The sequence below is a fragment of the Curvibacter delicatus NBRC 14919 genome, from assembly GCF_001592265.1.
Classification (GTDB): domain Bacteria; phylum Pseudomonadota; class Gammaproteobacteria; order Burkholderiales; family Burkholderiaceae_C; genus Hylemonella; species Hylemonella delicata.
This window is the reverse complement of sequence record NZ_BCWP01000004.1, coordinates 110,898-158,351: the sequence shown is the minus strand read 5'-3', so window position 1 is coordinate 158,351 and position 47,454 is coordinate 110,898. Positions and strand designations below refer to the sequence as shown.

General features: G+C 65.0%; 49 protein-coding genes and 3 tRNA genes (1 of these 52 cut by a window edge). 32 read left to right on the top strand and 20 right to left on the bottom strand.

The window, feature by feature from the left end; translation table 11 throughout:
- Nucleotides 1-231: MazG-like family protein (locus CDE01S_RS18070; protein WP_281179342.1), on the top strand; the 231-nt coding region annotated here is incomplete at its 5' end.
- Nucleotides 232-321: 90 nt separating this feature from the next.
- Here the strand turns inward: CDE01S_RS18070 and argG are convergent.
- The 3 genes from argG to CDE01S_RS03670 all read right to left on the bottom strand — a co-directional run bounded on the left by argG (nt 322) and on the right by CDE01S_RS03670 (nt 2,455).
- Nucleotides 322-1,653 (bottom strand): argininosuccinate synthase, encoded by a 1,332-nt coding sequence (argG, locus tag CDE01S_RS03680; RefSeq protein WP_066703864.1) that lies wholly within the window; start codon nt 1,651-1,653, stop codon nt 322-324.
- Nucleotides 1,654-1,725: 72 nt separating this feature from the next.
- Nucleotides 1,726-2,043: a pyrimidine/purine nucleoside phosphorylase gene (ppnP, locus tag CDE01S_RS03675; RefSeq protein ID WP_066703862.1), complete on the bottom strand. Its 318-nt coding sequence runs from the start codon at nt 2,041-2,043 to the stop codon at nt 1,726-1,728.
- A gap of 52 nt (nt 2,044-2,095) precedes the next feature.
- Complete coding sequence (locus tag CDE01S_RS03670; protein ID WP_066703859.1) at nt 2,096-2,455, bottom strand: ArsC family reductase; 360 nt, start codon at nt 2,453-2,455, stop codon at nt 2,096-2,098.
- Between the two features lie 160 nt (nt 2,456-2,615).
- Between CDE01S_RS03670 and folC the strand changes: the two genes are divergently transcribed.
- The 14 genes from folC to CDE01S_RS03610 all read left to right on the top strand — a co-directional run bounded on the left by folC (nt 2,616) and on the right by CDE01S_RS03610 (nt 14,320).
- A complete protein-coding gene (gene folC, locus CDE01S_RS03665; protein WP_066703856.1) occupies nt 2,616-3,917 on the top strand; it encodes a bifunctional tetrahydrofolate synthase/dihydrofolate synthase in 1,302 nt (433 codons plus the stop codon).
- Nucleotides 3,918-3,929: 12 nt separating this feature from the next.
- Nucleotides 3,930-4,721, top strand: a complete 792-nt coding sequence (locus tag CDE01S_RS03660; protein ID WP_066703853.1) for an SPOR domain-containing protein — start codon at nt 3,930-3,932, stop codon at nt 4,719-4,721.
- Between the two features lie 24 nt (nt 4,722-4,745).
- The gene (locus CDE01S_RS03655; RefSeq protein WP_066703850.1) at nt 4,746-5,231 is read left to right on the top strand and encodes a CvpA family protein; all 486 of its coding nucleotides are present in this window, start codon (nt 4,746-4,748) and stop codon (nt 5,229-5,231) included.
- Nucleotides 5,232-5,284: 53 nt separating this feature from the next.
- The gene (gene purF, locus CDE01S_RS03650; RefSeq protein ID WP_066703847.1) at nt 5,285-6,790 is read left to right on the top strand and encodes an amidophosphoribosyltransferase; all 1,506 of its coding nucleotides are present in this window, start codon (nt 5,285-5,287) and stop codon (nt 6,788-6,790) included.
- A gap of 2 nt (nt 6,791-6,792) precedes the next feature.
- Nucleotides 6,793-8,007 carry an O-succinylhomoserine sulfhydrylase gene (locus tag CDE01S_RS03645; protein WP_066703843.1) on the top strand — a complete coding sequence of 405 codons (1,215 nt, stop codon included), beginning with the start codon at nt 6,793-6,795 and terminating at the stop codon, nt 8,005-8,007.
- 75 nt (nt 8,008-8,082) lie between these two features.
- Nucleotides 8,083-9,471, top strand: a complete 1,389-nt coding sequence (gene gltX, locus CDE01S_RS03640) for a glutamate--tRNA ligase (RefSeq protein ID WP_066703839.1) — start codon at nt 8,083-8,085, stop codon at nt 9,469-9,471.
- 77 nt (nt 9,472-9,548) lie between these two features.
- Nucleotides 9,549-9,624 (top strand) — tRNA-Ala (locus tag CDE01S_RS03635).
- 33 nt (nt 9,625-9,657) lie between these two features.
- Nucleotides 9,658-9,733, top strand: a tRNA-Glu gene (locus tag CDE01S_RS03630).
- Between the two features lie 92 nt (nt 9,734-9,825).
- Nucleotides 9,826-9,902, top strand: a tRNA-Asp gene (locus CDE01S_RS03625).
- Nucleotides 9,903-10,001: 99 nt separating this feature from the next.
- Nucleotides 10,002-11,273 (top strand): tyrosine-type recombinase/integrase, encoded by a 1,272-nt coding sequence (locus CDE01S_RS03620; RefSeq protein ID WP_218016497.1) that lies wholly within the window; start codon nt 10,002-10,004, stop codon nt 11,271-11,273.
- 40 nt (nt 11,274-11,313) lie between these two features.
- The gene (locus CDE01S_RS18425; protein WP_157077030.1) at nt 11,314-11,604 is read left to right on the top strand and encodes a hypothetical protein; all 291 of its coding nucleotides are present in this window, start codon (nt 11,314-11,316) and stop codon (nt 11,602-11,604) included.
- A gap of 182 nt (nt 11,605-11,786) precedes the next feature.
- Nucleotides 11,787-12,155: a hypothetical protein gene (locus CDE01S_RS18420; protein ID WP_157077029.1), complete on the top strand. Its 369-nt coding sequence runs from the start codon at nt 11,787-11,789 to the stop codon at nt 12,153-12,155.
- 33 nt (nt 12,156-12,188) lie between these two features.
- The gene (locus CDE01S_RS03615) at nt 12,189-13,328 is read left to right on the top strand and encodes a site-specific integrase (protein ID WP_169802236.1); all 1,140 of its coding nucleotides are present in this window, start codon (nt 12,189-12,191) and stop codon (nt 13,326-13,328) included.
- Nucleotides 13,329-13,741: 413 nt separating this feature from the next.
- A complete protein-coding gene (locus CDE01S_RS03610; RefSeq protein ID WP_066703832.1) occupies nt 13,742-14,320 on the top strand; it encodes an outer membrane protein in 579 nt (192 codons plus the stop codon).
- Nucleotides 14,321-14,396: 76 nt separating this feature from the next.
- Here the strand turns inward: CDE01S_RS03610 and CDE01S_RS03605 are convergent, their stop codons facing one another.
- The 4 genes from CDE01S_RS03605 to CDE01S_RS03595 all read right to left on the bottom strand — a co-directional run bounded on the left by CDE01S_RS03605 (nt 14,397) and on the right by CDE01S_RS03595 (nt 15,996).
- On the bottom strand, nt 14,397-14,639 hold the full coding sequence (locus CDE01S_RS03605) for a (2Fe-2S)-binding protein (protein ID WP_066703829.1): 243 nt from the start codon (nt 14,637-14,639) through the stop codon (nt 14,397-14,399).
- Between the two features lie 147 nt (nt 14,640-14,786).
- Nucleotides 14,787-15,263, bottom strand: coding sequence for a bacterioferritin (gene bfr, locus CDE01S_RS03600; protein WP_066703826.1), 477 nt, complete (start codon nt 15,261-15,263; stop codon nt 14,787-14,789).
- A 71-nt stretch (nt 15,264-15,334) separates the two neighbouring features.
- The gene (locus CDE01S_RS18655; RefSeq protein WP_169802235.1) at nt 15,335-15,496 is read right to left on the bottom strand and encodes a hypothetical protein; all 162 of its coding nucleotides are present in this window, start codon (nt 15,494-15,496) and stop codon (nt 15,335-15,337) included.
- Nucleotides 15,493-15,996, bottom strand: coding sequence for a methylated-DNA--[protein]-cysteine S-methyltransferase (locus CDE01S_RS03595; protein ID WP_066703823.1), 504 nt, complete (start codon nt 15,994-15,996; stop codon nt 15,493-15,495). The genes CDE01S_RS18655 and CDE01S_RS03595 overlap by 4 nt, the downstream gene beginning before the upstream one ends.
- Nucleotides 15,997-16,197: 201 nt before the next feature.
- On the opposite strand from CDE01S_RS03595, the gene CDE01S_RS03590 reads away from it, so the two are divergent.
- Genes CDE01S_RS03590 through CDE01S_RS03580 form a run of 3 tightly spaced genes read left to right on the top strand, consistent with a single transcriptional unit; the run spans nt 16,198 to nt 19,926 of the window.
- Nucleotides 16,198-17,580 (top strand): phosphomannomutase/phosphoglucomutase, encoded by a 1,383-nt coding sequence (locus CDE01S_RS03590; protein ID WP_066703820.1) that lies wholly within the window; start codon nt 16,198-16,200, stop codon nt 17,578-17,580.
- A 16-nt stretch (nt 17,581-17,596) separates the two neighbouring features.
- The gene (gene waaC / locus CDE01S_RS03585; RefSeq protein WP_066703924.1) at nt 17,597-18,610 is read left to right on the top strand and encodes a lipopolysaccharide heptosyltransferase I; all 1,014 of its coding nucleotides are present in this window, start codon (nt 17,597-17,599) and stop codon (nt 18,608-18,610) included.
- On the top strand, nt 18,607-19,926 hold the full coding sequence (locus CDE01S_RS03580; protein WP_066703816.1) for a 3-deoxy-D-manno-octulosonic acid transferase: 1,320 nt from the start codon (nt 18,607-18,609) through the stop codon (nt 19,924-19,926). The genes waaC and CDE01S_RS03580 overlap by 4 nt, the downstream gene beginning before the upstream one ends.
- On the opposite strand, the gene CDE01S_RS03575 is transcribed toward CDE01S_RS03580, so the two are convergent.
- The 6 genes from CDE01S_RS03575 to CDE01S_RS03550 are packed head-to-tail and all read right to left on the bottom strand — an operon-like array spanning nt 19,915 to nt 27,400.
- On the bottom strand, nt 19,915-21,249 hold the full coding sequence (locus tag CDE01S_RS03575) for a TolC family outer membrane protein (RefSeq protein WP_066703813.1): 1,335 nt from the start codon (nt 21,247-21,249) through the stop codon (nt 19,915-19,917). The genes CDE01S_RS03580 and CDE01S_RS03575 overlap by 12 nt on opposite strands.
- A 39-nt stretch (nt 21,250-21,288) precedes the next feature.
- Nucleotides 21,289-21,630, bottom strand: a complete 342-nt coding sequence (locus tag CDE01S_RS03570) for a rhodanese-like domain-containing protein (protein ID WP_066703810.1) — start codon at nt 21,628-21,630, stop codon at nt 21,289-21,291.
- A 24-nt stretch (nt 21,631-21,654) separates the two neighbouring features.
- Complete coding sequence (locus CDE01S_RS03565; RefSeq protein WP_066703807.1) at nt 21,655-22,332, bottom strand: protein-L-isoaspartate O-methyltransferase family protein; 678 nt, start codon at nt 22,330-22,332, stop codon at nt 21,655-21,657.
- A 53-nt stretch (nt 22,333-22,385) separates the two neighbouring features.
- Complete coding sequence (locus tag CDE01S_RS03560) at nt 22,386-25,520, bottom strand: efflux RND transporter permease subunit (RefSeq protein WP_066703804.1); 3,135 nt, start codon at nt 25,518-25,520, stop codon at nt 22,386-22,388.
- Nucleotides 25,521-25,523: 3 nt separating this feature from the next.
- Nucleotides 25,524-26,696 (bottom strand): efflux RND transporter periplasmic adaptor subunit, encoded by a 1,173-nt coding sequence (locus CDE01S_RS03555; RefSeq protein WP_066703801.1) that lies wholly within the window; start codon nt 26,694-26,696, stop codon nt 25,524-25,526.
- A gap of 2 nt (nt 26,697-26,698) precedes the next feature.
- On the bottom strand, nt 26,699-27,400 hold the full coding sequence (locus CDE01S_RS03550; protein WP_066703798.1) for a TetR/AcrR family transcriptional regulator: 702 nt from the start codon (nt 27,398-27,400) through the stop codon (nt 26,699-26,701).
- Between the two features lie 173 nt (nt 27,401-27,573).
- On the opposite strand from CDE01S_RS03550, the gene msrA reads away from it, so the two are divergent.
- The 6 genes from msrA to CDE01S_RS03520 all read left to right on the top strand — a co-directional run bounded on the left by msrA (nt 27,574) and on the right by CDE01S_RS03520 (nt 33,109).
- Nucleotides 27,574-28,113, top strand: coding sequence for a peptide-methionine (S)-S-oxide reductase MsrA (gene msrA, locus CDE01S_RS03545; RefSeq protein WP_066703795.1), 540 nt, complete (start codon nt 27,574-27,576; stop codon nt 28,111-28,113).
- 15 nt (nt 28,114-28,128) lie between these two features.
- The gene (locus CDE01S_RS03540; RefSeq protein WP_066703792.1) at nt 28,129-28,803 is read left to right on the top strand and encodes an ABC transporter ATP-binding protein; all 675 of its coding nucleotides are present in this window, start codon (nt 28,129-28,131) and stop codon (nt 28,801-28,803) included.
- A 2-nt stretch (nt 28,804-28,805) separates the two neighbouring features.
- Nucleotides 28,806-30,035: an ABC transporter permease gene (locus tag CDE01S_RS03535; protein WP_066703789.1), complete on the top strand. Its 1,230-nt coding sequence runs from the start codon at nt 28,806-28,808 to the stop codon at nt 30,033-30,035.
- Between the two features lie 2 nt (nt 30,036-30,037).
- Complete coding sequence (locus tag CDE01S_RS03530) at nt 30,038-30,553, top strand: DUF3299 domain-containing protein (protein WP_066703921.1); 516 nt, start codon at nt 30,038-30,040, stop codon at nt 30,551-30,553.
- 57 nt (nt 30,554-30,610) lie between these two features.
- Nucleotides 30,611-30,982 carry a hypothetical protein gene (locus tag CDE01S_RS03525; RefSeq protein WP_066703786.1) on the top strand — a complete coding sequence of 124 codons (372 nt, stop codon included), beginning with the start codon at nt 30,611-30,613 and terminating at the stop codon, nt 30,980-30,982.
- 75 nt (nt 30,983-31,057) lie between these two features.
- Complete coding sequence (locus CDE01S_RS03520) at nt 31,058-33,109, top strand: TonB-dependent receptor (protein WP_066703783.1); 2,052 nt, start codon at nt 31,058-31,060, stop codon at nt 33,107-33,109.
- Between the two features lie 44 nt (nt 33,110-33,153).
- On the opposite strand, the gene CDE01S_RS18415 is transcribed toward CDE01S_RS03520, so the two are convergent.
- Nucleotides 33,154-33,453 (bottom strand): hypothetical protein, encoded by a 300-nt coding sequence (locus CDE01S_RS18415; protein WP_157077027.1) that lies wholly within the window; start codon nt 33,451-33,453, stop codon nt 33,154-33,156.
- Between CDE01S_RS18415 and CDE01S_RS03510 the strand changes: the two genes are divergently transcribed.
- Nucleotides 33,404-35,116, top strand: a complete 1,713-nt coding sequence (locus CDE01S_RS03510) for a cation:proton antiporter domain-containing protein (RefSeq protein ID WP_066703776.1) — start codon at nt 33,404-33,406, stop codon at nt 35,114-35,116. The two genes, CDE01S_RS18415 and CDE01S_RS03510, sit on opposite strands and share 50 nt — an antisense overlap.
- A gap of 60 nt (nt 35,117-35,176) precedes the next feature.
- Nucleotides 35,177-36,121 (top strand): AEC family transporter, encoded by a 945-nt coding sequence (locus CDE01S_RS03505; RefSeq protein ID WP_281179341.1) that lies wholly within the window; start codon nt 35,177-35,179, stop codon nt 36,119-36,121.
- 6 nt (nt 36,122-36,127) lie between these two features.
- On the opposite strand, the gene pdxH is transcribed toward CDE01S_RS03505, so the two are convergent.
- On the bottom strand, nt 36,128-36,766 hold the full coding sequence (gene pdxH, locus CDE01S_RS03500; protein ID WP_066703915.1) for a pyridoxamine 5'-phosphate oxidase: 639 nt from the start codon (nt 36,764-36,766) through the stop codon (nt 36,128-36,130).
- Nucleotides 36,767-36,963: 197 nt separating this feature from the next.
- Between pdxH and CDE01S_RS03495 the strand changes: the two genes are divergently transcribed.
- From CDE01S_RS03495 to CDE01S_RS03480, 4 genes are read left to right on the top strand one after another with little or no spacing between them, the layout of a single operon-like run.
- Nucleotides 36,964-37,431 (top strand): (2Fe-2S)-binding protein, encoded by a 468-nt coding sequence (locus tag CDE01S_RS03495; RefSeq protein ID WP_066703773.1) that lies wholly within the window; start codon nt 36,964-36,966, stop codon nt 37,429-37,431.
- A gap of 14 nt (nt 37,432-37,445) precedes the next feature.
- On the top strand, nt 37,446-39,587 hold the full coding sequence (locus tag CDE01S_RS03490) for a xanthine dehydrogenase family protein molybdopterin-binding subunit (RefSeq protein ID WP_066703770.1): 2,142 nt from the start codon (nt 37,446-37,448) through the stop codon (nt 39,585-39,587).
- Between the two features lie 28 nt (nt 39,588-39,615).
- Nucleotides 39,616-40,617: an XdhC family protein gene (locus tag CDE01S_RS03485; RefSeq protein WP_066703766.1), complete on the top strand. Its 1,002-nt coding sequence runs from the start codon at nt 39,616-39,618 to the stop codon at nt 40,615-40,617.
- Nucleotides 40,618-41,172: a nucleotidyltransferase family protein gene (locus tag CDE01S_RS03480; RefSeq protein ID WP_066703762.1), complete on the top strand. Its 555-nt coding sequence runs from the start codon at nt 40,618-40,620 to the stop codon at nt 41,170-41,172.
- A 13-nt stretch (nt 41,173-41,185) separates the two neighbouring features.
- On the opposite strand, the gene CDE01S_RS03475 is transcribed toward CDE01S_RS03480, so the two are convergent.
- From CDE01S_RS03475 to CDE01S_RS03460, 4 genes are all read right to left on the bottom strand, one after another.
- Complete coding sequence (locus CDE01S_RS03475; protein WP_066703759.1) at nt 41,186-41,698, bottom strand: superoxide dismutase family protein; 513 nt, start codon at nt 41,696-41,698, stop codon at nt 41,186-41,188.
- Nucleotides 41,699-41,790: 92 nt separating this feature from the next.
- A complete protein-coding gene (locus tag CDE01S_RS03470; RefSeq protein ID WP_245636100.1) occupies nt 41,791-44,082 on the bottom strand; it encodes a putative bifunctional diguanylate cyclase/phosphodiesterase in 2,292 nt (763 codons plus the stop codon).
- Between the two features lie 162 nt (nt 44,083-44,244).
- Entirely contained in the window at nt 44,245-44,628 is a 384-nt protein-coding gene (gloA, locus tag CDE01S_RS03465) for a lactoylglutathione lyase (protein ID WP_066703755.1), read from the bottom strand.
- Nucleotides 44,625-45,188 carry a PaaI family thioesterase gene (locus CDE01S_RS03460; protein WP_066703753.1) on the bottom strand — a complete coding sequence of 188 codons (564 nt, stop codon included), beginning with the start codon at nt 45,186-45,188 and terminating at the stop codon, nt 44,625-44,627. Before CDE01S_RS03460 ends, gloA begins: the two co-directional genes overlap by 4 nt.
- Nucleotides 45,189-45,238: 50 nt before the next feature.
- Here CDE01S_RS03460 and CDE01S_RS03455 point away from each other — a divergent pair, with 50 nt between their 5' ends.
- Together CDE01S_RS03455 and CDE01S_RS03450 are read left to right on the top strand one after the other, a co-directional pair.
- Nucleotides 45,239-45,724, top strand: coding sequence for a MarR family winged helix-turn-helix transcriptional regulator (locus CDE01S_RS03455; RefSeq protein ID WP_066703751.1), 486 nt, complete (start codon nt 45,239-45,241; stop codon nt 45,722-45,724).
- Entirely contained in the window at nt 45,711-46,949 is a 1,239-nt protein-coding gene (locus CDE01S_RS03450; RefSeq protein ID WP_066703749.1) for an MFS transporter, read from the top strand. The genes CDE01S_RS03455 and CDE01S_RS03450 overlap by 14 nt, the downstream gene beginning before the upstream one ends.
- A 21-nt stretch (nt 46,950-46,970) precedes the next feature.
- Here the strand turns inward: CDE01S_RS03450 and fumC are convergent, their stop codons facing one another.
- Nucleotides 46,971-47,454, bottom strand: the 3' end of a protein-coding gene (fumC, locus tag CDE01S_RS03445; protein WP_066703909.1) for a class II fumarate hydratase. Its footprint extends 911 nt past the window's final position; 484 of the gene's 1,395 nt are visible here — the last part of the coding sequence; its start codon lies beyond the right edge, outside the window — the gene reads right to left on this strand; its stop codon occupies nt 46,971-46,973.

Here is a 47,454-nt window from a genome sequence, read left to right as displayed (position 1 = left end):
CCCAGAGAGCTAGTTGAGATTTTTCAGTGGCTGACCGAAGAGCAATCAAGGCGCGTTGGACAAGATGAAAAAACTGCGCGTGCAGTGCGTAACGAAATTGCTGATGTTCTGTTGTACCTTGTGCGTCTCTCGACGGTCCTTAACATCGATCTCAATGAGGCGGTCAATCACAAGCTCCTTGAAAATGCAAAGAAGTATCCTGCCGGAGACTCCACTCCCAAAAGGTATTAGGCTGCATCTGTGAGTGCAGTAGTGTTAACGACATAAAAAAGCCCGCCAAGCATGACGCTGGCGGGCTTTTTATTTCGGGTTGAAGTTGGCTTATTTGCCCAGCTTCAAAAAGTCCTCACCCTTGCCCAGCTCCAACAAGCCAGCATTGGAGTAAATCCCCAGCTTGGCGCGCGTGTCGGTAATGTCCAGGTTGCGCATGGTCAATTGGCCGATGCGGTCCAGCGGGCTGAACGGCGCGTCTTCCACCTTCTCCATGCTCAGGCGCTCGGGCGCGTAGGTGAGGTTGGGGCTCTCGGTGTTGAGGATGGAGTAGTCGTTGCCGCGGCGCAGTTCCAGCGTCACTTCGCCGGTGACGGCGCGCGCCACCCAGCGCTGGGCGGTTTCGCGCAGCATGATGGCCTGGCTGTCGAACCAGCGGCCTTGGTACAGCAGGCGGCCGAGTTTGCGGCCGTTGTCGCGGTACTGCTCGATGGTGTCTTCGTTGTGGATGCCGGTCACCAGGCGCTCGTAGGCGATGTACAGCAGCGCCAGGCCCGGGGCTTCGTAGATGCCGCGGCTCTTGGCCTCGATGATGCGGTTCTCGATCTGGTCGCTCATGCCCAGGCCGTGGCGGCCGCCGATGCGGTTGGCTTCCAGGATCAGTTCCACCGGGTCGTTGAAGCTCTTGCCGTTCAGGGCGACCGGCTGGCCTTCCTCGAAGCGCACGGTGACTTCTTCGCGCTTGACCTCGACGTCGTCCTTCCAGAAGGCCACGCCCATGATGGGGTTGACGATCTTCATGCCGCTGTTGAGGTGCTCCAGGTCTTTCGCCTCGTGCGTGGCGCCCAGCATGTTGGAGTCGGTGCTGTAGGCCTTCTCGGCGCTCATCTTGTAGCCGAAGCCGTGCTGCGTCATGAACGCGCTCATCTCGGCGCGGCCGCCCAGTTCGTCGATGAACTGCTGGTCGAGCCAGGGCTTGTAGATCTTGAGCGACGGGTTGGTCAGCAGGCCGTAGCGGTAGAAGCGCTCGATGTCGTTGCCCTTGAAGGTGGAGCCGTCACCCCAGATGTTGACGTCGTCTTCCTTCATTGCGGCCACCAGCATGGTGCCGGTGACGGCACGGCCCAGCGGCGTGGTGTTGAAGTAGGTAGCGCCGGCGGTGGTGATGTGGAAGGCACCGGCTTGCAGCGCGGCAATGCCTTCGTGCGCCAGCTGGCGGCGGCAGTCGATCAGACGGGCCAGCTTGGCGCCGTATTCCATGGCCTTGCGCGGAATGGCGTCGTAGTCGGGCTCGTCGGGCTGGCCCAGGTTGGCGGTGTAGGCGTAGGGCTCGGCGCCCTTGAGCTTCATCCACAGCAGGGCGGCGCTGGTGTCCAGCCCGCCTGAGAAGGCGATGCCGACCTTTTGGCCGATGGGGAGGTTTTGCAGGATGGTGTTGGACATGTTTTTGGCCTCTGGCCCGCGCCGATATTGCGCAAGCAGCTATGAAAAGAGGAGCTACCTGGGCTCGCTGGATCAGCCGAAGTGGCAGATGTAGTGGTAGGGCTCGGTGACGCGAATGTCAAAACTGGAGTTGCCGGGCACGTTGAACTTCTCGCCGGCGCTGGACTTGACCCAGGCATCCGTGCCCTTGAGCTTGTACTCGCAGCTGCCGGCCACGCATTCCATGATCTCGGGGGCGCCGGTGTTGAAGGTCAGGGTGGCGGGCAGAACCACGCCGACCGATTTTTTGGTGCCGTCGGCCAGGGTGATGCTGTGGCTCACGCACTTGCCGTCGAAGTAAACATTGGCCTTGGTGGCGACGGACACGTTGTCGAATTGTTGGGTGCTCATGATGCGTCTAGGTTGTGTAGCTTGGGCGAACCCGTGATTTTAAGGCAGGTGCTTATTTCAGCCTCGCCTGCCAGCCGGCAGCATCGAAACCGACCGTCATGTCTGTGGCCGACCATTCCACCACCGGGCGCTTGATGACGCTGGGCTGGGCCAGCATCAGGGCGCGGGCGCTGGCGGCGTCGGTCACAGCGGCCTGGGTGGCGGCGTCAAGCTTGCGCCAGGTGGTGCCTTGGCGGTTCAGCAGCTTTTCCCAGCCGGCCGCGGCCAGCCAGTGGTCGAGCGGCTGCTCCGGCACGCCCTGTTTCTTGAAGTCGTGGAACTGCACCACCACACCGTGGTCGGCCAGCCAGGCGCGCGCCTTTTTCACCGTGTCGCAGTTGGGGATGCCGTAGAGGGTGATGGAATGGGTCATGTCAGTACGGGTTATAGATGGATGGGATCTTATGCGGGGAACGCCGTGGCACCGGCTTTGCCGGGTTACTGGCGTTGCTCCCTTGAGGGGAAAGCGGCAACAGCCGCTACGGGGGTGTTGGCGATGAACGACAATTGTCCGGTATGAAGACGGGCATCCAATGAAAACCTTGAACGATTGGCTGGTCCACTGCGAGCAGCTGCACCCCAAGAACATCGAACTGGGACTGGACCGGGTCCGGGCCGTGGCCGAGCGCATGGAACTGCGCTTTGACTGCCCGGTCATCACGGTGGCCGGCACCAACGGCAAGGGCTCGACCTGCGCCATGCTGGAGGCCATCCTGGGCCAGGCTGGCTACCGCACCGGGGTCTACACCTCGCCCCATCTGGTGCACTTCGAGGAGCGGCTGCGGCTGCAGGGTGAAGCGGTGAATGCTACGGAATTGATAGTGGCTTTCGCAAGGGTGGAGCGGGCCAGGACCGAAAACGGTGCTGAAGTCTCGCTGACCTACTTCGAGTTCACCACCCTGGCCATCCTCGACTGCATGGCGCGCGCCAAGCTGGATGTGGCCATTCTGGAGGTGGGGTTGGGCGGGCGGCTGGATGCCGTCAACATCATCGACACCGACTGCGCGGTGATCACCAGCATCGACCTCGACCACATGGAATTTCTCGGCAACGACCGCGAGAGCATCGGGCGCGAGAAGGCCGGCATCATGCGCACCGGCAAACCCGCCATCGTGAGCGACCCGATGCCGCCGCAAAGCGTGCTGGACCACGCCACCGAGATCGGCGCCGACCTCTGGCGCTTCGGTGTGGATTACAACTTCTCCGGCGACAAGCAGCAGTGGGGCTGGGCCGGCCGTGGCCGGCGCTACAGCGGTCTGGCTTACCCGGCGCTGCGCGGCGCCAACCAGTTGGTCAATGCCTCCGGCGTGCTGGCCGCGCTGACCGCGCTGCGCGAGCAGTTGCCGGTCACCGCGCAGGCGGTGCGCAACGGCCTGGCCTTTGTCGAGCTGCCGGGGCGTTTCCAGATCATCCCCGGCCAGCCCACGCTGGTGCTGGACGTGGCGCACAACCCGCATTCGGTGGCCGCGCTCACGGCCAACCTGGACGCCATGGGGTATTACCCGACCACCCACGCGGTGTTCGGCGCCATGGCCGACAAGGACCTGGCGCCCATGCTGGCGCGCATCACCCCGCTGATCGACCGCTGGTACTTCACCGACCTGCCGACGCCGCGCGCCGCACCGGCCACGGCCCTGCAGGCCTACTGGCAGGGGCAGAACCCGCGCCCGCAGGTGACGGGCGCGGCCTTTGCCGACCCGATGCAGGCCCTGCAGGCGGCCATCGCCGCGGCAGACCCCGCTGATAGAATTGTGGTCTTCGGATCGTTCTTCACGGTCGGCGGCGTCCTGCAGGAGGGCGTGCCGCGCCTCCAAGCCAAGCACCTGAACCCTTAAGTCCCAATTCACATGGCTTTTTTCAAGTTCCGCAAGGGTGGCGACGAGCAGACGACCACTGCCCCGCAGCCCGAAAGCGTCGAGGTGATGCGCAAGCGCGCCAGGCATCGCCTGATCGGCGCCGTGGTGCTGGTGCTGGCCGGCGTGATCGGCTTCCCGCTGCTGGTGGACAAGCAGCCGCGCCCCATTGCCGTGGACATCCCGATCGAAATTCCCGACAAGGCCAAGGTCAAGCCGCTGGTGGCCACGCCCGCACCGCAGGCGCAGCCGGCCGCTTCCGCCCCGCCCGCTGTGGCGCCTGTGGCAGCGCTCAAGCCCGAAGTGAAAGCAGAGCCGAAACCCGAGCCCAAGGCCGAACCCAAAGTCGAGGCCAAACCGGCCGAGAAAGTGGCCGACAAACCGGCTGAAAAACCCGCTGAGAAACCGGTCGCCAAAGCGCCCGAAAAAGTCCCTGAAAAGGCCGCCGACAAAGCCCCCGCCGACAGCGGCGCCAAGGCCCAGGCCCTGCTTGAAGGCAAGGAAGCGCCCAAGGAGCAGGCCAAGGCCGAGCCCGCCAAGACGGCGGCCGCAGCGGATGACCGCTACATCGTGCAGGTGGGCGCTTTTGCCGACGTGACCAAGGCGCGCGAGGTGCGCCTGAAGGTGGAGCGCGCCGGCATGAAAACCTATACCCATGTGGTGGACACCAAGGAAGGACGCCGCATCCGCGTGCGGGTGGGCCCGTTTGCCAGCAAGGCCGAGGCCGACAAGGCGGCGGACAAGATCAAGAAGCTTGATCTTCCGGCCGCCATCCTCACCTTGTAAAGACGACGAGAGCAAAGCCTGGGCATGCCGGCGCTGGACTGGATTTTTGTGGCGGTCTTGCTGGCCTCGCTGGCGCTGGGCGCCTGGCGCGGGCTGGTGTATGAGGTGCTGTCGGTGCTGGCCTGGATCGTGGCCTTTGTGCTGGCACAGTGGTTCGCCCCGGATGTGGCGCAGCGGCTGCCGATGAGCGGCGCCACCGAGATGATCCGTTATGCGGCGAGTTTTGTGCTGGTGTTCATTGCCACGGTATTCCTCAGCGGCCTGGTGGCCTGGCTGATGAAGAAGCTGGTGGAGTCCGTGGGCCTGCGCCCCATGGACCGGGTGCTGGGGGCCGTGTTCGGCCTGGTGCGCGGCGTGATTTTGCTGTTGGCGGCGACGGTGGTGATGCACATGACGCCCTTCAAGAGCAGCGCCTGGTGGCAGGAGTCCACCGGGGCAACGGCATCGACAACGGCCCTCAAGGGGCTCAAGCCGATGTTGCCGGAAGAGTTTGGGAAGTATCTCCCGTGAAGCAACGGGGCGGCCGGCCGCAAGGCTGAGGTGGCCCTGAACTGGATGGAACTATGTGTGGAATCGTCGGCGTTGTCAGCAACGCACCCGTCAATCAGCTGATCTATGACTCGCTGCTGCTGCTGCAGCACCGTGGCCAGGACGCGGCCGGTATCGTGACCCAGCTGGATCGCAAGTTCTTCATGCACAAGGCCAAGGGCATGGTGAAGGATGTATTCCGCACCCGCAACATGCGCTCGCTGCCGGGCAACTGCGGCCTGGGCCAGGCGCGCTACCCGACTGCCGGCAATGCCTTCAGCGAGGAAGAGGCGCAACCGTTCTACGTGAACGCCCCGTTCGGCATCGTGCTGGTGCACAACGGCAACCTGACCAACGCGCACGCGCTGAAGGCCGAGCTGTTCAACACCGACCACCGCCACATCAACACCGAGAGCGACTCCGAGGTGCTGCTCAATGTGTTGGCCGACGAGTTGGACAAGGCCACGCGCGGCAAGGCGCTGCAGGTGAGCGACGTGTTCGCCGCCGTGCGCCAGGTGCACAAGCGCATCCGTGGCTCCTATGCCGTGATCGCCCTGATTGCCGGCCATGGCGTGCTGGCCTTCCGCGACCCCTATGGCATCCGCCCGCTGTGCATGGGCCGCAGCCCGGACGGCACCGTGATGCTGGCCAGCGAATCGGTGGTGCTGGAAGGCACCGGCCATGTGTTCGAGCGCGACATCCAGCCCGGCGAGGCGATGTTCGTCGACCTGCAGGGCAACGTGCAGGCCCAGCAGTGCGCCGAGACGCCGCGCCTGAACCCCTGCATCTTCGAATTCGTCTACCTGGCCCGCCCCGACTCGGTGATGGACGGCATTTCGGTCTACCAGGCGCGTCTGAACCTGGGCGAGACCCTGGCCAAGCGCGTGGTCTCCACCGTGCCGCCGGACGAGATTGATGTGGTGATCCCGATCCCCGAATCGAGCCGCCCCAGCGCCATGCAGCTGGCGCAGCTGCTGGGCCTGCCCTACCGCGAAGGTTTCGTGAAGAACCGTTACGTCGGCCGCACCTTCATCATGCCGGGCCAGGCGGTGCGCAAGAAGAGCGTGCGCCAGAAGCTCAACGTGATCGGCAGCGAGTTCAAGGGCCGCAACGTGCTGCTGGTGGACGACTCCATCGTGCGCGGCACCACCAGCCGCGAGATCGTGCAGATGGCGCGCGAAGCCGGTGCCAACAAGGTCTACATGGCCAGCGCTGCGCCGCCGGTGCGTTTTCCCAATGTCTATGGCATTGACATGCCCACCGTCGAGGAACTGGTGGCCCATGGCCGCACGGTGGAAGAAGTGCGCCAGATCATCGGCTGCGACGCGCTGATTTACCAGGACGTTGACGCCATGAAGCAGGCCATCGGTTCGCTGAGCGACAAGCTCAACGGTTTTGATGCCTCCTGCTTTGACGGTGTTTATGTGACCGGCGACATCCATGCCGACGACATCGAGCGCCTGAATTCCAACCGCGTCAAGGGCAGTGAGGACGACGCCGACACTTCGCGCCTGGCCTTGCCCAACCATCAAGGGGAGTGAGCATGAGCCAGCGTCCCTTGCACGAAGGCCTGCACTTGCAGACGCTGGCCGTGCGCGCCGCGGTTGAGCGCAGCCAGTACGGTGAAAACTCCGAGGCCCTGTTCCTGACCAGCGGTTACGTGCAGTCCAGCGCCGAGTCGCAGGCGCGCCGTTTTGCCGGCGAGGAGGAGGGTGACACCTACGGCCGCTCGGGCAACCCGACGGTGCGCAGCATGGAGCAGCGCCTGGCCGCCCTGGAAGGCAGCGAGGCCTGCATGGCAACGTCCTCTGGCATGGCCGCCATCATGCTGATGTGCTTCAGCCTGCTGAAGGCCGGCGACCATGTGGTGTTCTCGCAGTCCATGTTCGGCTCCACCATCAAGCTGATCGGCAGCGAGTTCGCGCGTTTTGGCGTCGAGTCCACGGTCGTGCCGCAGACCGATCTGGCTGCCTGGAAAAATGCCATCCGCCCCACCACGCGCCTGCTGTTTGCCGAGACGCCGACCAACCCGCTGACCGAGGTGTGCGACATCGCTGCCTTGGCCGAGCTGGCGCACAACGCCGGCGCGCTGCTGGCGGTCGACAACTGCTTTGCCACGCCGGCACTGCAGCGCCCCATGCGCTTGGGTGCCGACATCGTGATGCATTCGGGCACCAAGTACCTTGACGGCCAGGGCCGCGTCATGGCCGGCGCCCTGTGCGCCAGTGAAAAAATGGTGAACGAGAAGTTCCTGCCGGTGCAGAAGAACAGCGGCATGGTGCTGTCGCCCTTCAACGCCTGGGTCGTGCTCAAGGGGCTGGAGACGCTGGACTTGCGTATGCGCGCCCAGAGCGCGCTGGCGCTGGAGTTGGCGCATTGGCTGGAGGCCCATCCGGCCGTGGCCCGTGTCTACTACCCGGGGTTGCAGAGCCACCCGCAGCATGCGCTGGCCATGAAGCAGATGTCGGGTCTGGGTGGCGCGGTGGTGTCTTTCGACGTGAAGGCCGACAGCCCCGAGCAGGCACGCGCGCGCGCCTTCCATGTGCTGGACGCCTTGCAGACCCTGTCGATCTGCACCAACCTGGGCGACACCAAGACCTTGCTGACCCACCCGGCCAGCACCTCGCACGGCAAGCTGTCCGAAGCGCAGCGCCAGGCGGCCGGCATCGGCCAGGGCCTGATCCGCGTGGCCGTGGGGCTGGAGCACCCGCAAGACGTGCAAGCCGACATGACGCGCGGTCTGACGACTTTGGTTTGAATCATTACCCGTTCGGGCTGAGTCTGTCGGAATCTGCCAGCAGACTCAGCCGCAACGGTGCTTATTGAGTTGCTTATGACACAACGTATCCGTACCCGTTTCGCACCGTCCCCGACGGGTTTCATCCATCTGGGCAACATCCGCTCGGCGCTCTACCCATGGGCTTTTGCGCGTGCCAACGGTGGCGACTTCATCCTGCGCATTGAAGACACCGACCTCGACCGTTCCTCGCAGGCTGCGGTGGATGTGATCATCGAAGGCATGTCCTGGCTCGGCCTGGACTACGACGAAGGCCCGTTCTACCAGATGCAGCGCATGGACCGCTACAAGGTCGTGCTAGCCGAGCTGCAGGCTGCCGGCCACGTCTATCCCTGCTACATGAGCATGGAGGAACTTGACGCGCTGCGCGAGCGCCAGATGGCCGCCAAGCAGAAACCGCGCTACGACGGCACCTGGCGCCCCGAACCGGGCAAGACCCTGCCGCCCATTCCCGAGGGCGTGAAGCCGGTGCTGCGCTTCAAGAACCCGCAGGGCGGTGTGGTGGCATGGGACGACAAGGTCAAGGGCCGCATCGAGATCAGCAACGACGAGTTGGATGACCTGGTGATTGCGCGCCCCGACGGCACGCCCACCTACAACTTCTGCGTGGTGGTGGACGACATCGACATGGCCATGACCCATGTGATTCGCGGTGACGACCACATCAACAACACGCCGCGCCAGATCAACATCTTCAAGGCGCTGGGCAAGGAGCCGCCGGTCTACGCCCACCTGCCCACCGTGCTGAACGAGCAGGGCGAGAAGATGAGCAAGCGCAACGGCGCCAAGGCCGTGACGCAGTACCGCGACGAAGGCTACCTGCCCGATGCCATGGTCAACTACCTGGCGCGCCTGGGCTGGAGCCATGGCGACGACGAGATCTTCACGCGCGCGCAGTTCCTGCAGTGGTTCGACCTTGACCACCTGGGCCGCAGCGCCGCGCAGTTCGACGAGGCCAAGCTGCGCTGGGTCAATGCCCAGCACCTCAAGGCCATGGCCGATGATGCCTTGGCACCCTTGGTGGCCGTGCAGCTGCAAAAGCGCGGCATCACCGCAGACGAGCGTCTGCCGCGCATCTGTGGCCTGTTCAAGGACCGCTGCGACACCACGGTGGCACTGGCCGACTGGGCTCAGGCCTTTTATGCCGACGTGACGCCGAAGGCCGAAGAGCTGGCGCAGCATGTGACCGACGCCATCAAGCCGGCGCTGGCGCAGCTGGTCGAGAAGTTGAGCGCCTGCGCGTGGGACAAGGCCTCGATCGCTGCCGCCATCAAGGAGGTGCTGGGCGCCTGCGGCCTGAAGATGCCGCAACTGGCCATGCCGGTGCGCGTGCTGGTGCTGGGCACACCGCAGACGCCGTCGCTCGATGCGGTGCTCGAACTGCTGACACGCGAAAAAGTTTTGAGTCGCTTGCAGATGGCCTGAATTTCAGTCTATAATTCAAGGCTCGATACAAACGAAATTGCTTTTTTGTGAAAACAAAACTGCAACGACGTGAGTGAGGGGGTATAGCTCAGCTGGGAGAGCGCTTGCATGGCATGCAAGAGGTCATCGGTTCGATCCCGTTTACCTCCACCACCAAAGTATCGACTGGAACAGTCCACAGGTTTTGACCCTATCGTCTAGAGGCCTAGGACATCACCCTTTCACGGTGAGTACCGGGGTTCGAATCCCCGTAGGGTCGCCAAATTCATCGTCAGATGAGACGGCACAAGTCGGTAACAGCCCGCTCGCAAGAGCCGGCGACTTGGCTCGAAAGAGCGAACGTTACCGCTACCAGGAGTGGTAGTTCAGTTGGTTAGAATACCGGCCTGTCACGCCGGGGGTCGCGGGTTCGAGTCCCGTCCACTCCGCCAACAAATGGGAACCGATGCAAGTCTTTGATTTGCATCGGTTTTTTCATTCGTGGATCTGAGTGATTTTGAGGGCGTGGTAGCAGTTTTGGTAGCAAAGCTGTGTCCCTCTCCTTGCCCATCTATTTCCTCGGTCGCACTTTCGTGCTGCACACCCGCATCAACGGCCACCAGTTCAAGCGATCTCTGAAAACGGCCGATCCCCTCGTTGCTAAACTGCGCGCTCTCGAACTACTGAAAGCGGTGCACATGATAGGTAGGGGCGGCCCCAAAATCACGGATTTTTCATTCGGGGCCGAGGCCCTGAGGCGTTATGAGGTGGACCTGCGCCAAGGCATCCTGAAAGCCGATGGCCCCGACGATCACGCCCGCATGATGCAAGCGATCAAGGCGATGGCGAAGCTGGCGCCGGTCCCTCGGGTGGAGCCTCTTCCTGCTGAGCCGGTGGCCGAGGCGAAAGCCGAGTTGACCATTGAAGGGCTGCTCGAAAAATTCCTCGCCTTGAAGCCCAAGACCAGCGAGGGCACGGTCACCGATTACAAGGCGACCGTGAAGCAGTTTTCAGACTTCGCGAAAAACCCAGCGCTGTCCAAGGTGGGCGACCATGTGACCGGCTATATGGAGTGGCTGGCCGAGCGGGGCAACACCGAGCGAACCATTGACAAAAAGGTGGGCACGCTGCGGGCCTTGATGAACTTCGCCAAGAAGCAGAAGTATTTTTCGGGCGAGAACCCCGCCGCCGAGCGCAACCTGCTGACCCGCAAGCAGAAGAACGCCAACGGCCATAAGTTCTATCAGCTCGACGAGGTGAAGCGGATTTTTGGCTGCGAGGAGTTCAAGGCGCTGGCAAAGACGGAACCGAATTTCCATTTGATGGCGGTGGCAGGTCTCGTCACGGGCGTGCGGGTTTCGGCTCTTGCTGCGTTGACGGCTGCGGACTTGAAGGTGTCCGTGGACGGTGTGCGCTACCTGCGGATTAGGAAGGACAAGACGCAAGCGGGCATCCGCAATGTGCCGGTGCCGCAATCTCTATTTGAGAAGCTGGAGGCCTACCTGAAGGAGCATGGCGGCTTCGGTTTCTCGGCTCGCGGCGATGGCAAGGGCGCTTCCGATCCGGTGCGCAAGCTGCTCAATGAGCACTTGGCGAGAATCGGCATGGCCGGGCAGGACTTCACGTTTCACGGGCTGCGCAAGACCCTGAACAATTTTTTGGTGCGAGAGAAGGTGGAGTTCGAGGCCCGATGCCAGTTCATCGGGCACGAGGTCGATCACGTGAACCTGGGCGTCTATGCCGAGCCGTTCTCAGTCGAGGAGTTGGCGGAGAAGGTCGGGCCAGCGCAGGAGAAATTGCTCGCCTTGATCGGGTTCATGTGAGCGTTTGCTGTATGTCAGAATTGGCGTCACAGGAGACAACATGGAAGCCTTCGATCTAATCCCTCAGTATCTTGGCTGGTTTAAGGTGGCCGCTCTTATGCTGGTGGGGATGATTTTTATCTATCTTGGAGCAATGGCGACTGGGTGGACTCGGTGGATATTGTTTCTGGTCGGAGCCGGATTCATTTGCTATGGCATCTTCATCCTATCTAACAAGAGCGGTGAAACTCCCAAGCCAGCTCAAGAGCAAGCAGCACCAAGCCCAAAAATGCCAAGCCAACTGCCGCCCAATATCGCCTCGCCTCAGCCTTCGTCATCGTCACCCAAGTAGGTCTTTCGGTATTCATGGAGCAGTTATCTCAAATATGTTTCTAAAGTCAAGAGACTGCTTTCACTTCAAAAAACGCCAGCTGATGCTGGCGTTTTTGTTTGCGATGTTTCCGTGAAATCTGGCGCTGCCCTTGATTTTTTGAGAATGTATAGACCATGGGCATTACGCGCTAAGGAGGAAAAATGAGCGAAGCACAGGGCAGGGAATTTAACGGGATGAAGCCGATCCGCTGGCGTGAAGCGGATTGGGAGCGGGTGTCGGAAGTTGCGAAATCGGTCGGCCTTAGCCGATCCGAGTTCGTGCGGTCGGCTTCGCTCAGAGCGGCAGAGGCCGTTTTGAGCGGTGGGCTTCCGTATTTTGTGGAAGGGGCGGGAGCCACTACACAAAATACGCGCATTGACCTTTTTAGACCCGAAGGGGATCAAAAGGCGGACACCGGAGGTGGACGAAATGCGCCCGACCGGTCGCGGAGCGATGGCGAAGCCAAGGGAGGCCCGACGAAGCGAAAAACCGCGCGGAAGGCTAACAAGCCGACGAGCGGTAGGAGCTGAGGAGGGGCGATGCCGAGGCCAGCGAAGCAGCCGATGACAGCTCTTTCCAAGTCCGCGACGGCGGGCTTGGAAAGGCTCGTCATGGCTGCGAAGGCCGAGGCATCGCTGCTCGCCGCCGACCAGGCGGAGAGCACTCGCAAGACCTACGAGGCGAACGCGAGAAGGCTTGCTGCGGGCTGGGATTTGGAGAGCACGGCGGCCAAAGGCACCCGCTACGCGATGCGCGCGGCGGGCCTTTGGACGATGCGCAAGCAGCTGAAAAAAGCGCTCAAGGAAGCCGACAAGATCAAAAAGAACGGCATGACGGGCGAGGAGCTTTTCGTCATGCGTGAGCTGCAATGGGCCGCCTCGCTGGAAAAGGTGCGGGAGCTGATGGACCGCATCGACGCCTTCAAGGCGCTGCCGTGGGACAAGCCGCACGACAAAGAGCGCCGGCAGGAGAAGAGCCACAAGCAGAGGGCGGCCACCGACGCCCAGCTTGAAAAATTCTTCGCCACGGCGGCGAAATCGTCCTTCCGTGAGGCTTTTTTGGCGATGGAGTTCGCGGGCGTGCGGGGCGAAGAGCTGGGCAAGGGCGTGCGGATCGAGGCGATCAAAAAGAACGGCGTGCCCACGCTGAGCTTCTTCATTGAATCGGTCAAAGCGGACGGCAGATTGAAGGGCCTCGACCTGCGCCGAGTGGACGTTCCGTTTCCCGCGAAAGCCGCTAAGCCCGTCCAGCGTCGCTGGATGGAGCTTGCTAAGGCCGCGGCGAAAAAGGGTGGCCACGTTGTCCAGGTGAGCAAGACTGAAAATCAGAGCGTCGGGCAGAGGCTCACGCAAAACTTTCGCGACATCGCGAAGCGGGCGGGCGTGCCGATCTCTTCTTATGCGCTGCGTCAGAGGTATTCCGCGCAGGTGAAGGCGTCCAACCCCGGCGATGCGGTGGCCGTGGCGCTCGCGCTCGGCCACCAGACCACCGAAACCCAGCGGCACTACGCGAGACGCACGAGAGGGAAAGGCGGGATTTCGCCCGTCGAGTCCATCGGCGTGAACATCATCGGGGCCAAGATCAGAGGAGCCACGGCTCGCACCGGCCCGCCCCTGCATGTGAAAGAGAAGGTTTCCCTGTCAGCGATCGCGGCGCCGCCACCGGCGAGCGCCGCCCCGAGGCCGCGCGGGCCTCGGATGTGAGGCGCGGGAGCGGCCCGGGCCTTCGGCCCTCCTTGGAAAGCCTGTGGTGGTAGCATTCGCCGTATCGGTTTTTCATCGTGTTTTGCTGCCGCGTCCAGCAAAATCAACCACTTAGGAGTGCTCCGGGCCGTCCCGTCCACTCCGCCAAAACGCTAGCAAATACGGGGCCTTGTGCCCCGTATTTCGTTTCTGTTTCTTTCTTGTCTGATTGTCACTCGCGCCCGGCAATCACGGCACTTCCTTTTTCCCTTCGCTCCCAGCTACAGACCTCAGACCCATGTGCGCTGTGGCTGATGGGGATCGGCTTGATCACCGTTACAGGATTTACCTGCCAGTGCCCCGGATGATGGGGAGGCGTATTGAAATCCGGCAGCGAATGACTAGTATTTCCAGTTCAACTTGCTGGAGGCTTTATGAAAAAACTCTTTGCATTGACGGCAGTGGTGGCAGCGCTTTCCTCAACACAGGCGCTGGCGCAAGCCAAGAACTTCGAAGGTTTCAGTCTGGGTGCCAACGCGGAGTTCGATCGCTCCACCGTGGATTCGGGTGGTCGGTCTGACAGCGGCAACAGCACCGGTCTGGCCGTGCAAGCCCAGTACAACTGGGCGCTAGGCAGCAATTTCCTGCTGGGGGTGGGAGCCACGGCCAACACCACCAACCGCAAGGCAGGGCTTTATGCCAACGGGAACGATGCGTACACCAAAGACCGTTATTCACTCGATATCATTCCGGCCGTTGCCGTCAACAACAAGGTTCTGATTTTTGCCAAGGTCTCGTCCATCTCCGCCAATGGCGCCTCCAACGATGGGACCAGCACGGCCTCGCTGCAAGGCTGGGGTTATGGCTTGGGCTTCCGGGCCATGATCGACCAGAACCTTTTCTGGCAGGCCGGCTATGACTCGATCAAGTTCACCGACAAGACGTTCAGCAATGGCACGGTTGCCGGTTTCAAGGGGGAGATCTTCTCCCTGGGCATTGGCTACAAGTTCTGAGCCGGCAAGACGCCCACAAAAAAGCCACCGCGAGCGGTGGCTTTTTTGCTGGGGCTCCTGGTCTGCTGTGCAGGGTTCAGGCGGCGGCCAGCATGATGGGGATGGCGCGGTAGCTGGGCAGCGGCAGGGCCGGTTGGGGATGCGCGTGGTGGGCTGCGGCTGTGCGGTGCCTCTCCACCACATCGCGCGCGCAATCTTCGCAGCGGCCGCACTGTGTGGCGATGCCCAGTTCAAACTGGATGTCATCGAAGTCCATGCCGGCCGATGCATGGCGGGCAATGTCCCGGTCACTGACGCGCTTGCAGACGCAAACAATCATGTTGACTCACCTGGCAATACTGTTGATGCGGCGAGTATAAATGCGAATTACTTCTATTTGCGTTTGACCATGATGCAGCAGGGGGAAATGCCGGCACGAAAAGGCATCCGGCCGGCAGTTTGCTGTCCGGATGCCTGGGTGTAAGCGTCAGCTCACTTCACCCATCTGGCTTTGCAGGTAGTTTGGCAGTCCGACCTTCTCGATCAGCTCGATCTGGGTTTCCAGGAAGTCGATGTGCTCCTCCGTGTCGTCCAGGATCTTCTGCAGCAGGTCGCGCGAGACGTAGTCGCGCACGCTTTCGCAGTAGGCCATGCCGTCCTTGACGGTGGCTTGTGCGCCTTGTTCCAGCGCCAGGTCGCAACGCAGGATCTCGGGCACGTCCTCGCCGATGCCGAGCTTTCCCAGATCCTGCAGATTGGGCAGGCCGTCAAGCATGAAGATGCGGTCCATCAGCAGGTCGGCATGCTTCATCTCGCCGATGGACTCTTCGTATTCCTTCTTCGCCAGCTTGTCCAGGCCCCAGTGCTTGAGCATGCGGTAGTGCACGAAGTACTGGTTGATGGCGGTCAGCTCGTTCTTGAGCTGGGCCTGCAGGAAAGCAATGGCTTTGGCGTCGCCTTTCATGGTGGGTCCTTTCGTGTTGACGGTATGAGGCTGATTGTCACTGCAGGACGGCACGCCAGCAAGTCGCGTGCTCAGGTCTCCTCGTTCTTGCGCAGTGCCATCTTCTCGGCCCGGCGCAGGGCTTTGCCCGATTTGCGGTGCGCGCCGGCCTGGCGCTGCATGACGGGCGCCACCAGCGGGTTGCGTGGCTTGTGCAGCTTGTTGCGGCGTTTGGTCTTGCGGCTGGAGTTCATGGGCGGAAGGTGATCTGTTCGAGTTGCAGCAGTGCCTGCTTGCGTGGCAATCCGGCGGCAAAGCCGGTGAGCGAACCGTCGGCACCCAGCACGCGGTGGCAGGGCACGACGATGATCAGCGGGTTGCGGCCCACCGCCGCGCCCACAGCACGCACGGCCTTGGGGTTGCCCAACTGGGCACTCAGCGCACCGTAGCTGGTGTGGCTGCCAAACGGCAGCGCCAGCAGGGCGCGCCAGACAGCCTGCTGGAAGGCCGTGCCGAAGCTCAGGTCCAGCGGCAGGTTGAAGCGGCGGCGCTGGCCGGCAAAGTAGGCCTGCAATTGCTGCTGTGCCTGCAGCAGCAGCGGGTGGGCGGGCGCGGCCGGCCAGACGGAGGTGTCGGGCCGGTGCAGGTCGCCCTCGAACCAGGCGCCGGCCAGGCCCTGCGCGCTGGCCGCCAGCGTGATCGGCCCCAGTGGGCTGTCGAACACGGTGGTTTGCAGGTGGGTGCTGAATTTCATGCCGATTCAATCCTCAACCCTCGTCCTTTTGGCGCCGGCAGCTATTGTTTTGATAGCGGCTGGGAGTGCGCGACGCGGCCGGACATGGTGCCCGCATGATACGCGCGCCACCCGCCGGGCGGGGCACTCGGCAGGCAGGGTTCGCAGTGGCCGCCGCCTACAATCGGCGCAGCACAAGAAACCCTGAGTGAACCCATTCCCATGCAAGTTGCTGCATCGATTTTCAAAGCCTATGACATCCGCGGCATCGTGCCCGCCACGCTGAACGAGGCCGTGGCCGAAGCCCTGGGCCGCGCTTTCGGCATGGCCGCGCGCCAGGCCGGCGAAACCACGGTGGCGGTAGGGCGCGATGGCCGCCTGAGCGGCCCGGCCCTGAGCGCGGCGCTGATCCGTGGCCTCACAGAAACTGGCATCAACGTGATCGACGTTGGCATGGTCACCACGCCCATGCTCTACTTTGCCGCCAGCACGGTGTGCAGCAGCGGCATCCAGGTCACCGGCAGCCACAACCCGGCTGACTACAACGGCTTCAAGATGGTGCTGGCCGGCCGTGCCATCTACGGCGAAGAGATCCAGGCGCTGCGCCGAACGATGGAGGCCGAGTCCTGGGACCTGAATACCGCAGGCACAGTGCAGCACCTGAATGTGTACGCCCCGTACCGCGACCGCATCGTCGGTGACATCAAGCTGGCGCGTCCGATGAAAATCGTGGTCGATTCCGGCAACGGCGTGGCCGGTGCCTCGGCCCCGGCCATCCTGCGTGCGCTCGGCTGCGAGGTGACCGAACTGCACAGCGAAGTGGATGGCACCTTCCCGAACCACCATCCCGACCCGAGCAAACCCGAGAACCTGCGCGACGTGATGGCGGCGCTCAAGAGCAGCGACGCCGAACTTGGCCTGGCCTTCGACGGTGATGGCGACCGCCTAGGCATCGTGACCAAGGACGGCCAGAACATCTTCCCCGACCGGCAGATGATGCTGTTCGCGCAGGACGTGCTCACGCGTGTGCCGGGTGGCACCATCGTGTTCGATGTGAAATGCTCGCAGCGTCTGGCGCCGGCCATTCAGGCGGCCGGTGGCCAGGCCCTGATGTTCAAGACCGGCCACTCGCTGATCAAGGCCAAGATGAAGGAGATCGACTCGCCGCTGGGCGGCGAGATGAGCGGCCACATCTTCTTCAAGGAACGCTGGTTCGGTTTCGACGACGGTACCTACGCCGCCTGCCGTCTGCTGGAGATCCTGAGCCGTGCCAAGGACGCCAGCGCCGTGCTCAATGCGCTGCCGACGAGTTTCTCCACCCCCGAACTGAATGTGAAATGCGCCGAGGGCGAACCGCACCGGCTGGTGGATGAATTGGTGAAGAAGGCGTCCTTCGCGGCGCCGGCCCAGGTCAATACGATTGACGGCGTGCGTGTCGACTGGCCCGATGGTTTTGGCCTGATCCGCGCCTCCAACACCACGCCGGTGCTGGTGCTGCGCTTCGAGGGTCACACGCCCGAGGCACTGCACCGCATCGAAGGTGAGATGCTGGCGCTGCTGAGGCAGGTCAAACCCGATGCTTCCTTTGCCGAGGCAGCGCACTGAAGACGGCGAATACGTCTTGAAAATCCTGATCGTCAAACTCTCGTCGCTGGGCGATGTGGTGCACGCCATGCCGGCGGTGCAGGACATCCGGCGTGCCTTGCCGCAAGCCCAGATCGACTGGGTGGTCGAGCGCAGCTTTGCGCCGCTGGCGCTGCGTTGCGCCGGCGTGCGGCGCGTCATTCCCTGCGAGCTGCGGCGTTGGCGCAAGGCGCCGTTCGCGGCCGCTACGCGTGCAGAGTGGCGTGCCTTCAAGGCCGAACTGCAGCGTGAGGCCTACGACGCGGTGATCGATCTGCAGGGCCTCACCAAGTCGGCCCTGGTGGCCTGGCTGGCGCGGCTGACGTCGACCGGCCGACGTTACGCACTGGCCAATCAGACCGACGGCTCGGGTTATGAAGCGCCGACGCGCTGGGTGGCCGATGTCGCGATAACCATCGAGCCGCACGTGCACGCCGTGCGGCGCGGGCGTGAGCTGTGTGCCCGTGCGCTGGGTTACGCCATGCCGGATGTAGAGTCTTTTGGGCTTGTAGCCCAGGTAAAGACTGCGCGAACCGCTCCTGAAAATAGAGCAATTTCGAGTGCGACAGGCCGCCCCTGCGTGGCGCTGGTGCACGGCACCTCGCGTGCCGACAAGGAGTGGCCGCTGGCGCACTGGCTCGACTTGGCGGCGCGTCTGGATGCTGCCGGTTTCGATGTCGCGTTGCTGCACGGCACCGATGCCGAGCAGCGGCGCAGCGAGGCCATGGCACGCGAGATGGCGCACGCCCGCGTCTGGCCGCGTCTGGCGCTCGATGCACTGACCGATGCCTTGGCCGGCTGTGCCGGCGTGATCGGTGTCGACAGCGGTTTGAGCCACATCGCGGTGGCACTCGACCTGCCGCATGTGCAGCTCTACAACTTCGACACCGCTTGGCGCACCGGGCCGATCAACCGGCCACGCCAGCGTTGTGTTTATGCCCAGCCGGCGCCATCGGTCGATGCCGTGTGGCAGGCCTGGCGGATCGTTTCCTCCAACGGTGGACAGGCATGATGCGTTGGCTCTACTCTGGCTTCACGTGGCTGGCCCAACCGCTGCTGCGGCGCAAGATCGCGCGCCGTGGCCTGAAGGAGCCGGGTTATCTGGATGCCGTGGACGAACGCTTTGGCCACTACGCGCTGCCGCCGCTGCCGGCCGACGGCCAGACGATCTGGGTGCATGCGGTCTCGCTCGGTGAAACCCGTGCCGCCGCCGTGCTGCTGGCACGTTTGCGCGAGGCCTTGCCGCAGATGCGCCTCTTGCTCACGCACGGTACGGCGACCGGCCGTGCCGAAGGCAAGCAGCTGCTGCGCGCGGGTGATGTGCAGGCTTGGTTGCCGTGGGACACGCCGGGTGCGGTGCAGCGCTTCCTGGCCCATTTCCGGCCGCGCATCGGCATCCTGATGGAGACCGAGGTCTGGCCCAATCTGGTGGCCGCCTGCGCACGCGCCGAGGTGCCGCTGGTGTTGGCCAATGCGCGCCTCTCCGAGAAGTCGATGCGGCAGGCGCAGCGGCTGGCGTGGCTGTCTCGGCCGGCCTATCGCCGCCTGACGGCGGTGTGGGCGCAGACGCAGGATGACGCGGCGCGGTTTGCCACTCTCGGTGCACCGGTGCAAGGTGTGTTCGGCAACCTCAAGTTCGATGCGATGCCGAACGCCGGACAACTGGCGCAGGGGCATGCCTGGCGTGCCCAGTTGGGCCGGCCGGTGGTCATGTTCGCCAGTTCGCGCGAGGGCGAGGAAGCGGAGTTCCTGCAGGTCTTGAAGTCTTTTCAGCCCTCCGGGCCTGTCGAATCTGCGCCAGTTGCTCCTGATTTGATAGCAAATCAGGTTCGCGCCGTGCAATGGCTGATCGTGCCGCGTCACCCGCAGCGCTTCAACGAGGTGGCGGCGCTGATCGAGTCGCAAGGGTTCGCCGTGTCGCGCCGCAGCGCGTGGGGCGCGCAAGCGGCCGCAGCCCAGCCGTCGACGGTCTGGCTCGGTGACTCCCTGGGCGAGATGGCGCTGTACTACGGCTTGAGCGATGCCGCCTTGCTGGGTGGCAGCTTTGCGCCCTTGGGCGGGCAGAACCTGATCGAGGCGGCGGCGTGTGCCTGCCCGGTGCTGATGGGGCCGCACACCTTCAATTTCAGCGAAGCGGCCGAACTGGCGCAAGCGGCCGGTGCTGCCTCGCGTCACGCCAGTTTGCGCGAGGCCGTGGTGGCCGCTTGCGGCCTGGTGACGGATGGTGCGCGTCGGACCGACATGGCGGTGGCGGCCCGCCGATTTGCGCAGGCTCACCGCGGCGCGACCGAGCAAACGGTCGCCGCGATACTGGGTTTACTTGGCTAGCAGGTTGTTGACGCTCTGCAGGTCGTCGGCCTTGAGCGAGCCGCTGGCCTGACGCAGCTTGAGGCCGCCGACCAGCACGTCGTAACGGGCCTTGGCCAGGTCACGCTTGGTCTGGTAGAGCTGGCTTTGCGAGTTCAGCACGTCGATGTTGATGCGCACACCCACCTGGTAACCCAGCTTGTTGGCATCCAGCGCGCTCTGGCTGGAGGCCTCGGCGGCCTGCAGCGCCTTGACCTGGCCCAGGCCGGAGACCACGCCGAAGTAGGCGGCGCGTGTCCCCTGTGCCACCGTGCGCTGGGAGTTCTCCAGATCGGCCCGGGCTTTCTCTTCGAGCGAGAGGGTTTCGCGTACGCGGTTCTGCGTGGCAAAACCGGCGAACAGCGGCAGGTTGAAGCTCACGCCGACTGACGAGCTGTTGGTCCGGCTGGACGTGGTGGCCAGCGAGGTGCCGCCCACGTTGCTGTTGAGGTTGTAGCTGGCGGTCAGGTCCAGGGTGGGCTTGTGGCCCGCCACGGCTTTTTCGCTTTCCAGCTTGGCCACGTCGAGCGCAATCCTGGCCTGCTTGATGCTGGGGTGGATGTCTTGCGACTGCTCGACCCAGACGCCGACATCGGCGGGCAGCAGGGCCGGCAGTTCGGCTGCAGCCAGCGGTTTCGGTGCGGTGCCGGTCTTGCCGACCAGCTGGTCGAGGGCGAGTTTCTTGACGCGCAGATCGTTGTCGGCGGCGATTTCCTGCGCAATCACCAGGTCGTAGCGGGCCTGTGCCTCGCGCGTGTCGGTGATGGTGGCGGTGCCGACCTCGAAGTTGCGCTTGGCCGAAGCCAGTTGCTCCGCCACGGCGGTTTTCTGCGCCCCGACGAAGGCCAGCGTGTCCTGGGCATTGAGCACGTCAAAGTAGGCCTGGCTGATGCGCACGATCAGGTCCTGCTCGGCGGCGCGCAATTGGGCTTCGGCCAAGTCGGCCTGGCGCTTGCCCTGCTCGTAGCTGGCCAGGTTGGCCGGGCGGTACAGGGGCTGGCTCAGGCTGACGGAGGTGCTCTGGTTGTCGAAGCTGCGGTTGGCAGGAATCGGACCCGGGTTGACGGTCTCGTAATTCAGGCTGGTGTTGGAGGCCGAGGCCGACAGGCCGATGGTGGGCAGCAGGTTGGCCTTGGCCTGATCGGCCTTGTGCAGGTTGGCGTCGTACTGGGCCTTGGCCGACTGGTAGGCTGCATCGTAGCCGCGTGCCGACTCGTAGAGGTCGAGCAGGCTCTGGGCCTGTGCGGGCAAGGCCAGGGCAGCGCCAACAGCAAGTGTCAGAGGCAGTAGGCGGAAGGTTTTCATGATCGTCCTTTGGGCTCGCAGAGATAGGTGTCGTTCGGCTCAGTAGCGCGGTACGCTGGGGTCGACCTGCATCGACCAGGCGTTGATGCCGCCGCTGATGTTGGCCACATGCTTGAAGCCGCGGTTTTCCAGAAAGGCCGCCACCTGCATGCTGCGCCCGCCGTGGTGGCACATGCAGGCCACCGGCCGGCTCGGGTCGAGCTCACCCAGGCGCGGCGGAATCACCCCCATGGGGATGTGCACCAGCTCAAAGCCGTCGGCCTTGATGCTGGCCTGCTGCAGCTCGAAGGGCTCGCGCACGTCCAGCACCAGGGGCTGGCCGTGGACTTTCATCTTCTCGAGCCAGTCCGAGAGATCACCAGGGTGGATGTGTTCAATCATGGTCGTACGGTTGCGATGGCCGCCTCAGAAGTTGAAACGCGAGTGTTCCGGGAAATTCAGCAGGCGCGGTGCCACCGTGTCCCAGGCTTGGGTGGTACGGTATTCGGCGTCACCGGTGCGCGTGATCAGGGTGGCGCGCATCACCGGCTGATCACCCACGATGGCCATCAGGCGGCCGCCGCGCTTGAGGTGCTCCAGCAGCTTGTGCGGCACTTCGGCCACCGAACCGCTCAGCACGATGACATCGAACGGGCCTTCCACCGGCACGCCCTTGGCGCCGTCGCCCTGGCGCACTTCGGCGTTGAGGATGCCGGCCTTCTGCAGGTTGGCGCGTGCCAGCGTCACGAGTTCAGGCTCGATCTCCAGCGAAATGACGCGCTGGGCGCGCTGGGCCAGCAGGGCGGCCATGTAGCCGGAGCCGGCGCCGATTTCCAGCACCTTCTCGGTGGGCGCAATCGCCAGGTCCTGCAGCATGCGTGCTTCGACCTTGGGCGCCAGCATGCACTGGCCCAGTTGCAAGGCGGCCTCGCTGGTGCCGCGCAGCGGAATTTCCATGTCGGCAAAAGCCAGCGCCTTGTGCGCCGGCGGCACGAAGTCTTCGCGCTTGACCACTGACAGCAGTTCCAGGACTTCGGCATCGAGCACATTCCAGGGGCGGATCTGCTGCTCGATCATGTTGAAGCGGGCTTGTTCGACGTTCATTTCATATACTCCATGGGGTATTTTAAATCATCCTGGAAAATTTTACCGGGCGCTCAGTGTTTCGGGCCCCAGCGTCGGCGCAACCATTGACTGAAATCATCCATGTAGCAGTAGACCACAGGCACCACCACCAGCGTCAGCAGCGAGGAGGTGATGACGCCGCCGATCACCGCCTGGCCCATGGGGGCACGCTGCTCGGAGCCCTCGGTCAGGGCAAAGGCCAGCGGCACCATGCCGAAGATCATGGCCAGGGTGGTCATCAGGATCGGGCGCAGCCGCACGCGCGCGGCCATCAGCAGGGCGTCGGCGCGTTCCATGCCCTCTTCGCGGGCGCGGATGGCGAAGTCCACCAGCAGAATCGCGTTCTTGGTCACCAGACCCATCAGCATGACGACGCCGATGATGGAGAACATCGACAGCGTGGAGCCGAACATCAGCAGCGCCAGAACCACGCCGATGAGGGTGAGCGGCAGCGAAGTCATCAGCGCCAGCGGCTGGAAGAAGCTCTTGAACTGGCTGGCCAGGATCATGTAGATGAAGATGATGGCCATGGCCAGCGCCGAGACAGCGTAGCCGAACGATTCGGCCATGTTCTTGGTTGAACCGCTGAACGAGTAGCGGTAACCCGGCGGGAAGCTGATGCCGTCCAGTGCTTTGCGGATGTCGTTGGACACCTCGCCACCGGAGCGGTTGTAGACATTGCCGTTGATCGCCACCTCGCGCGTCAGGTCGCGCCGGTTGATCTGGTTGGAGCCGGTGCTCTCGTGCAGCGCGGCAACCTGGTTCAGGCGCACCACGCGCGAGCTGCCGTCGGTGTTGCTGCCCAGCGTGAAGGGCAGGCGCTCCAGGTCGGCCAGCGTGTTGCGAGCATCGGGCGCCAGGCGCACGTTGACGTCGTAGGTCTGGTCGTCGCTGGCGCGCCAGTTGCCCACGGTCTGGCCGGCCACCAGGATGCGCAGTGCGCTGGCGATCTGGTTAACGTTGAGGCCGAGGTCGGAGGCGGCGTCGCGCTGGATGTCGACCTCGATGGTCGGCTTGTTGGGTTTGGCGCTGGAGTCCAGGTCCACCAGGCCCGGGATGTCGCGGATCTTCTCCATCACCAGCGCGGTCAGGCGCTCCAGCTCCTTGAGGTCAGGGCCCTGCAGCGAGAACTCGATCTGCTTCTGCCCGCCGACCGCGTCCAGCAGGCCGGCATGCGTGACGGTGATACCGGGCACCTGCTTCAGGCGCTCGCGCAGTACGGCCGACATCAGGTCCACATTACGTGAGCGCTCCTTGCGGTCCACCAGCCGCACGTAGATGCTGGCGTAGTTCTTGCCGAGCGCATTGCCGGTGTTGAGCGTGGCCAGGGTGTAGCGCACCTCGGGAAACTCACGGATGATGTCCTGCACCTGGCGGGCCTTGGCCTCGGTCACCTCCAGCGAGGAGCCGACCGGTGTGTAGAAGTTGACCGTGGTTTCCGAGAAGTCGGCTTTTGGCACGAACTCGGTGCCCAGCAGCGGCACCATGAAGATGCTGGTGATGAACACGGCGAGCGCCAACCCCAGCGTGGCCAGCTTGTGCGCCAGCGACCAGCGCAGGATGCCCTGGTAGGCCTCGGCCAGGCTTTCGGTGGTGCGGTCAAACCAGCCGGTGACGCGGCCGATGGTCTTGTCGTACAACGTGACCGCTTCGTGCGGCTGGCCGTGGGTGTCGATGCTGGGGTCATGCCAGACCGAAGACAGCATGGGGTCGAGCGTGAAGCTGACGAACATCGAGATCAGCACCGCGGCCACGATGGTGATGCCGAACTCGTGGAAGAACTTGCCGATGATGCCGCCCATGAAGCCGATCGGCAGGAACACCGCGACGATGGAGAAGGTGGTGGCCAGCACCGCCAGCCCGATTTCCTGCGTGCCGTCGAGCGAGGCCTGGTAGGGTGTCTTGCCCATCTGCACGTGGCGCACGATGTTCTCGCGCACCACGATGGCGTCGTCGATCAGCAGGCCCACGCACAGCGAGAGCGCCATCAGCGTGATCATGTTGATGGTGAAGCCGAACAGGTGCATGAACAGGAAGGTGCCGATCAGCGCGATCGGCAGCGTCAGACCGGTGATGACGGTCGAGCGCCATGAGTTCAGGAACAGGAAGACGATCAGCACGGTGAGGATGGCGCCTTCGATCAGGGTGCGGCGCACGTTGTCCACTGCCACACGGATCGGGCGCGAGCCGTCGGCAATGGGCTCCAGCCGCACGCCGGGCGGCAACTGGCTCTGCAGTTCGGCCACGGCGCGCGTCAGGCCGTCGATCACGGCGATGGTGTTTTCATCCTGCGATTTCTGCACCGAGGCCAGCAGCGTGCGCTGGCCGTTGTAGAGCGCCAGGGTGTCGATTTCCTGCGCGCCGTCCTGTACCGTGGCCACCTGGCCCAGGCGGATCGGTGTCGTGCCCTTGCGCGTCACGATGATGCGGTTGAAGTCTTCCGGCCGCTGCATGCGCGCATCAACCTGCACCATCAGCTCCTGCGTCAGCGAGCGCACGGCGCCCAGCGGCAGGTCCTGGTTTTCGCTCTTCACCGCGGCCACCACCTGGTCGGGTGTGATGCCGAAGGCCTCCAGCGCCTGGGGCTTGAGATAGATGTTGATCTCGCGTTTGGTGGCGCCCACCAGCGTGACCGAGCCGACGCCGCGCACGTTCTCCAGCCGCTTTTTCAGCACCTGGTCGGCCCAGTTGGTCAGTTCGACCGCGCTCAGCTGCTTGCCCTGGCTGGTCTCCGGCAGCACCGCCAGCGACCAGATGGCGCGGTTGGCCGGGTCGAAACGCAGCACGCGCGGCTCCTTGACCTCCGTGCGCAGGTTGGGCCGGATCGAGGCCACCTTTTCGCGCACATCCTCGGCCGCCTTGCGGCCGTCAATGTGCAGCTGGAATTCGATGATCACCACCGACTGGCCTTCGTAGCTGCGCGAAGTCAGGGCATTGATGCCGGCGATCGAGTTGACACCTTCCTCGATCTTCTTGCTGACCTCGCTCTCCACGATCTCGGGCGAGGCACCCGGGTATTCGGTGGTGACCACCACCACGGGGAAGTCGACGTTGGGGAACTGGTCCACCTGCAGGCGCTGGTAAGAGAACAGGCCCAGCACGACAAAGGCCAGCATCACCATGGTGGCGAAGACCGGGTTCTTCAGGCTGACGCGGGTGAACCACATGGCTTAGCGTGCCTGCGAAGCGGGTGCTGCAGGCGTGGCGGCCGCGGGCGGGGCAGCTGGTGCCGTGAACTTCACCCGCGTGCCTTCGCGCAGTGTGCCAATGGTGCCGGCCAGCACCACGCTGTTCTCGGCCACGCCTGTCACGGCCACCATGGGCTGGCCGCCGCCGGCCTCGCCGCGTTCGCCCAGGGTGACGGTCTGGTGTTTCACCTGCTGCTGGTCCACCAGCTGCACATAGGGCGCTGGCTTGTCGGTGCGCACGGCGCTCACCGGCACGGCCAACGCGGTCAGCTTGGCGGTGCCGAGCGTGCCTTGGGCAAACAGGCCCTGGCGCAGGCCGTCGGTCGAGGCCAGGCCGAGGTAGACCAGCACGCTGCGGCTGCCGGCCTGGGTGCTGGGGTTGATGCGCACCACGCGCGCGGTCACCGGCTGGGGGCTGCCTTCAATCTGCAGCTGGGCTTCCTGGCCGATCCGCACGTCCAGCGAATCGGCTGCGCTCAAGGTGGCCTCGATTTCCAGCCGCGAGACGTCCACGATCTCCACGATGCGTGCATCCACGGCCACACGCTCGCCCGGTTGCGCCAGGCGCTGCGAAATCTGGCCGCTGATCGGGGCCTGCAACCGGGTGTCGCTTGCGCTCTTGCGCGCCACATCGGCGGCGGCCACTGCCGCCAGGTGGCTGGCGCGCGCGCCGTTGAGGTTGGCCAGCGAGGTGTCGAGCGCGGTCTTGGAGATGAAACCCTGGTCCACCAGGGCCTTGTTGTTGTCGTACTGGCGCTGCGAGATGTCGATCTGTGCTTGCGCGGCGTCGGCCTGCTGCTGCGCCTGGCGCAGCCGGGCATCGTATTCGGCCGGGTCGATTCGGCCAATCAGCTGGCCGGCCCGCACACTGTCACCTTCGCGTACCTTGAGTTCCTGCAGCTCGCCCGCCACGCGTGCCTTGACGAAGGCCGCGTTCACGGCCTTGAGCGTGCCGGACACCGGCAGGCCGCGCATCAGCTCCTGCGACTTGACCGGCAGCACATCGCTGGCGGCCAGCTCCACCACGGTTTGCGCACCCTGCGCCGTGGCGAGTGCGGCTTGCTGGGTCTTGCGCGCCGACAGCGCACGCAGGATGCCGATGGCCAGCAAGGCAAGTACCAGCGCCATCAGGCCCCATTTGATCCAGCGTTTCATGCTCAGCGGTCTTTCTTGTGTTCAGGCGGGGGAGGTGTGTCGGATTTGCACAGGCCATGCAGGATGGTTTCCACCTGGGCCGCCAGGTATTTCTCGGGGTCCAGGGTCTCGTCGCAGCCGGCGCAGGCGCCGAGCGAGTGCTCCCAGGTCAGCAGAAAAATCATCGGCGCCAGCACGCTGTAGACGCCGTATTTCAGGTCGATCGACCGGAACTCACCGCGGTCGATGCCGCGCTGCAGGATGCGCCGGACCAGTGCATGGCCGGGTTCGATCACTTCCTTCTGGTAGTAGGCGGCCACCTCGGGAAAATTGCTGGCCTCGCTCATCATCAGTTTGGTGATGCCGCCGGCCTTGGTGGCGCCCAGGCGTTGCCACCAGATGGTCATGGTGTAGCGCAGCAGATCGGCCGTGCTGCCGGTGTAGGCATCGAACTCGGCATTCCACTCCGGGAAGCGGCCGGCAATGTTCTCGCGGATGACGGCCTTGAACAGCTCTTCCTTGCTGGCGAAGTAGAGGAACAGCGTGCCCTTGGAGACGCCGGCACGGCGTGCCACCTCTTCCGACTTGGTGGCGGCAAAGCCTTTTTCCACGAACAGCTCCAAGGCGGCCGCCAGCAGTTCGCCCGGACGGGCTTCCTTGCGGCGTTCGCGCTTGGCGTGCACCTTGGCATGCGTCTCGCAGATGAACTTGGAAATCGGTGACATCGGTTTAATGACTCGCGGGTTATTAATGTAGCGACTCCACCCCCACGCGTCAAGCTGCAAGCCTAACCAGCGCAAACCAGCGGCTGGCAAGCCGCAGGTAAATCTTGGGTAAAGCCGGCAGGGGCGCAAGGCATCTAAGATGCAACACCTGTCGATTCAACGGAGCGCTTGCCATGACCGATTCCCTGCCCATGATCACCCTCGGCGGTGGCTGCTTCTGGTGCACCGAGGCCGTGTTCGTGCGCGTGCGCGGCGTGGTCGATGTGCAGAGCGGCTACAGCAACGGCCAGGTGCAGCGGCCGAGCTACGAGCAGGTCTGCACGGGCACGACAGGGCACAACGAGGTGGTGCGCCTGACCTACGACCCGGCGCAGGTCAGCCTGCGCCAGCTGCTGGAGATCTTCTTCACCATCCACGACCCGACCACGCTGAACCGCCAGGGCAACGATGTCGGCACCCAGTACCGCAGCGCCATCTACTTCAGCACCCCGGAGCAGAAGCTGGAGGCGGAGCTGCTCATTGCCGAGCTGGAGCAGGCGGCGGTTTTCCACGGGCCCATCGTGACCGAGGTGCTGCCACTGGCCAACTACTGGCCGGCCGAGGACTACCACCAGGACTATTACGAGCAGCACCCCAACCAGGGTTACTGCGCTTTCGTGGTGGGCCCCAAGGTGGCCAAGCTGCGGCAGACCTTTGCCGCCTTGCTCAAGTAAGGTAAGGCGCCACGCATGATCACCACGCACGGCTTGCGCTACCGCTACCCCGGCGGGGCGGAGCTGCTCTTTCCCGATGTCGAGGTACCGCAGGGCGGCGTGCTGTTGTTGCGCGGGCGCTCCGGCGTGGGCAAATCCACCTGGCTGGCGCTGGCCGCCGGCTTGCGCGCCCCCAGCGCCGGTGAGCTGCTGGTGGCCGGCCAGACGCTGGCCGCGCTCACGGCCGTGCAGCGCGATGCCTGGCGTGCACGCCACATCGGTTTTCTGCCGCAACAACTGCACTTGAGCGAGGCGCTCACCGTGGCCGGCAACCTGGGACTGGCCTACTTTGCCGCTGGTTTGCCGGAGGACCGGGCCGCGATCCAGGCGGCGCTCGCCGCCCTGGGCGTGGCTGAGTTGGCCGGGCGCAAACCGGCACAGCTCTCAGGCGGCCAGGCGCAGCGCGTGGCGTTGGCGCGTGCCGTGCTCTTGCAACCGAAAGTGATCCTGGCCGACGAACCCACCGCCAGCCTAGACGACGAGGCGGCGCAGGACGCGCTGGCCCTGTTGCAGGCCACGGCCCAGCGCTGCGGCGCCACGCTGGTGATCGCCACCCACGATGCGCGGGTGCGGCAGGCCCTGCCGCAGGCGGCGGTGCTCGGCCTTGATGGTCAAAACGAGGCTTTGGCCTCGTCGGATATGCGCCAATAGCTATGAAAACAATAGCATTGTCCTGGCGTTACCTGGTCTCGCGGCCGCTGGCAGCTGGCCTCAACCTGCTGCTGCTTTCGCTCGGCCTGGCCGCCATCACCTTCGTGCTGCTGACGCGCGCGCAGATCGACCGTGCTTTCGAGCGCGACCTGGCCGGCATCGACGCCGTGGTGGGCGCCAAGGGCAGCCCGATGCAGCTGATCCTGGCCGGTGTCTTCCACCTCGACGTGCCGCCCGGCAATATTCCACTGACGGCGGTGCAGGCGCTGGCGCGTGACCCGCGCGTGGCCCAGCTGATTCCGCTCAGCCTGGGCGACAGCGTCCAGGGTTTTCGCATCGTCGGTACCACGCCGGATTACCTGCGCCACTACGGCGTGCAACTGGCGCAAGGGCAGGTCTGGCAGGCGCCGATGGAAGTGGTGCTGGGCGCGCAGGCGGCGCAGGCCACCGGGCTGCAGGCCGGGCAGGTCTTTGCCGGTGCGCATGGTCTTGGCGGTGGCGGCGCGGCCCATGCGGCACACCCCTACCGGGTGAGCGGTGTGCTGGCGCCCTGCAGCTGCGTGCTGGACCGCCTGGTGCTGACGGGCACCGAGTCGGTGTGGCAGGTGCATGAGGTCGGCCACGGCCAGGCGGGCGAGCACGATGACGACCATGACGAGGCCCATGGGGACGGTCATGAAAACGAGCAGCGCGAGATCACGCTGGCGCTGATCCGGTACCGCAGTCCGCTGGCGGCGGTTTCGTTTCCACGCTTTGTGAACAGCACGACCAACCTGCAGGCGGCGGCGCCGGCGCTGGAGATCACGCGCCTGCTGCGCATGGTCGGCGTCGGGGCCGATGTGCTGCGCGGTTTCGGTGCCGTGCTGCTGCTCACCGCCGCCCTGAGTGTGTTCATTGCGTTGTGGAATGCGGTGCGCGAGCGGCGTGCTGATCTGGCGCTGCTGCGCATGCTGGGCGCCAGCCCGGCCCGGCTCGCCGGGCTGCTGCTGTGCGAGGCACTGTGGCTGGCCGTGCTGGCCAGCGTGCTGGGGCTGGCGGGTGGTCACCTCTTGACAGCTCTGTTAGGCTTTTTATTGCAGGCCGAACAATCGCTGCCCCTGACCGGCTGGCTCTGGCTGGGCGTGGAGGCCTGGGTGCCGGCGATCGCGCTGGGCGTGGCGGCGTTGGCCGCCCTGTTGCCGGCGTTCAGCGCCTACCGGGTGGAAGCCGGACAATTACTGAATTCGAAATGAAGATGCTGTTGAACAGACCCTGCTTACCCTTGTTGGCCATGCTGCTGGGTGCTGCCCTGGGCGCGCAGGCGCAGCTGAGCTCGCCCGTCCCGTCCGGCCCCTACGGCAGTGGCGCCGGCGTGCACAGCCCGAACAGCCCGTTTCCGCAGTTGAAGGAGCGTACCGACGTGCTGGCCTGGTCGCTGCTGACCACGGTCAAGACCAAAGTGGAAAAGAACCGCGTGCGGCCGGTGTTCCCGCCGGCCATCCAGGCGCTGGACCAGAAGACCCAGCGCGTGCAGGGGTTCATGATGCCGCTCGACCCGGGCGAGAAGCAGACGCATTTCCTGCTCAGCTCGGTGCCGCTGACCTGCTCCTTCTGCGTGCCCGGCGGGCCGGAGAGCATGATCGAGGTGAAGAGCAAGACGCCGGTGAAGTACGGCATGGAGCCGGTGGTGGTGGAAGGGCACTTTTCCGTGCTGCATGACGATTCCTACGGCATGTACTACCGCATGACCGATGCGGTGCCGGTGAAATGACGCTGAAGTAAACTCGACCGCCTTTCCACTATGCAGCCACCTCGTTCCCATCCGCACATGACGCGCCAGCGCCCGGCCTTCGGCCCGGTGCTGCTGCTCGTCGTGGCGCTGCTGTGGGCGCAGATGCTGGGCCTGGCGCACCGTGCGCTGCACAGTCCGCATGTGGGCAGCGTACCGGTCGCCCACATGGCACAGGGCGCGACGGCGGCCCATGCCCCGGGCCTGCTGGCGCACCTGCTGGCCCCCGATGGCGGCGAGTCCGATTGCCGGCTGTACGACCAGTTGGGCCACGCCGACGTGCTGCCGGCCTTGGCGTTGCCGGCCCTGGCGCTGCCGCTGCCTTTGTATGTCTCGCAGGCGGTTCTACCCCGCCTGTTCCTGCCTGCTCCCGCGCCCTTCGAGGCGCGGGCACCTCCCCTGGTTCGCTGAATTCCGTCTCGTCCTTGTCTCAGGCGCCGCCCCCGGCCGACCTGAGGCAGGCCATTTCGATTCAACGAACCTGCCATGAAAAACCTTCATTCCCTGCACAGTGCCCCGGGCACTGCCTTCGCTTCACTGTCTTTGTTGCCGCCGCTGGCCCTGAGCCTGACGGCCCTGACCGGCGCTTCGGCGCTGGCGCAATCCGGCGAGGCGCCCAGCCTGGCCCCCGTCGTGGTCACCGGCAATCCGCTGGGCGCGACGGAGCTGATCGCCCCCGCCGAGCAATATTCGGGCGAGGCCTTGCTGCTGCGCTCCAAATCCACCCTGGGCGAAACCGTTGACGGCACGCCCGGTGTCAGCAGCACCTACTTCGGACCGAATGCCAGCCGTCCGGTGATCCGCGGCCTGGATGGCGACCGCATCCGCATCCTGAACAACGGCGGTGCCAGCAGCGATGTCTCCAGCCTGAGCTACGACCACGCCGTGACCCAGGACCCGCTGACCATCGAGCGGATCGAGGTGCTGCGCGGCCCCGGCGCCCTGCAGTACGGCGGCAGCGCCGTGGGCGGTGTCGTCAACGTGATCGACAACCGCATCCCGCGCGAGCGGCTGTTCGACGCCCAGGGGGGGGTGGCAGGCAAGGCCGATGTCGGCCTGGCCAGCGGCAACCGCGAGCAAAGCGGTGCCGTGCTGCTGGAAACCGGTACCGACCGTTATGCGCTGCATGCCGACGTGATGTCGCGCAACACGCAGGATGTGGCCATGCCGGTCGATCTGGCCTGCACGCGCGGCGGCATCACCACCACGGCCCGCCGCATCTGCAACTCGGCCAGCCAGAGCTGGGGCGGTGCGCTCGGTGGCTCGCTGTTCTTCGACCGCGGCTACCTGGGTGCTTCGCTTTCCACCTACGACAGCAACTACGGCACGGTGGCGGAAGACGAGGTCAACATCGCCATGCGTTCCAGCCGGCTGGCACTGGAGGGCGAGGTGCGCGACCTGGGCGGTGTGCTGCAAAGCGTGAAGGCCCAGTTCAGCCGCAACGACTACCGCCACACCGAGTTCAACGCCGGCGTGGCCGGCACCCTGTTCAAGAGCACCGGCAACGACCTGCGGCTGCAGGCGCGCCATGCCAGGTGGGGCGCGCTGGATGGCGTGATCGGCCTGCAGTTCGAGGACAGCGAGTTCTCGGCCGACGGCGACGAGGCGTTCGCGCCCTACAGCCGTACGCGCCAGGGCGCCGCGTTCGCGCATGAGGAGCTGGCCACCCGCTGGGGGCGCCTCAGTGCCGGTGCCCGGCTGGAGTCGGTGCAGGTTGATTCGAACGGCCACCCGACCATCGCACGGTTCACGCCCGCCAGCCGCAGTTTCAACCCGGGCAGTTACGCGCTGGGGGCGCTGTGGAATGTGGCCCCCGAGTGGCAACTCACTTCCAACCTGTCGTGGAACGAACGGGCGCCGAAAGACTACGAGCTGTTCGCCAACGGTCAGCACGTGGCCACCAATGCCTACGAGATCGGCAACGCCAACCTGCAGAAGGAGCGCTCGACCAACCTGGACATCGGTGCAGCCTGGAAACGGGGTGCCCACAGCGCGCGGGTGCAGGTGTTCCAGCACCAGTTCAGCAACTACATCTCGCTCGAAGGCACCGATCTGACGGCCTCGCCGCCGCAGTACAGCTACACCCAGGTGCAGGCGCGCTTCACCGGGATGGAGCTGAACGGCAACATCCGCCTGCTGGAGGTGGGCAACACGCTCGACCTGGCACTGCGGGCCGACACCGTGCGCGCCGACAACACCAGCACCGGTCAGCCGCTGCCACGCATTGCGCCGATGCGACTGGGTGCCACGCTGCTGTGGTCCAGCGGGCCCTGGGGCGCACGTCTGGGTGTCGACCAGATCGCGGCGCAGGACCGCGTGCCCGACGGCCAGCGGGCCACCAGCGGCTACACGCTGTGGAACGCGGCGCTGACCTACCGCGCCAAGGCCGGCAGGTCGCGCCTGCTCTGGTATGCACGCCTGGACAACATCGGCGACACCCTGGCCTATTCGGCCAGTTCCATCCTGACGCAGACCGCGGCGGGCAAGGCGCCCTTGCCGGGGCGCAACCTGAAGGTCGGGCTGCAGATCAGCTTCTGATTGGGTGGCCGAGGTATCGGCCTGAACAGGGACGGGTACCTGCCTCAGGCGGGCGCCAACCACGAGGCTGCCGGTTGTGCCGGCAGCCTTTTTTCTTTCGCTTCATGGGTGCAGGCCATGATGCGGTGCGCGTCATGTGCATCGGTGGGGAGGCCCATGCCAAGACCACGGGCAATACCAGTCGGTTTGTGGGTGTAGTCCAGGCGCTGTGCCGCTTTGCCGGGGCCTTCTGTCAAAATAATTCGCATGACCGCACGCCCACGCCTGACCTCTTCGCTGCCGCAGAGCCCCTGAATGGAACACAACATCTCACTGATCACCACGTTGGCGGCCGGTTTCGGCATGGCGATGATTCTGGGGTTCATCGCCGAACGCCTCAAGGTGCCGGCCTTGGTCGGTTACCTGGTCGCCGGCATCCTCATCGGCCCGGCCACGCCTGGCTTTGTGGCCGATGTGGGGATTGCCTCCCAACTGTCCGAGATCGGCGTCATGCTGCTGATGTTCGGTGTCGGCCTGCATTTCTCGCTCAAGGACCTGCTGTCGGTCAAGCGCATCGCCGTGCCCGGCGCGGTGGTGCAGATGGGGCTGGCGACCGTGCTGGGCATGGCGCTGGCCTGGTGGTGGGGCTGGAGCTGGGGCGCCGGTCTGATCTTCGGCCTGTCCCTGTCGTGCGCCAGTACCGTGGTGCTGCTCAAGGGCCTGGAGGCCCGGGGCGTGCTGGAGACAATGAACGGGCGCATTGCCGTGGGCTGGCTGGTGGTGGAGGATCTGGCCACGGTGCTGGTGCTGGTGCTGCTGCCGCCCCTGGCGGGGGTGCTGGGTGGCACGGGTGTGCCGACGGCGGAGGCCAGCCCGCTGTGGATGACCATCGGGCAGACCCTGCTGCAGGTCTGCGCTTTCATCGCCCTGATGCTGGTGGTGGGGCGCCGCCTGCTGCCCTGGGTCCTGTGGCAGGTGACGCGCACTGGCTCGCGTGAGCTGTTCACCCTGACCGTGATCGCCGTGGCCATCGGTATCGCCTACGGCGCGGCCGCGTTGTTCAGCGTGTCGTTTGCGCTGGGCGCCTTCTTTGCCGGCATGGTGATGCGCGAGTCCGAATTCAGCCACCGTGCGGCGGAAGAGTCCTTGCCCTTGCGCGATGCCTTTTCCGTGCTGTTCTTCGTGTCGGTCGGCATGCTGTTCGATCCGGCCATCCTGGTTGAGCAGCCCTGGCGCGTGCTGGGCGTGGTGGCCATCATCGTGCTGGGCAAGTCGCTCGCCGCGCTGGCGCTGGTGATCGCGTTCCGCTACCCGCTCAACACCGCCCTCACGGTGGCGGTCAGCCTGGCGCAGATCGGCGAGTTCTCGTTCATCCTGGCGGGGCTGGGCCTGTCGCTCGGCCTGTTGCCTGCCCAGGGCATGAGCCTGGTGCTGGCCGGGGCGTTGATCTCGATTGCCTTGAACCCCTTCCTGTTCGCTGCCGTGGCGCCGTTCCAGCGCTGTATACTCAAGCGTTCCGCCCTGGCGCGCCAACTGGAACAGCGTGAAGACCCGTACGCCGAACTGCCGATGAGTACCGAGCGCAAGTACCTGGAAAAGCAGGTGGTGCTGGTCGGTTATGGCCGTGTCGGGCGTCGTATTGCCCAGGCGCTGGAGGCGCGCGGCATTCCGTACGTGGTGGCGGAGCAGAACCGCGAGCTGGTGGAGGACTTGCGCAAGAACGGCAAGGTCGCCGTGTCGGGCAATGCGGCCGAGCCGGCGGTGCTGATCCAGGCGCACATCGCCGATGCGGCCATGCTGGTGGTGGCCACGCCTGACCTGCTCAATGTCCGGCAGATGGCGGACACCGCCCGCAAACTCAACCCGGGTATCGAGGTCGTGCTGCGCAGCCACAGCGAGGCCGAGTCGGCCCTGTTGCGCGAGGAAGGCGTAGGTACCGTGTTCTTTGCCGAGGATGAACTGGCCAAAGGCATGGCAGGCCATATCCTCCAGCGTTTCGACGCCCGGCCGGCGACCGGCCATGGCTGAACGCCATGGCTTCGTGTTGCCCGTGCTGATCCCCGTCTCCTGAACTGCGCGCTCTCTCCTGTGAACCCTGCTTCCGTCCTGTCCACCCTGATGCCTGTCGCGCTGTTGGTTGCTATCGGTTTTGTAGCTGGTCGTGCAAGATGGATAAGGGCTGAGGCCACCAAAGACCTTTCAAACCTGGTGTTCGTGGTGCTCACGCCGGCGCTGATGTTCCGCACCATGGGCACGGTGCATGTGGAGCAGCTCGACTTCCGGCCGCTGGCGGCCTATTTCGTCGCGGTGGCCATCCTGTTTGCCGCCACGCTGCTGCTGCAAGGCTTCAACCGGCGCGCCGCCGTGCTGGCCTTGGCTGCCACCTTCAGCAACACGGTGATGATCGGCATCTCGCTCATCGGCCTGGCCTACGGTGCGGACGGCCTGGTGATCCTGCTCACGCTGGTGTCGCTGCACGCGCTGGTGTTGCTGACGGCCAGTACGGTGCTGCTGGAGCTGGCGGTGGCGCGTGAGGCGGCCGGCCAGGCCGGCCAACGGCATCTGCTGCGCACGGTGCTGGGGGCGGTGCGCAATGCCGTCATCCACCCGGTGCCGCTGCCCATCATTGCCGGCCTGCTGTTTGCCCAGACCGGCTGGGTGATTCCCGAGGCCATCGACAAGCCCCTGCAATGGCTGGGCAATGCCTTCGGCCCGCTGGCACTGTTGCTGGTGGGCGTGACGCTGGCCGGCTCGGGTGTGGGCGCGCAGCTGCGCGGCGCTTTTGGTGTGTCGCTGGTGAAGAACCTGCTGATGCCGGCGCTGGTGGCGCTGCTCGGCACACTCTTCGGCCTGAGCGGCCTGCCGCTGCTCGTGATGGTGGTCACCGCGGCGCTACCGATCGGCGCCAACGTTTTCCTGTTCTCGCAGCGTTATGCCGTGGCCGAGGAACTGGTGACGGCCAGCGTCATGGTGTCCAACGCGTTGGCCTTGCTCACGCTGCCGCTGGTGATGTTGTTGGCAGGCCGGCTGTAAAGGTCGTTATGGCGCGAGGCGTTCGCGCAGCCAGCCGCCTTGGGTGTCGGGCGTGTAGCGCAGCCGGTCGTGCAGCCGGCTCGGGCGGCCCTGCCAGAACTCCCAGCGCTCCGGAATCAGACGGAAACCGCCCCAGTGCGGCGGGCGCGGCGGCTGCAGCATGAACTGGGCGGCGTAACGCGCCGCGTTAGTCACCAGCACACCGCGGCCGGTGATCACCTGGCTTTGCGGGCTGGCCCAGGCGCCGATGCGCGAATCGAGCGGGCGGCTGTGGAAGTACGCGTCGCTTTCCGCCTCGCTGACGCGCTCCACCCGGCCTTCGATGCGCACCACGCGCTCCAGCTCGACCCAGTGGAATTGCAGCGCGGCAAACGGATTGCCGGCCAGTTCGCGGCCCTTGCGGCTCTCGTAATTTGTGTACCAGACGATGCCGCGTTCGTCGTAACCCTTGATCAGCACCACCCGGGTGGAAGGCCGCAGGTCGCTGCCGACGGTCGCCACCGTCATGGCGTTCGGCTCCGGCACTTCCGAGTTGATGGCTTCGTGCAGCCACTGGTCGAACTGCTTCAACGGGTTGGCGTGCGAGGCGTCTTCACTGAGTTCGTGGCGCTCGTAACTTTTGCGGAGGTCGGCAATCGAGGTCATGGCCAAGTGTAAATCCTGGGCCCAGGTGCAGCGCTGTATTTCACGCCGGCGAGGCGGTGTCTCAATTTGCAAAAACCAGGCCGGGACCTAGGGCATACCCCTATGACTTGACCCAGGTCATGACCTACGCTTGCGCAGTCTCAATCCAACAATGTCGGCTCCATGAGGGGCGACTTATATAGAGAGGAGCCTTCGCGATGAGCATCAAGCTGAACGTCAACGGCAAGGCGGTGACCGCCAAGTCCGAACCCGATACCCCCTTGCTGTGGGTGATCCGCGATGAACTGGGCCTGACCGGCACCAAGTTCGGCTGCGGTGCCGCCCACTGCGGTGCCTGCACCGTGCACCTGAACGGCGAGGCGGTGCGCTCCTGCCAGACTCCGCTGGACCGGGTCGGCAACAAGAAGATCGCCACCATCGAGAGCCTGTCCAAGGACAACAGCCATCCGCTGCAGAAGGCGTGGATCAAGCACGACGTGCCGCAGTGCGGTTACTGCCAGTCGGGCCAGCTCATGAGCGCAGCCGCTCTGCTGGCCAAGAACAAGAACCCGAGCGATGCAGACATTGACCAGGCCATGAGCGGCAACCTGTGCCGCTGCGGCACCTATGGCCGCATCAAGGCGGCCATCAAGGATGCGGCTGCCACCCTGCGCCAGGCTGCCTGAGGAGGAGACACATCATGATGACCACTGAAACTTCCCGCCGCAATTTCCTCAAGACCACCTCGCTGGCCACCGGGGGCCTGCTCATGGGCGTGGCCCTGCCCGGCGCCAAGCTCGAGGCCATGGCCGCCGGCATGGTGCACACGCCCAACGCCTGGGTGCACATTGCCGACAACAACACCATCACGCTGATCTCGGCGCGCTCCGAAATGGGACAGGGGGTCTACACCTCCATGCCGATGCTGATCGCCGAAGAGCTCAACGTCGACATCCGCAAGATCAAGGTCAGCATTGCACCACCCAACGCCAAGCTCTACGGCAACCCGTTGCTGGGCGGGCCGCAGCTCACCGGCGGCTCGACCTCGGTGCGCGACGGCTGGGAGAAGCTGCGTGTGGCCGGTGCCCAGGTGCGCGAGATGCTGATCAGTGCCGCGGCCGCCAAGTGGAAGGTGGACCCCAGCGAGCTCAAGGCCGAGAACGGCATGGTGTTCGGCCCCAAGGGCAAAAAAGCCACTTACGGCCAGCTGGCCGAAGCGGCCTCCAAGCTGCCGGTGCCGGAGAAGGTGACCATCAAGGACCCGAAGGACTTCCGCATCGTCGGCAAGCGCACCCTGCGCCTGGACTCGCCGGCCAAGGTCAACGGCACGGCGCGTTTCGGCATCGACGTCAAGCTGCCCGGCATGGTCTATGCCGCGCTGGAGCAGTGCCCGGTGATCGGCGGTACGGTCAAGTCGTATGACGCGAGCAAGGCCAAGTCCATGCCGGGCGTGATCGACGTGGTCGAGATTCCAGACGGCGTGGCCGTGGTGGCCAATAGCTGGTGGCGTGCCAACCAGGCGCGCAAGGCGCTGGTCATCACCTGGGACGAGGGCAAGGGTGCCCAGCTCAACGACCAGGCCATGCTCGAAGGCATCCGCGCCGCGGCCAAGACCGGCAAAGCGCTGGAGCTGAAGAAAGTGGGGGATGCCGAAGGCGTGATTTCCGCGTCGCAGAAAGTAGTGCGCCGCGAGTACGTCAGCCAGCTGCTGTCGCACTCGCCGCTGGAGCCGATGAACTTCACCGCGCACTACGACAACGGCAAGGTCAAGCTGATCGGCCCGACCCAGTGGCAGGACGCGGCGCAGAACAACATTGCCGCGGCTGTGGGCGTCAAGCCTGCTGACGTGACGCTGGAGACAACCTTCCTGGGCGGCGGTTTCGGCCGCCGCATCGACCAGGACTTCATCATCCAGGCGGCGCAGATTTCCAAGGCGGTGGGCAAGCCGGTCAAGCTGGTGTGGTCGCGTGAGGACGACATGACGCACGACTTCTACCGGCCGCAGGCGGTCAACACCTTGGCCGCCTCGCTCGGTGCCGACGGCAAGCCGACCGCCATGACCTTCCGCCTGACCTCGCAGTCCATCACCGGACGCGTCTTCGGCCTGCCGCCCGAGGTACAGGACCCGCTGATGATCGAGGCGGCCGTGGCCGGCTACGAGATCCCGGCCACCAAGCACGACATCGTCAAGCACGATGCCGGCCTGCGTGTGGGCTACTGGCGCTCGGTCAGCCATGCGCTCAACGCCTTTGCCAACGAGAGTTTCATGGACGAACTGGCAAAAGAGGCCGGGCAGGACCCCTACCAGTACCGCATGGCGCTGCTGAAGAACCAGCCGCGTTTTGCCAACGTGCTGAAGCTGGCGGCCGAGAAGGCCGGCTGGGGCACGCCGCTGGCGGCCGGCCGCGCGCGCGGCATCGCGTTGATGGAGGGTTACGACAGCTACCTGGCCGAGGTGGCCGAGATCAGCATGGAAGGCGGCGCCGTCAAGGTGCACCGCGTCACGGTGGCGGCCGATCTGGGCCGCATGGTCAACCCCGACACGGTGGAGGCGCAGATCCAGTCGGGTGTGGTGTTCGGCACGGGCGCGGCCCTGATGCAGGAGATCACGCTCCAGAACGGCCGTGTGCAGCAGACCAACTTCAATACCTTCCCGATCGTGCGCATGAACGAGGCGCCGGTGATCGATGTTGTGCTGGTCGAAAGCACCGAAAAGCCGGGCGGCATCGGCGAGCCTTCCACCTCCCTGATTGCGCCGGCGATTGCCAACGCAGTGGCTACACTCACCGGCAAGCGGGTGCGCAAGCTGCCGCTGACGCCGGAGGCCATCCGCCAGGCCTGAGCGGCATCAGAAAGAAAGAGGCAAGCGAATGGAAAGTCTGGATCTGCGCGTGCTGGCCGATGCGCTGGCCTGGAAGCGCGGCGGCCACGCGGTCACGCTGGTCACGGTGGTGGAGACCTGGGGCAGCGCGCCTCGCCCGCCGGGGGCGCTGCTGGCCGTGCGCGACGACGGCGTGGTCAGCGGCTCGGTCTCGGGCGGCTGCGTCGAGGACGATCTGATCGCGCGTACCAAGGCTGCGTTTCACAGCGGGGCCGGTGCGCACGACACCGGCCTGCCGTCAATGATCGCCTACGGCGTGACCAAGGAGGAGGCGGCCCGCTTCGGCCTGCCCTGTGGCGGCACCTTGCGGCTGGTGCAGGAGCCGCTGCGCGAGACGGCCTGGATTGAGCAGCTGCTGGCGCACACCGCCGCCCACCGGCTGGTGGCACGCACGCTGCGGCTGGCCGATGGCGAGGTCACGTTGGCGGATGCCGTGCGAGGCCAGACCATGGCGTTCGACGGCAGCACACTCACGACGGTCTTCGGACCGAAGTGGCGTCTGCTGCTGATCGGCGCCGGCCAGCTGTCGCAGGCGGTGGCGCACATGGCCAGCGCGCTCGATTTCGAGGTGCTGGTGTGTGACCCGCGCGAGGAGTACGCCACTACCTTCACGATCGAGGGGGTGCAGCGTGTGCCGGGCATGCCTGACGACGTGGTGCGCGAGTTGCTGCCCGACGCCCACACCGCCATCGTGGCGCTGACGCACGACCCCAAGCTCGACGACATGGCGCTGCTCGAAGCCCTCAAGTCGGCGGCCTTTTACGTCGGTGCCCTGGGTTCCCGCCGCAACCAGGCTGTACGTCGGCAGCGCCTGGCCGAGCACTTCGACCTCAGCGCTGACGAACTGGCTCGCCTGCATGGTCCGGTGGGCTTGGCCATCGGCGCCAAGACGCCGGCCGAGATCGCGGTGTCGATCGTGGCCGAGATCGTGCAGGTGAAAAACGCGGTCGGCGCCGCGGTGGCACAGGCACCCGGCTGTACCACGGTCTGAATGCGGCCTGAAGCGTCCATGCCGCCGCCGGTGGTGATCGTGCTGGCCTCGGGCCGGGGCGAGCGCTTTCTCGCTTCCGGTGGCAGCACACACAAGCTGCAGGCCCTGCTCGGCAACAAGACCGTGCTGCAGCACACGCTGGATGCCGTGCGCGGCAGCGGGCTGCCTTTTTATCTGGAAGCGTCGGGCTCGCCCGGCATGGGGGATTCAATTGCGGCGGCTGTGCGTGCCAACTCGGAGGCCTCCGCCTGGCTGATTCTGCCGGCTGACCTGCCTTTGCTACAGCCCGAGACCATCCGCCGCGTGGCCGAAGCGCCGGCACAGCAGGCGGTGGTGCGGCCGGTGTACCAGGGGCGGCACGGCCACCCGGTGCGTTTTGCCCGCGCGCTCGGGTCGCAGCTCATGGGCTTAGAGGGAAATCAGGGCGCAGCCCTTATCGTCAAAGCGCAAGGTGCTACTGAATTGATAGTGGATGATGCCGGTTGCGTGACCGACATCGACACCGTGCAGGACCTGCAGCAGGTGCAGCAGATCCTGCAGGCACGCCAGCCCTGAGGCGGCGGCCGGTTTACATCCGCGTGATAACGGCGCAGGCCAGGCGCGGGCCGGCATTGCCGGTGGGCTGGGTGGTGTAGTCGTCCGGGTCGCGGTGCACGATCAGGCCGCGGCCCACGACATCGCTGCTGCCGCTGCCGATCGCGATGCTGCTGGATGCAAAGTTGAAACGCGCCACGCCATAGGCATCGGCCTTCAGGCTGGGCAGGTCACCCACGTGGTGCTCGCTGCCATCGTGCGCGCCGTGTTTTTTGCCCATGGGGTTGAAGTGGCCGCCGGTGCTCATGCCGTCGCCGCTGGAGCAGTCGCCTTTTTCGTGCACGTGGAAGCCGTGTTCGGCATTCGGTTTCAAGCCTCGTACCTCACCACTGACCAGCACCTGGTCGCCCTGCTGGGTGAAGCGTACCTCGCCGCTGGTGGTGTTGCCGCGCGTGGGCTGGAGCTGGGCCGAGGCGGTCGGGCCGGTCGGGGTGGCACAGGCCGTGAGCAGGGCGGCTGCGGCCAGGGGCATGAGAACACGGATCATGACAATCTCCTCAAAAAGTGGAAAGAACCGCTGCGACTGTAGGCCGGCACGCGGTTTCCGGCAAGCCGGCAGCCGCCCGACCCTGGCGCATCTCAGGTCATCGGGAACGGCTGCAAGGGCCGGCTGCTTTGACGGGCCAGCCATTCGCCCACCGGTGCCGGTTTGGCGAACAGATAACCCTGCAGGGCATCGCAGCCATGGGCCATCAGGAAGTCGGCCTGCTCACGCGTCTCCACGCCTTCGGCAACCACCTTGAGCCCCATGTGCCTGGCCATTGACAGGATCATCTTCACGATGGCCGTGTCGTTGGGGTCGGCCGGGGTGTCGTCGATGAAACTCTTGTCGATCTTGATCTCGTACAGCGGCAGCCGCTTGAGGTAGGCCAGGCTGGAGTAGCCGGTACCGAAGTCGTCGATCGAGAAACGGATGCCGAGTGCGGCCAGCGCGTTCATGCGTGCGATGGTCCGGTCCAGGTTCTCGATCAGCAGCCCCTCCGTGACCTCGAAGACCAGGTGGGCCGGGTTGGCACCGGTGCTTGCGAGCAGGTCGGACACATGCCGGACGAAACCGGACTGCCGGAACTGGCGTGGACTGACGTTGATTGACAAGGGCAGCGCGTGGCCCGCCGCCTGCAGATCGACCTGGGTGCGGAAAGCCTGGTCCATGACCCAGTGGCCCAGGCGCAGCATCAGGGGGCTGTCTTCGGCGACGGGGATGAATGACGAGGGGGGCACCTGGCCGCGTACCGGGTGCGTCCAGCGCAGCAGCAACTCGGCGCCGACGACCTGCCCCGAGCGGTCGACTTGCGGCTGCAGGTGCAGCGCCAGCTGGTTCTGGGTGATGGCCAGTGCCAGGTCGTGCTCGAGTGCTACGCGTTCTTCCACCTCCGATTGCATGGCCGCTTCAAAAAAGGCGATCCGATTGCGGCCGGCCGCTTTCGCCCGGTACATGGCCGTGTCCGCCTCGCGCAGCAGTTCGTCGGCGGACTGACCCTGCTTGGGCAGCAGGGTGACGCCGATGCTGGCGCTGGTGCTGTAGGGATCGCCGTTGATCATGAAGGGTTGCTCCAGGGCCTCCCGGACCTTGCTGGCCACCGCCATGGCGGACCGTCCGCCGGCATCGTGGTCTGCGGTCAGGTGGGTCGTCAGGATCACGAATTCGTCGCCACCCAGGCGGGCCACGGTGTCTTCCTCGCGCACCAGGGCGCCCAGACGCTGGCCGACGCTCACCAGCAGCGCATCACCGGCGGCATGGCCGCGCGCATCGTTGATGTTCTTGAAGCGATCGAGATCGAGGTAGAGGAGCGCCCCGATGACCGGAGAGCGCCGTGCCGACGCCAGCACATGCTCAAGCCGGTCCAGCAGCATGCGCCGGTTGGGCAGCCCCGTGAGCGTGTCGAAATAGGCCAGGCGGTGGATGTCCTCTTCGGCCTTCTTGCGTTCGGTGATGTCGCGCTCCACCGACACCCAGTGCGTGAGTTCACCCTGCTCGTTCGTGACCGGCACGATGTTCAGGTCGAGCCAGTACTCCTGGCCGTCCTTGGCGTAGTTGAGCAGCTCGGCATGCACCGGTTCCCGCTTGCCCAGCGCCGCCTTGATCCGGTCGAGCTCGGCCCGGCTGGTCCGGGGGCCCTGCAGCACGCGTGGTGTCTTCCCGATCACCTCTTCGCGTGCATAGCCGGTGCACCGTTCAAACGCATCGTTGACGAAAACAATGCGGGGTCCCGGCGCATCCAGGGGACTGGCCTCGGTGATCACGACCATGTCATTCAGGCGCGTCAGGGCCGTGCCGGTGAGCCGGAGGTCCTCGTTGGCCTTTTGCAGGTGGCTCTGGCCTTGTTCGAGTGATTTGGCAATCGCGCGTTGCCGTTCTAGCGAATTTTCCAGCTGGTTGAGCAGCACCGCGCATGAGATCGTGATGACCGAGTTGATGAACATGAAGTTGATCGTGATGACGATCCACTTCAGCAGCGGCTGGGACTCAAAACCCGGCAAGGGCAGGTCGGCATTGACGGCATAACCCAGGCCCAGCAGGCTGATGCCGTTGAGCACCAGGGCCAGCAAGGCCGGTCGCAGGCCCAGTAGCAGGGCGGCCATCACCGGGAAGGCCATCAGGTAGATCTGGCTGGCCGGGCCGATGTTCATGAGGAACCACATGCCCAGCAGATAGACCAGAACCAGCAGGTTCCAGGCGCGGAAACGGTAGGGCAGTGTGCGGTGGCGCCAGATGACGATCACCCAGGTCAGCGCGAAGGCGTCGATCCAGGCCACCGCCACCAGCCCTTCGCGCCAGGCGAGCAGCACGCTGGGAATGGCAGCCAGGCTGCCCAGGGTGACGATCACCAGCAGAATGGCCGAGAGAATGCGCTCTCGCCAGTTGTGCAATTCCTCGTTCTCCGCCTGCGGAGCCAGGAAGGTCTGCTGAAGGGTCTGAAACGCGGTCACTGTGTGTCTGCCCCCGTGGGTCACTGCCGCATGGTGCGGCAGCGCCAATGGGTACATCCTAACGCGGATGTCGGACGACGCGTGACGGGGCCGGGACGGGCCTCAGTGCTGGATCAGCTCGATCTTGTAGCCGTCCGGGTCGGTCACGAAGGCAATCACCGTGCTGCCGCCCTTGACCGGGCCGGCTTCGCGCGTGACATTGCCGCCGGCGGCCTTGATCTTCTCGCAGGCCGCGTACGCGTCGGGCACGCCAAGCGCAATGTGGCCGTAGGCTGTGCCCAGTTCGTAGCTTTCCACGCCCCAGTTGTAGGTCAGCTCGATCTCGGCCTGGCCGGGGTTGCCGCCGTCAAAGCCGAGAAAGGCCAGCGTGTATTTGTACTCGGGGTTCTCGGAGGTGCGCAGCAGTTGCATGCCCAGCACCTGGGTGTAGAAGTCGATCGAGCGTTGCAGATTGCCAACGCGCAGCATGGTGTGAAGCAGTCTCATGGTCGGGATGATGCCGGAATTTCAAAAACAAGGCAGGTTGTGGTGGCATGAGCATACAGCGTGCCGTCGGGGCCGACCAGGCGTGCCTCGGCCGTGGCCAACTGGCGGCCGCAGTGGATAACGCGGCCCTCGGCCCGCACGCGTGCCACCTTGGGTGTCAGCGCCTTGACCAGGTTCACCCCCAGCTCGGCCGTGGTGTAGGCGCGTCCGGGCGGCATCATGGTGTGAACTGCACAGCCCAGTGCCGAGTCGAGCAGGGTGGCAAACCAGCCGCCATGCACCGTGCCCATGGGGTTGAAGTGCTGCGGCCCGGGGGTGCCCTGGAAGACCGCGCGCCCGGTGTCGATCTCGACCAGCAGGAAGTCCAGCGTGCGCGCAATCGGCGCGTAGGGCAGCTCACCACGCAGCATGGCCTGCATCATCTCCAGACCGTTCTTGCCGCCGATCTGCGCCGGGCTGGCCACGCCCGGGCCGGGGCCGGCGTCCAGCCGCTGGCGCGTGGCGGCTTCCTCGGCCAGCCACTGATCAAGGGTGTTTGCGGGTGTCGGGGTTGAGTCCATGCCGTGCTCCTGGTTATTGCATATACAACAATTGTAGATACAATCAAACCATGAAACTTGTCACACAAGCGTCAAGTGCACAGGTGATGAAACCGCAGGGCTGTACCAACTTCAAGCTGCGCCAGCTGATGCGCCGTGTGGCGCAGTACTACGACGCCGAGCTCGTCAAGGCCGGCCTCAAGGTGACCCAGTACTCGCTGCTGTCCTATGTACTCAAGCTGGGGCCGATCCGTCCCGGCGCGCTGGCGCAGACCATGAAGATGGATGCCTCCACGCTGACGCGCAACCTCAAGCCGCTGATCGAGGCCGGTTGGCTGGTGCTGGGGGCTGGCTTGGATGGGCGCAGCCGGCTGGTCAGCATCACCGAGAGCGGCCGTGAGAAACGGCAGGAGGCGCAGCGCCGCTGGCGTGTGGCGCAGGACGGTCTCAACGAGCGGCTGGGCATCGAGCGTGTGCTGGCCCTGCATGCCCTGATTGACGATGCGCTTGAACTTTTATCTCCCCTCGAACCAGGAGTCGACGATGACCCGTACTGACAAGACGCACAGCCCACGCGCGATGATCTGGCTCGTGCTGCTCGCGGCGGCCGGCACGTTTGCCCTGACCATGGGCACGCGGCAGACCATGGGCCTGTTTCTGAGTCCGCTCAATACCGCCACCGGTCTGGGCATTGGCAGCATCAGCCTGGCGTTTGCCTTCGGCCAGCTCTGGTGGGGGCTCACACAACCGTTTGCCGGCGCCATGGCCGACAGGATCGGCGCCGGCCGTGTACTGTTCGCCGGTGTGCTGCTGGTGGCGCTGGGCACCTTTTTGACGCCGCTCATGACGAGCAGCGCCGGTCTGATCCTGGCCATCGGCGTGCTGGCCGCAGGTGGGGCCGGCATGGCCGGGCCGGCCGTGTTGATGGCCGCCACGGCACGCCTGATCCCCTTGGAAAAACGCGGCCTGGCCACGGGCATTGTCAACGCGGGCGGGTCCCTGGGCCAGTTCCTGATGGCGCCGATTGCGGGCGCACTGATGGTCAGCCAAGGCTGGGGCAATGCCATGCAGATCATGGGCCTGCTGGTGCTGCTGGCATTGCCGGCTGCGTTGGTGCTCAAGGGCAACTCGCGGCAGTCGGCGCCGGCCGGCCACCCGCCGGTCGGTACGCTGGATGCCATCCGGTCCGCGCTGAAGAACAAAAGTTATCTGATGCTGGCGGCAGGCTTTTTCGTCTGTGGTTTTCACGTGGCGTTTCTGGCCACGCATTTGCCGGGTGTGATTGCCGCTTGCGGCTTGCCGGTGCAGTTCGGTGCCTGGTCGCTGGCCATGCTGGGGCTGTTCAACATCGTGGGCAGCGTGACCATGGGGTGGGCTGTGGGGCGCTGGCGCATGAAGTCACTGCTGTCGCTGTTGTATGCCACGCGCGCCTTGGCGGTGCTGCTGTTCCTGCTGGCACCCAAGACCGGTGCTGTGATGCTGGTGTTCGCCGCCGTCATGGGCCTGACCTTTCTCTCCACCGTGCCGCCGACGGCCGGTCTGGTGGCCAAGTTCTTCGGCACCGCCAACATGGCCACGCTGTTCGGCGTTGTCATGCTGACGCACCAGATCGGCGGTTTCCTGGGGGCCTGGCTCGGCGGCAAGGTGTTCGAAGCCACCGGCAACTACGACTGGGTCTGGTACATCGACATCATGCTGGCCATCGGTGCCGCACTGATTCACCTGCCGATCCGCGAGGCGCATTTGCCGAAACTGGGCCAGGTTGCCAAGGCGGCTGCCTGAGCTGGGTTGTTCAGTGCCTTGTCACGGGGATGGTCGGGTCATGTCAGCCGGTCGCACCCAGGTGTCGAACTCACTTTCGGAGATATAACCAAGTGCGACCGCCGCTTGCTTGAGTGTGCAGCCCTGGCGGTGTGCCTGTTTGGCGATCTCGGCGGCCCGGTCGTAACCGATGTGCGGCGTCAAGGCTGTCACCAGCATCAGGGAGTGCTCCATCAGTTCGTCGATGCGTGAGCGGTTGGCTTCGATGCCGCGCACGCAGTGCGCTTCGAAGCTGCTCATGCCGTCGGCCAGCAGGCGCACACTTTGCAGGAAGTTGTGGGCGATCAAGGGCTTGAACACATTGAGCTCGAACTGGCCTGCGGCACCACCGACGTTGATGGCGACATCGTTGCCGAACACCTGGCAGCACAGCATGGTGAGTGCCTCGCACTGGGTCGGGTTCACCTTGCCCGGCATGATGGAACTGCCGGGTTCGTTTTCCGGGATGCTGAGTTCGCCCAGACCC

Coding starts and splice junctions, on each gene's coding strand:
- argG (WP_066703864.1), bottom strand. CDS start 1,653: ATGTCCAACACCATCCTGCAAAACCTCCCCATCGGCCAAAAGGTCGGC.
- ppnP (WP_066703862.1), bottom strand. CDS start 2,043: ATGAGCACCCAACAATTCGACAACGTGTCCGTCGCCACCAAGGCCAAT.
- CDE01S_RS03670 (WP_066703859.1), bottom strand. CDS start 2,455: ATGACCCATTCCATCACCCTCTACGGCATCCCCAACTGCGACACGGTG.
- folC (WP_066703856.1), top strand. CDS start 2,616: ATGAAAACCTTGAACGATTGGCTGGTCCACTGCGAGCAGCTGCACCCC.
- CDE01S_RS03660 (WP_066703853.1), top strand. CDS start 3,930: ATGGCTTTTTTCAAGTTCCGCAAGGGTGGCGACGAGCAGACGACCACT.
- CDE01S_RS03655 (WP_066703850.1), top strand. CDS start 4,746: ATGCCGGCGCTGGACTGGATTTTTGTGGCGGTCTTGCTGGCCTCGCTG.
- purF (WP_066703847.1), top strand. CDS start 5,285: ATGTGTGGAATCGTCGGCGTTGTCAGCAACGCACCCGTCAATCAGCTG.
- CDE01S_RS03645 (WP_066703843.1), top strand. CDS start 6,793: ATGAGCCAGCGTCCCTTGCACGAAGGCCTGCACTTGCAGACGCTGGCC.
- gltX (WP_066703839.1), top strand. CDS start 8,083: ATGACACAACGTATCCGTACCCGTTTCGCACCGTCCCCGACGGGTTTC.
- CDE01S_RS18425 (WP_157077030.1), top strand. CDS start 11,314: ATGGAAGCCTTCGATCTAATCCCTCAGTATCTTGGCTGGTTTAAGGTG.
- CDE01S_RS18420 (WP_157077029.1), top strand. CDS start 11,787: ATGAGCGAAGCACAGGGCAGGGAATTTAACGGGATGAAGCCGATCCGC.
- CDE01S_RS03615 (WP_169802236.1), top strand. CDS start 12,189: ATGACAGCTCTTTCCAAGTCCGCGACGGCGGGCTTGGAAAGGCTCGTC.
- CDE01S_RS03610 (WP_066703832.1), top strand. CDS start 13,742: ATGAAAAAACTCTTTGCATTGACGGCAGTGGTGGCAGCGCTTTCCTCA.
- CDE01S_RS03605 (WP_066703829.1), bottom strand. CDS start 14,639: ATGATTGTTTGCGTCTGCAAGCGCGTCAGTGACCGGGACATTGCCCGC.
- bfr (WP_066703826.1), bottom strand. CDS start 15,263: ATGAAAGGCGACGCCAAAGCCATTGCTTTCCTGCAGGCCCAGCTCAAG.
- CDE01S_RS18655 (WP_169802235.1), bottom strand. CDS start 15,496: ATGAACTCCAGCCGCAAGACCAAACGCCGCAACAAGCTGCACAAGCCA.
- CDE01S_RS03595 (WP_066703823.1), bottom strand. CDS start 15,996: ATGAAATTCAGCACCCACCTGCAAACCACCGTGTTCGACAGCCCACTG.
- CDE01S_RS03590 (WP_066703820.1), top strand. CDS start 16,198: ATGCAAGTTGCTGCATCGATTTTCAAAGCCTATGACATCCGCGGCATC.
- CDE01S_RS03580 (WP_066703816.1), top strand. CDS start 18,607: ATGATGCGTTGGCTCTACTCTGGCTTCACGTGGCTGGCCCAACCGCTG.
- CDE01S_RS03575 (WP_066703813.1), bottom strand. CDS start 21,249: ATGAAAACCTTCCGCCTACTGCCTCTGACACTTGCTGTTGGCGCTGCC.
- CDE01S_RS03570 (WP_066703810.1), bottom strand. CDS start 21,630: ATGATTGAACACATCCACCCTGGTGATCTCTCGGACTGGCTCGAGAAG.
- CDE01S_RS03565 (WP_066703807.1), bottom strand. CDS start 22,332: ATGAACGTCGAACAAGCCCGCTTCAACATGATCGAGCAGCAGATCCGC.
- CDE01S_RS03560 (WP_066703804.1), bottom strand. CDS start 25,520: ATGTGGTTCACCCGCGTCAGCCTGAAGAACCCGGTCTTCGCCACCATG.
- CDE01S_RS03555 (WP_066703801.1), bottom strand. CDS start 26,696: ATGAAACGCTGGATCAAATGGGGCCTGATGGCGCTGGTACTTGCCTTG.
- CDE01S_RS03550 (WP_066703798.1), bottom strand. CDS start 27,400: ATGTCACCGATTTCCAAGTTCATCTGCGAGACGCATGCCAAGGTGCAC.
- msrA (WP_066703795.1), top strand. CDS start 27,574: ATGACCGATTCCCTGCCCATGATCACCCTCGGCGGTGGCTGCTTCTGG.
- CDE01S_RS03540 (WP_066703792.1), top strand. CDS start 28,129: ATGATCACCACGCACGGCTTGCGCTACCGCTACCCCGGCGGGGCGGAG.
- CDE01S_RS03535 (WP_066703789.1), top strand. CDS start 28,806: ATGAAAACAATAGCATTGTCCTGGCGTTACCTGGTCTCGCGGCCGCTG.
- CDE01S_RS03530 (WP_066703921.1), top strand. CDS start 30,038: ATGCTGTTGAACAGACCCTGCTTACCCTTGTTGGCCATGCTGCTGGGT.
- CDE01S_RS03525 (WP_066703786.1), top strand. CDS start 30,611: ATGACGCGCCAGCGCCCGGCCTTCGGCCCGGTGCTGCTGCTCGTCGTG.
- CDE01S_RS03520 (WP_066703783.1), top strand. CDS start 31,058: ATGAAAAACCTTCATTCCCTGCACAGTGCCCCGGGCACTGCCTTCGCT.
- CDE01S_RS03510 (WP_066703776.1), top strand. CDS start 33,404: ATGGAACACAACATCTCACTGATCACCACGTTGGCGGCCGGTTTCGGC.
- CDE01S_RS18415 (WP_157077027.1), bottom strand. CDS start 33,453: ATGCCGAAACCGGCCGCCAACGTGGTGATCAGTGAGATGTTGTGTTCC.
- pdxH (WP_066703915.1), bottom strand. CDS start 36,766: ATGACCTCGATTGCCGACCTCCGCAAAAGTTACGAGCGCCACGAACTC.
- CDE01S_RS03495 (WP_066703773.1), top strand. CDS start 36,964: ATGAGCATCAAGCTGAACGTCAACGGCAAGGCGGTGACCGCCAAGTCC.
- CDE01S_RS03490 (WP_066703770.1), top strand. CDS start 37,446: ATGATGACCACTGAAACTTCCCGCCGCAATTTCCTCAAGACCACCTCG.
- CDE01S_RS03485 (WP_066703766.1), top strand. CDS start 39,616: ATGGAAAGTCTGGATCTGCGCGTGCTGGCCGATGCGCTGGCCTGGAAG.
- CDE01S_RS03480 (WP_066703762.1), top strand. CDS start 40,618: ATGCGGCCTGAAGCGTCCATGCCGCCGCCGGTGGTGATCGTGCTGGCC.
- CDE01S_RS03475 (WP_066703759.1), bottom strand. CDS start 41,698: ATGATCCGTGTTCTCATGCCCCTGGCCGCAGCCGCCCTGCTCACGGCC.
- gloA (WP_066703755.1), bottom strand. CDS start 44,628: ATGAGACTGCTTCACACCATGCTGCGCGTTGGCAATCTGCAACGCTCG.
- CDE01S_RS03460 (WP_066703753.1), bottom strand. CDS start 45,188: ATGGACTCAACCCCGACACCCGCAAACACCCTTGATCAGTGGCTGGCC.
- CDE01S_RS03455 (WP_066703751.1), top strand. CDS start 45,239: ATGAAACTTGTCACACAAGCGTCAAGTGCACAGGTGATGAAACCGCAG.
- CDE01S_RS03450 (WP_066703749.1), top strand. CDS start 45,711: ATGACCCGTACTGACAAGACGCACAGCCCACGCGCGATGATCTGGCTC.